Source organism: Providencia sp. 2024EL-00732 (assembly GCF_044006275.1).
GTDB lineage: Bacteria > Pseudomonadota > Gammaproteobacteria > Enterobacterales > Enterobacteriaceae > Providencia > Providencia huashanensis.
This window is the reverse complement of the sequence record NZ_JBIPDG010000001.1, coordinates 576,716-634,386: the sequence shown is the minus strand read 5'-3', so window position 1 is coordinate 634,386 and position 57,671 is coordinate 576,716. Positions and strand designations below refer to the sequence as shown.

The following is a 57,671-nucleotide window of genomic DNA, read 5'->3' as shown; positions in this document are numbered from 1 at the left end:
AATTATTATCGAAGTGATAGCAATCACCTTTTTTACTGTTTAGAGGTCAAAATTTAATCTACATCAAATTTAATCTTTAATAATCTTCTTTAATTTAGCATTAACGTCTAAATACGCTAACAATTAGCTCCTCTCTAATTGGCTTTTTTATCTATTAAGTCGATTCTGTCATACATTACTACTTACCAGTCTCATTATCTTATGTTAAAATTGACGCATATCAATAATTTTAACTTGATTGAGCCTTAAATATGATCCCAGAAAAAAGAGTTGTTCGTCGCATCCAGTCTGGTGGTTGTGCTATTCATTGTCAGGACTGCAGTATTAGCCAACTTTGCATTCCTTTTACACTGAATGAACATGAACTGGATCAACTTGATAATATCATCGAGCGCAAAAAGCCTATCCAAAAAGGCCAAGCTTTATTTAAAGCTGGTGATGAGTTGCGCTCATTATATGCCATTCGCTCCGGTACAATAAAAAGCTACACAATAACTGAGGAAGGCGATGAGCAAATTACCGGTTTCCACTTAGCTGGTGACCTTGTTGGTTTTGATGCCATTATTCATACACAGCACCCAAGTTTTGCACAAGCACTTGAAACCTCAATGGTTTGTGAAATCCCATTTGAAACATTAGATGACTTATCAGGCAAAATGCCTAATTTACGTCAACAAATTATGCGATTAATGAGCGGTGAAATTAAAGGTGATCAGGAAATGATCCTTTTACTGTCCAAGAAAAATGCTGAAGAACGATTAGCTGCATTTATTCTTAATTTATCTCATCGTTTTGCAGAGCGTGGTTTTTCACCAAGAGAATTTAGGCTAACCATGACTCGTGGTGATATTGGTAATTATCTCGGTCTAACCGTTGAAACTATTAGCCGTCTTTTAGGTCGTTTTCAAAAAAGTGGTATGCTTAGCGTCAAAGGCAAGTACATTACTATTGAAGATATGACGAAGCTAACTGATATTGCAGGTAAAGTTACAGCTATTACATGCTAACCATCCTAAACGGATCACATTCTTAGTGGTCCGTTTTCGTTTTTTTTCCCAGATTTCTTGCCTATTTAATGCCAATATCATAGTTTATCTATGTGGAAGTATCCGTATATCGAGAGGATTTCAATATGGCAAACTATAAAAACCTGCTAGTTGCAATTGACCCAAATCAGGATGATCAACCTGCATTAAGACGTGCTGTCTACATCGTGCAGCGTAATGGTGGACGGATAAAAGCGTTTCTTCCTATCTATGATCTTTCCTATGATATGACAACATTACTCTCCCCTGAAGAGCGTAATGCAATGCGTAAAGGGGTTATTAGCCAAAAAGCGGCCTGGATTAAACAACAAGCCCATTTTTACCTTGAAGCTGGGATTGATATTGAAATTAAAGTTATTTGGCATAACAAGCCATATGAGGCCATTATCCAAGAGGTTATTAGTGGAGAACACGACCTGCTACTGAAAATGGCACATCAAACCGACAATTTTGAATCAATAATTTTTACCCCACTCGACTGGCATCTACTTCGTAAATGCCCTGCGCCAGTTTGGATGGTAAAAGATAAAGTTTGGCCTGATCATGGCTCAGTTGTAGTGGCCGTAAACTTATCAAATGAAGAATCCTACCACGACGATCTCAATATTAAACTGGTTGAAAAAACTCGGGATTTAGCAACCCGTATCATTAAAGAACAAGAGATTCATTTAGTGAGCGCGTACCCTGTTGCACCGATGAATATCGCCATCGAGCTGCCGGATTTCGACCCTAGCCTATACAATAACGCTCTTCGAGGCCAACACCTAATCGCGATGAAGGAATTACGCCAAAAGTTTGCTATCGATGAAAAATACACTCATGTCCGTGAAGGGCTACCTGAAAAAATAATTCCCGATATGTGTGAAGAACTACACGCCGGTGTAGTTGTATTGGGGATTTTAGGCCGTACAGGAATTTCTGCTGCCTTTTTAGGTAATACAGCTGAGCATGTGATTGATAAACTCAAATGTGACTTATTAGCCATAAAACCGGATGGCTTTGTATGTCCTATCAGTGCAGCTGATGATGATTGATTTCACTTCCCCCCATTTTTAATGGGGGGTTCCTATTAACACTTATTTCTACATTAAATAGCGGCCAAGGTTTCATCGGGTTGTAAATGACTTGATTAAACCTATCAAGCTCTACCTCATCTCAGGCTTATATTGTAAAACCATCTTTCAATATTTTGTCGTCATCAGTAGTAAATTATCCCCCTGTAAAACAGGGGGAATAATAAAGATGTAAAAGCAATTTAAATAAGCTAAAACCATCATAAAAAATACAATTTGCTCAAAGTTGAGCAGATTTGGAAATATTTTACATAGAAATTTTCACAAATAAAGGAGCGGATTTTATAGTATTATTGATTTCCTCTGTTTTAGCATAAGCCGCATCAGCATCAGTTGTATTAAAAATCACAACACAATCAATTAATTTATTCTCTAAAAAACCAATGAAATCATTTTTATTCACTACGCCAAACGTGATGTTATTATCCAAACCTGAAATAACTTTATTGCTATTTTCATAATTATCTATATCCTTAACAACCTTATTAGCCAAATTAATATATGATGTTTTCAGATTAAATACTTTTTTTCTGGTATCTAAAGTTCGATTATGCTCTATTCGCTCAAACTCAGTCATTTCTTTACTATTTAATTCTTCATTTAATCTACTAATATTAGCATTTAATTCCACCATATCTCTTTCAAAATTACTTACATGTCTAAGATGATTTGGCCCAGTATATTCCCCATTTTTTTCATAGTTATTTATCGCGGAATAATTTTTGTTAGCCTTATACAATAATTCCCCATGCTTACGGTAAAGAAGTGTAGCTTCAAGCTCCACATTGATTAAATACCTTTCAACATCATAAGGTAGGTCAGACAATATTTTTCGTAGTTCACTCCCTATTGCAGGGATATTATCGAACTTATCGAACATCCCTTTTAGTTTTGTAGATCGTTCCAAAATTGAAGTAGCAGCCTTTTTTCGAGAGCCTGGATTATCAATATAACCTCTTATTTCAGATATTAATTTATTATGAGTATCTATGCTACCCTTTAATTCATTATAATGATTATCAATCTGTTCAAGATACTCCTTAACTAATCTATATTCTTCAGGCTTAAGTATTTCACTCTTTCCTTGGAGGTCTACCTTCAAGATACGTTGGCGTTCTGGCTCATTTTTTGCCATATGTTTTTCATATAGCTCAGTTATTTTTCGCACATATGAAATATTATTATTTGTAGAAATTATGGAACATTCTAAATCAATAATATAATTAGCCTGAGTAGCTTTATCAAACATAGCATTTTTCATTTTAAAACTCCGTTTTAAGAAAATAAAAAAGTAAGAGCAGGAAAAACAATAATACATTAAATACCCAAAAACAAATTTAATATTCGTATATTACGCACATTAAAATAACAATAAAAAAATACCATTATCACAATGAATGATTATTTCAAATAGATAATAAGACATTTGATGATGTATGATTTTATTTTCCATCTAAACTTTAAAGTTAAATAATGTATCTAATACCTTATTTAATAAAGCCATATCCAGTTTTATGCTTAATATATTAACAAGGCTTAACACCATAAAAGTGGGGCTACTGGTATCGACCAATAGCCCCATTATATTAATTAAACGTTTTAATTATTTAGTAGTTATAGTGCACGTAAGATGGCATCAACGCTATCTTTCGCATCACCAAATAACATTTGGGTATTTTCTTTAAAGAATAATGGGTTTTGTACACCGGCATAACCTGTATTCATCGAACGCTTGAATACAATGACATTACTCGCTTTCCAAACCTCAAGCACTGGCATCCCAGCTATTGGGCTATTTGGGTCCTCTTGTGCCGCAGGGTTAACTGTATCGTTAGCACCAATAACTAGCACAGTATCGGTATCAGAAAAATCGTCATTAATTTCATCCATTTCTAATACGACATCGTAAGGAACTTTCGCTTCCGCCAATAATACGTTCATATGCCCTGGTAAGCGCCCAGCAACTGGGTGGATACCAAAACGAACTTTGACCCCACGTTCCCGCAACTTAGTGGTAATATCAGCAACAGGATATTGAGCTTGCGCCACAGCCATACCATAACCCGGAGTAATGATCACTGATGTTGAGTTTTTTAGCATTTCAGCGACTTCTTCCGCTGACGTTTCACGATACTCGCCCATCTCTTCTTCAGAGCCAGTCGATGACCCATCGGTACCAAACCCCCCCGCAATAACACTAATAAATGAGCGGTTCATTGCCTTACACATAATATAAGACAGAATTGCACCTGAGGAACCAACCAATGCACCAGTTACGATCAGTAAGTCATTACTTAACATAAAGCCTGCCGCCGCTGCTGCCCAACCTGAGTATGAGTTAAGCATCGAAACAACGACTGGCATATCAGCACCACCAATAGAGGCGACCAAGTGCCAACCAAAAGCTAATGCGATCACAGTCATGATTAACATTAAGAACACTTGTAAACCAACGCTTTGGGTCTTAACGAAAATCACTAACAAAATAAATGAAACAACCAGTGCCGCTAAGTTAAGTTTATGTCTATTTGGCAACATCATCGGTTTAGATGACATTTTGCCTGACAACTTGCCGTAAGCCACAACCGAGCCCGTAAAGGTCACCGCACCAATAAAGATACCTAAGAAAACCTCAGTTAAATGAATATTTTCCATTACGACATCAGCATGTGCTTCACTTGCGATAAAGCTATTGAAACCGACTAGTACCGCAGCTAAACCAACAAAGCTATGTAAAATAGCCACCAGTTCAGGCATTTCCGTCATTTCAACTTTTTTTGCTAAACGGACTCCAATCACGGCACCAATCACCATGGCAACGATCATCCAGCCCACATTTGCGCTATGGGGACCTAATATGGTAGCAACGAGTGCGATAGCCATCCCCACGATGCCATAAGTGTTCCCTCTTTGAGAACTTTCATGGCGCGATAGCCCCGCAAGGCTAAAAATAAATAGGATAGCAGCAACAATGTAAGCCGCTGTCACAATTCCACTTGACAACATAAGTTACCCCTTATCCTTTACGAAACATTTTTAACATGCGTTGAGTTACTGTGAACCCACCGAAAATATTGATACTTGCTATCAATATGGCAATAAAGGATAAGAAGCTTACCCAGCCACCACTCCCTATTTGGAGTAAGGCACCGACAACAATAATCCCTGAGATTGCATTCGTGACTGACATTAATGGTGTATGTAATGCATGAGTCACATTCCAAACCACGTAATAACCAACAACACAAGCAAGTGCAAATACCGTGAAGTGTGATAAAAACTCTTTTGGCGCTGAATTGGCAAACCAACCAAATAATACAATTGCTAATGCCATCAAGCCATATTTCACCACTGGCGACATCTTTTTCTCAGGCGCTTTAACCTTTTCAACTGGTTGCGGCTTCGCCTGCGGTTGAGCAGATACCTGAATTGGAGGTGCTGGCCAAGTGATTTCCCCTTGTTTGATCACCGTTACACCACGAATAACTAGGTCGTCGAAATCGATATCAATTTCACCATTTTTATCTTTACACAATAATTTCATCAAGTTAACAAGGTTAGTACCATATAACTGTGATGATTGTGTTGGTAGGCGGCTTGGTAAATCTGTGTAACCAATAATTTTTACACCATTATCAGTAACAACTAGCTTATCAGCTTGAGTTAACTCACAGTTCCCCCCCGTTTGTGCGGCTAAATCCACAACCACACTTCCCGGCTTCATTGATTCGACCATTTCTTTAGTAATCAATTTAGGAGCAGGTTTTCCAGGGATCAGAGCAGTAGTGACAATAATATCCACGTCTTTAGCTTGAGCCGCGAATAATTCCATCTCAGCCTTGATAAAGGCTTCTGACATCACTTTCGCATAACCATCGCCGCTTCCAGCTTCTTCTTTAAAGTCCAATTCAAGGAACTCAGCGCCCATACTTTGGACTTGCTCTTTCACCTCTGGGCGAGTGTCGAATGCACGAACAATCGCACCAAGGCTGCCAGCCGCGCCAATAGCCGCAAGCCCAGCAACCCCAGCCCCGATGACCATGACTTTTGCTGGCGGAACCTTACCTGCTGCGGTAATTTGACCAGTAAAAAAGCGACCAAATTCATGGGCAGCTTCAACAATCGCACGATAACCGGCAATATTTGCCATTGAGCTTAGCGCATCAAGTGATTGTGCTCTTGAAATACGAGGGACTGCATCCATAGCCATCACATTAATATTACGCGCTTGTAGAGCATCCATTAGCGCAGCATTTTGAGCTGGCCAAATAAAGCTCACCAGTGTCGCTCCCTCTTTTAATAACGGTATTTCATCTTCCAGTGGAGCGTTGACTTTAAAAACAATATCAGCTGCAAATGCAGTGTCACGATCAACTATTTCTGCACCTACCTGCTCGTATGCTACATCATCAAAACTCGCTAAGTGCCCTGCGTCTTGTTCTACACAGACAGAAAAACCCAACTTTACTAGTTGAGTCACTGTTGAAGGTGTAGCAGCAACACGCGCTTCATTGGCAAGTCGTTCTCTTGGTATACCAATACGCATAATGTTCCCTTTTTAAAGCCTAAAGTAATGTTGTTGATTGAATGTTTGCTAAAATAATGACCATCATCACAGAGAAAAGTCTTATTTTGTGTATAAACAGATTTTTAATGTTCTAATAACCTACTGAAAATATGCTTCTTGATCCATAATTGATCACGATTCTTAGACAGTAAATGGAATTCGCAGTGAAAATCTTAGTTTTAGGTCAATAAAATACTGGATACTTTAAAAAATCTGGTAAATTTAACTAGTCAATAATTATTTATTTCTTATAAAAAGAAAATCATGAGACAACAGGTTCAGTTACGTGTAATAATCACGTACATGTGATACAACTAAGATTCAGCACTTTTATAATAAATTGCGCAAGGCGGAAGGATTTTGTATGAAGCTGAAAACTACGGTCATCGCAGCCGCGGTGTTATCATTAACTAGTATAACTGCTACTCAGGCGGCTGTTGAATTGACGCCAAAACAGGCTACTGAATTAAAACCTTATGAGCGTATAACAGTTACCGGGCGCTTTAATGCTATCTATGAAGCATCCGATGCAGTCTCCCGTAGGGCTGATAAAATGGGGGCGTATGCCTTTTACATTCAAAGCCTTGATGATGTAGGTGATAGCGGCAACATGCGTGTTGTTGCGGATGTCTACGCGAAAGATGCACCTAAAGTCGACGAACCAAAACGTCGTGTCTTTGGCGGTGTTGAAGAAATGACTAAAACTGACGCTGCACAGTACGAACCTTTCGATACTGTTACAGTTAGCGGTTTTTACCCTTCTCAACCAGACCTTTACGAAGCTATTGCAAAAAAAGCGCTCGAAAAGAATGCAGCATCATTCTATGTCGTACGTAATATTGCAATGAACGATGGTGGTAATACCTTAGCAACCGCGTACATCTATAAAAAAGATGCACCAAAACGGCAAGTTCTCAATGAAGATGCTGTTGTTCCCGCTGATTCAGATGCAGGTCGAGCGCTGCTCGCTGAAGGTGGTGAAGCGGCTAAAAAGGTAAGAATACCTGGTGTTGCTTCATCCGAAGAACCCACAACAGCGGTAGGTCGTTTCTTTGAAACTTCTAGCAGCCAACCTGGTCGAACAAGTGTAACACTACCAAGTGGCTATGTAATTGAAGAAGTCAATAAAACAGCTGCTGCACAAATGGTTCCATTTGATTCAATCACCTTCTCTGGTTACTACACAAATACACCAGAAGTACGTTATCAAATTGCAAAACGTGCTGAAGCGAAAGGTGCCAAATATTTCCATATTACAAGAGAATGGCAATCTAACGGTGGAAGTGTCACCATTAGTGCCGATTTATTTAAGTAATAAATAACGTCTCTAAAAAACCAGTCTAATTATCTAGGCTGGTTTTTTTATTTTAATAACTCAAAATGCTTGAAACCCCATCTTTACCTCTTTCTTCTGATACTTTTTCATCATTAACATAAAAGTGAATAAATCATCCAATAAAATGCATACTTTCCCATTGCATATCGGCCATTTCATTCGTAGAATCCCACAACTTAAATTACGGCAGTCAAAGTCACTAGATTATTTAAACCTGCCAGTTAAACTCATTACTGCAATGACGTTTTAACGTCATTTTAACTTTTGATTGCTAAACACTCAGGATTTACTTTGAAAAATACATTGAGCCTTACTGCACTAACCGCCCTTGTTCTTAGTTCAATGGTTGGTGCTGGTGTATTTAGCCTTCCGCAAAATATGGCCGAAGTGGCTAGTCCACTCGCTTTAATCATTGGTTGGTCTATTACAGGTGTTGGGATCTTATTTCTCGCATTTGCTCTATTACTATTGTCTCGAATACGCCCTGATCTAGATGGCGGCATTTTTACCTATGCAAAAGTTGGCTTTGGTGAACTCATCGGGTTTTGTTCTGCGTGGGGTTATTGGCTCTGTGCCGTTGTAGCAAACGTGTCCTATCTCGTTATTGTTTTTGCGGCGATCAGCTTCTTTACTGATACCCCTGATAACATTATTTTTGGTGATGGAAATACCTGGCAGGCATTGATAGGTGAATCAATACTATTGTGGTTTGTTCATTATTTAGTTCTACGAGGCGTACAAACCGCCGCCGGCATCAATAAATTAGCAACAATGGCTAAATTAGTTCCCCTTGGCTTGTTTATTGTCTTGGCGTTTTTTGCATTTAAATTAGATATCTTTAATGCAGATTTCAGCGGAATAGACCTAAAAATGCCGGTTTGGGAACAAGTCAAAGATACTATGCTAATTACCCTTTGGGTATTTATTGGTATTGAAGGTGCTGTAGTTGTTTCTGCACGCGCAAAAAACCGCAGAGATGTTGGTTTAGCAACAGTCTTTGCGGTTAGCTCAGCACTAATCATCTATATCCTTGTTACCCTACTATCACTCGGTATTATGCCTCGCGCTGAACTTGCAGAAATCAAAAACCCATCAATGGCGGCTTTGATGGTTAATTTAATGGGCTCAAGTGGTGATATCATCATTGCTGCTGGGTTAATTATTTCGGTATGCGGTGCTTATTTAAGCTGGACAATCATGGCTGCAGAAGTACCTTATATTGCGGCTCAATACCAGTCATTCCCTAAAATTTTCAATAAATTAAATAAAAATGATGCCCCATCTTCATCATTATGGCTAACCAACGGTGCGGTACAGCTCTCACTGGTTTTAATTTGGCTCAGTGGTAGCAATTATAATACATTGCTAACAATTGCCTCTGAAATGATTTTAGTGCCTTATTTCTTGGTTGGCGCATTTTTGATGAAGGTTGCATTTGAGCGCCATAACAAAGCATTACTTGCCGTCGGATTTATTGCCAGCATCTATGGTTTATGGTTACTTTATGCATCAGGTTTAATTAACTTGCTATTATCTGTGGTGCTATATGCCCCTGGCATTCTAGTCTTTTTCTATGCTCGCCAACAACAGACCAATAAGGCCCCATTAAAAACGATAGAAATAATCATGGCTTATGCTATTGCTGTCGCAGCAATACCCGCACTCTATTATTTACTCGCATAGCGTCCATCATTTAGGTAGGCTTAGTCTAATATTATTAAGCCTACCTTCTTTGACCATATAGGCTCATCATTCTCACTGTATAAATCATCTTTTTTCGTTATCTCCCCCCTCTCTTTGTTTTCAATTTCAACCTAGTTAAATGTTTATTTTGTACGAGCACAGTGGCTAATTGGATGTAATTCTTACAGTATGTTGTAACTAAATCAGGGTGAAAATAGTTTTATTAAATACGAAGCTAAATAAAAAAGCTTCGTGCCGTTAAGTACGAAGCTTTGGTAAATCAAAAGGCGATTATTACGACAATTTTTGCGATAAGCTATCCATCGTCTGAATAATTCTTTTATCTGAAATTGGATAAGGCGTCCCTAATTGCTGAGCAAAGAGACTGATACGCAATTCCTCTATCATCCAGCGAACCTCTTGTACTTCAGGCATATCTTTTTGAATTGGTGTCAGTTTTGCTAACCATTGCTGCCACATATTTTGAATGTGTTCGACTTTACTCATTTGAGCCCGGTCACGATTTGGGTCAATAGCCAACTTTTCAAGGCGACGCTCAATACCATTTAAATACCGCAACACGTCGGGCAAACGTTTCCAACCATGAGCAGTGACAAAGCCTTTAAATACCAGCCCCCCCATTTGTGCTTTTATATCAGAAAGTGCTAGAGCCATCGAAAAGTCTACTCGCCCTTTCAAACGTTTACTAATTGCAAATACTGCACTAAGAATTTGCTCAACTTGCTTTGCAATAGTGACAACGACATCGTTTAATTCAGCACGAGCAAACTCTTTAAGCTTCTCAAATTGCGCTTCATCCCACACAGCTCCACCAAAATTAGCAATTAATTGGTCTACCCCACAAGAGATACAGTCATCGATTAGGTCTAAAACTTTACCATAGGGATTAAAATACAACCCTAATTTCGATTTATTCGGTAGTTTTTCATGCAAATATTTAATGGGTGATGGAATATTTAGCAATAATAACCGGCGAATACCACACCACATCGCTTGCTGTTGCTCAAATTCTGTTTCAAATACACGAATTCCTACACTGTTTTTTTCATCAACTAAGGCCGGATAGGCTTTAACTGAATACCCCCCTCGCTTTTGCTCAAAACGTTGAGGTAATTCGCCAAAACTCCAAATATGTAAACCAGATTGTTCAATCCCATCGTCAACGACCTCAGAGAGTGTTTCTTGCACTTTTTCCTTCAGGCTATTTTTCAAAATATCGAGATCTTGGCCTTCCGCAATAGTTTTATTTTTGTCGCCAATAACACGGTAAGTCATTTTTAAATGTACAGGAAGTTGGTCAAGCTGCCACGCTTCACGTTCAACAGTCACTCCAGTCATCCGACGCAATTCTTTTTCTAGCTTGTCTAACACACTACCTTCAGGTTCTGGCACACGCTCAAGAAAGGCTGAAGCATAGTTTGGCGCAGGAACGAAGTTTCTTCTAATTGGTTTGGGTAATGACTTAATTAATGCAACAATCAATTCATGCCGTAAACCTGGCACTTGCCAGTCAAAACCCATATTCTGCACCTGATTTAAAATAGCGAGAGGAATATGTACTGTCACGCCATCTGCATCAGTGCCTGGTTCAAATTGATAGCTTAAGCGAAATTTAAGCTCCCCTTGATACCAATAATTGGGGTAATCAAGCGCCGAAACTTTACTGGCATCTTCTTTGATTAACATGCTTTTTTCAAAACTTAGCAAGTCTGCCTGCTGTTTTGACGCAGTTTTCCACCAGTTATCGAAGTGGCGTGAAGAAATCACATCATTCGGGATCCGCTGGTCATAAAAAGCAAATAAGGTTTCATCGTCAACTAATATGTCACGTCGACGTGATTTATGTTCTAAATCCTCAACTTCAGATAACAGTTTAAGGTTTTCTTTAAAAAATGCGTGACGCGTTACCCAGTCCCCTTCTACTAAGGCGTGCCGAATAAATAACTCACGACATAATAAAGGGTCAATGTTGCCATAATTCACTTTCCGCGCTGAAACAATCGGTAAACCATATAAGGTCACTTTCTCTGATGCCATTACCGCACCTTCAGATTTTGACCAATGGGGTTCACTATAGCTATACTTCGTCAAATGCTCTGCTAATGGTTCAATCCACTCAACATCAATAGAAGCCGCAATTCTCCCCCATAATTTTGATGTTTCAACTAACTCTGCAACCATTGCCCATTTAGGGGGCTTTTTGAATAAACCTGAGCCAGGAAAAATGGTGAACCGCGCATTCCTTGCTCCAGTATATTCTGGTTTATCAACATCCTTTTGCCCGATATGTGAAAGTAACCCAGCCAATAAAGAAATATGGATACTACGAAAATCAGCTGCTGAGCTATTAATCGCAAAACCTTGTTCTTTTACAACTTGCCTTAGTTGCGTATATAAGTCTTGCCATTCACGAATACGTAAATAATTTAAAAACTCTTGTTTGCACATTTTCCTAAATTGAGCGTTAGACAGCTGTGTTTGTTGCTCTTTCAGGTAATCCCAAAGGTTTAAAAAAGCCAAAAAGTCTGATTGTTTGTCATGGAAGCGACGATGTTTTTCATCAGAAGCTTGTTGCTTATCCAAAGGCCTTTCTCTTGGATCTTGGATTGAAAGCGCAGAAACTATGACCATCGTTTCCCTAATGGCACCATGTTTTCTCGCCTCAATAACCATACGAGCTAACCTCGGGTCAACAGGCAGTTGGGCTAATTGACGACCTGTATCTGTTAATTGGTAGCCCTTATCTGCCTGCCTATGAGGTTTAATTGCCCCGAGCTCCTCCAACAGTTTTACGCCATCTTGTATATTACGTTTATCAGGAGCCTCTACAAATGGGAATGCAGAAATATCACCAAGGCCTATAGAAGTCATTTGCAAAATAACTGAGGCTAAATTGGTCCGTAATATTTCCGGGTCAGTAAACTCCGCTCGTGAAAGAAAATCCTCTTCCGAATATAGGCGAATACAGATACCATCAGAAACACGCCCACAACGCCCTTTTCGTTGATTCGCAGAAGCTTGTGAAATGGCCTCGACAGGCAAACGTTGCACTTTTGTTCGATAACTATAACGACTGATCCGTGCATAACCTGTATCAATTACATATTTGATACCAGGTACTGTTAATGATGTTTCTGCTACGTTGGTCGCTAAAATAATTCGCCTTCCTCCATGAGGATGGAAAATACGATTTTGTTCTGTATTAGAGAGCCTTGCAAACAAAGGAAGAATTTCAGTGTGACGTAATGACAACTTTGATAAAGCATCAGCAGTATCACGTATTTCACGTTCACCACTCATGAATATCAGAATATCACCATTACCTTCTAGTGATAATTCGTTAACAGCATCAACAATCCCATCAATTTGGTCACGGTCACTGTCATTATCTCCGCCAACAATTGGGCGATAACGCACTTCTACAGGGTAAGTACGCCCAGATACCTCAACAATTGGCGCATGATTGAAGTGCTTCGAGAACCTTTCAGGATCAATAGTTGCTGAAGTAATAATAACTTTTAAATCAGGGCGTTTGGGTAATAATTGACGCAAATACCCTAAAATGAAGTCAATATTTAAGCTTCTCTCATGTGCTTCATCGATAATAATCGTATCGTATTGTAGGAGTAATTTGTCATTCTGCAGCTCTGCAAGGAGGATACCGTCCGTCATCAATTTAATTTGGGTGGTTTCACTCACTTGGTCATTAAAACGGACTTTATAACCCACATTAGTGCCCAATTCACACTCTAATTCTTGTGCTAAACGAGAAGCAACTGACCTAGCAGCAAGGCGACGCGGTTGGGTATGGCCAATATAGCCGAGTACACCTCGTCCAAGTTCAAGACAGATTTTTGGAATTTGGGTTGTTTTACCTGAGCCAGTTTCACCTGCAATAATAACCACTTGATGTTTTTTAATCGCATCAAAAATAACATCTTTTTTCTGGCTGACCGGTAAATTATCAGGGTAAACAATTTTAGGTGGATTTAACCTTTTGGCTAACACCTTCTGCTTAGCCGTTTCAATATCCGACTTAATGATATCAAGTACAGCTGAACGCGATTTTTCATCTTGAATTTTCGCGACTCCATGCACTCTTTTTTTCAGTAACCATTGGTCACGTAATGAAGTTTGTCCAATATCAGCGTTTAATGCTGTCAGTATGGATTTCACTTTTTAATCCTTATATTTTTAATTACAATTACGATAGTCATTAAACTTCGCCGTTTAGAAGTAGCATTTAGATTAGGTTTTGATTGTTGTTATTACATAAAAATACCATCATTTTTTTTGAAGTAAGCTATCTAATTTTCTTTCTATCAATCAGTTATGTATCACGTATGATTAGAGTAAAGTAATACAATAAATTTGAGGAACATATGAGTAAAATATTACTATTGAAATCAAGTATTCTTGCTGACTACTCACAAAGCAATAAAATGGCAGATTACTTTATTCAGCAATGGCAGGAAAAATACCCAGCAGACGCAGTTACTGTACGTGATTTAGTCAATCAGCCGGTCCCAGCAATTGACAGTGAAATTTTAGCAGCTTTTGGCCCTAGTGACACGAAAACAGAACAACAACAAGCACATTTAGACCTATCAAATGCATTAATTGAAGAAATCAAAGCTCATGATACGATTGTTATTGCAGCACCTATGTACAATTTTACGATTTCGTCTCATTTAAAACACTACTTTGACTTTATTGCACGTTCAGGCCATACCTTTAAATATACAGAACAAGGTTCCGTTGGTTTATTAAAAGATAAACGCGCTTATGTATTAACAAGCCGAGGCGGCATCTATAAAGATACACCTGCTGATACTATGGTGCCTTATTTAACATTATTTTTGAATTTTATTGGTATCAGCGATATTGAGTTTATTTTTGCTGAAGGGACTGCGTTAGGGCCCGATTCAGTTTTACAAGCTCATCAACAAGCTCAAGAACATATAAATAACATCATAAATTAATAAGCACCTCATATACCTAAAGCTACCATTGTTATAATTTGCGCGCTTTCTTAGTGCGCTTTTTTAATTCTTTTGTAGCCATTGCCCATTAATTCCACGTACATACTCCCCTTCACTTGCTCGCTCAACTAATTTCTGCCCAGCAATTCTCGCTACTTCGCTAGTTTTTAGATTGTTTTTTTTAGCAATCTCACTATACTTTTTTTCGCGTTCTTGATTAATTTGGTTTGCCAACTTTACAGCATCTGGATTATTTGTATTAACAGGGGCTAAGTATCCTGATAATGTTTCTCCTAACACCCCTCGATCTTTCGCTTCATCAATTGTTAATGCCATAGATTGAAAAACACTAAACAATGAGCATAAGGCTAACACTTTAATTATCTTACTCATTTTTCACTTACCTCGCCAAATAGATCACTGTTTTCCTTAAGTAACTCCTCAACCTGCCTATCCGCTTTTATTTGGATTTCATGCTCAATTTTCACATTCATATTAATGTTAATTGGCTTATCCGGGGTGGCAACCTCAACTCGCAAACAAGCTGATAATAAAAAGGTTATTACTACTACTGTACTCAGTTTCAATATATTCACATTCATCCCTACGCCTATTATAAATTTTTTTCTAACCACTCTTCTAAAGAGCTACCAAATCGCAAACTACGCCATAGTTGAAAGATATTTTCTTCATGATGATAATTTAAATGAACTTCACGCCTTTTCTTTTCTTGCGTGTTATAACCTTCAAGGATCGTTTTCATCGTTAACATCCCTAAATTAGTTATATTTACATCTGTTCTGCTACGCTGTATTTCTAAATACTGCAACCAACTCATTGCAGAACCTGCAGATATATTATCTTCACGAATAGAATCGACAAATTGGGTATCTAACCGTAAAGTCAGCGGCCCACTGTTTTCCATCCAACCATTTTTAACTATCCATTCCGGATTATTTAAATAAAATGGCAGCTCTCCATTAACTTTACCTGAGACTGCAAACTGTGACACTTTCAGTATGGTAAATAACTGGCTAAGTTCAATTTGTCGCAATTTAATCGTTGAAGCTTGTGTCTGTGGCCAGCGTAATAAATCCATTGAAATATTCCCTCCTAATGTCTTAAAACCGACATTAGTTAGCTTCAATGGCGCACTATCTGTTGGAGGATAACTTCCAGATAAATCAGCTTTAATATCCGTAAGTTCAAATAAATTATTTAGTTGTTTAATCCGTAATTCAACAGGTGTTTTTCCACCCAAAGTCCATGTGCTTTGCTTTAACCGCCATGGTAATACAAAATTTAACCCCGATAGGTCTCCATCTTTCAGCCAAAGGCTAGTATTTTCAACTCTCCAGTGCCCACCAGCAATAAAGCCATCTTCAGGTGTAATAGAAAATGCAGCTTGAGAAAATAATTTACCCTGTTTTAATTCAATACCAAGATCTGCGGGTATTAATGTTTGAAATGCAGTCACTGATTGCTCAGGCCAACGGGCTTCACCTCTTAGCCTTTCCCCATCCCAACGACTAAAAATCACAATTGGCCCAACATCCTTAGTACTCAGGTCGCCTTTTAACTGAAAATCAGCAGGTGATTTACCATTAATATCTGCATTTACCGTGATTTTTGGTAAATAACTTTCTTTACCAAATTGCATTCGTTCACTCGTAAGTTGCAATGACCCCTTAAAGTTAGCTTTGTTGAGATCTCGTTGCCAAGATAAAGGTTTTGTTAATTGCAAACGCGGTGCACTCATCGACAGTAAACCATAGTGTATTTGGTTAAAACCTGTCGTTAAATTATTTAGTGTAATCAGTGTATCTTGCCAACTACCATTTCCTTTAATATCCCAATTAGCAGAGATTGAAGGCAATACAGCATTCCCCCAATAATTCCAAAACCATGTGCCGTTATCGAGGGTAAATTTATTGGCTTTACCATCTAAATGGATATCAAAATCCCCCCAATATTGCTCTTTAACCTTTAATATCGCTTGTAGAGGCCCGGAAATACCCTCTTCACTAAGGGAAGTGCCTGCAAGAGGTAAACGGATTTCTTTAATTAATACTGTTGGTGATGCTCTTCCATATGCTCTAAGTAATGACCCCGATAAAAATGAGATTTTTGCCGCGGTTAGTTCGCCTGATACTTGAGCTGGCAAGTTGATATCTAAAATCATATCTTCATATTTCACTCTGCCATTAAGCTGAAAATTGACCGCAGTATTTATTAAATCAATATGTGTTGGGGGCAGAGTTAATACTAAGTTTGCTTTTCCTTTTTTCCCTTGAGTCAATAGATTGATTCGCCCTGAAAAAACCATTTCACTCAATATATTATTCCAGTTATTAACCTGTAAGTTTATTCCCCCTTTTAAAGGAATATCAGCCTCATCCCACTGCCATTTACCGTCGGATATTTGAATAACTTCAGGGGTTAAAACCCAAGGAAGGTGGAGTATTTCTTGCTGTTTGTCTATATCAACGACACTTATTTTACCTTTATTATTTCCCCAACTAAATTTAGCAGTCAGGAATTTTTCAGGGTTTAATAATTTAAAATTAGCGTTTAACTCACCTTTCTCAGGTAATCGATTTGCCGTCAAAGGTAATTGGATTTCACCTGAAAGCTCTAACGTTTGTTTTTGTTCTGGGAGGTATGTAGAAAATTCTTGAATAACCAATTGATTATCCGCGGTAATTAAAGAGGTTAACTGTAAATTATCTCCTCTAAAATCCAATTTTAAAGGATCAGTATGGCTACTTCTGAGCCATAAGCTACCTTGGTAGTCCTCCCAAGGATGAACGTCTACATTTTTTATGACAAGCGAAAACTCGGGAATACTGCCTATCAGCTGCTCAACATTTATAGCATCATCTGTGCCATGACTACTTGATTTAATAGCACTAAAACATTCAGGAGCCACAGTGAGGTTATCAACAATAAAATGCAATGGGAATATTGAAACCCGAGTATTTTTTATCTCAACTAACTTGCATTTATCGACGTTTAGATTGATCTCGCTAAGTTGTAATTGTCCTTCTATAATACGCGGCGTTGAAAATGAAAGCTTCAACGGTTCAGGAAGATAGTGAGAAGCAACCACTGGAGCCCAACGAGAAATAGTAATCCATAATAATGCTAAGAGAGCAATACTTACCCCTGAAAAACAAAGTAATATCATAAATGCTCTTTTTAATAGCTGCATTAGCTTCGTCCTTGTCTGATTTGCTCTACACTGCAAGTAATGAAGTTCATTCGACTGTCACATTAACTCATTGTCTAGCAAGCATAAACTATATCTGATTGTAAACAGATACCTATTTTCTTAATTTATAGGTGATTTACAAACTTAATTGCCTTATTCTGAGTTTATATTTTGTAGGTACACATTTTTACCTACTGTTATTTTATTGGTTCCTAAAAACTGGAGTCTCTCTGATGAAAATTGTTTCTTATAGTACCAAACTGTATGACCGTAAGCACATGGAACAAGTTAATCAAAGTTCTGGGTTTAATTTTAATATTGAGTATTTTGATTTTCCATTAACGGTTCAGACTGCAAAAAATGCGGTAGGTGCTGATGCCATTTGTATTTTTGTTAATGATGAAGCCAACCGTGCTGTTTTAGAAGAATTAGCTGCATTAAACATTCGAATTTTAGCTTTACGCTGCGCGGGTTTTAATAATGTCGATTTACAAGCGGCTAAAGAATTAGGGATTCAGGTGGTACGTGTGCCTGCTTATTCCCCAGAAGCCGTTGCTGAACATACTGTTGGCATGATGCTATGCCTAAATCGCAGGATCCACCGAGCATACCAACGGACTAGAGATGCTAACTTCTCTCTTGAAGGTTTAACCGGTTTTAACATGCACAACCGCACTGCTGGCATTATTGGAACAGGTAAAATTGGCCAAGCCACTCTACGTATTTTAAAAGGTTTTGGGATGCGACTCCTAGCCCATGACCCATATCCAAACCAAGCAGTTTTAGATCTTGGGGCTGAATATGTGGATTTAGATACCTTATATAAGCAATCAGACGTTATTTCTCTACATTGCCCATTAACCGCAGAGAATCATCACCTACTTGATGAAAGTGCGTTTAATAAAATGAAAAAAGGGGTCATGATCATTAACACCAGCCGCGGTGCACTCATAGACTCTGTTGCAGCAATCAATGCGTTAAAATCACAAAAAATTGGTTCGTTAGGTATGGATGTATATGAAAACGAACGTGATTTATTTTTTGAAGATAAGTCTAACGATGTTATACAAGATGATGTTTTCCGTCGTCTTTCATCTTGCCATAATGTGTTATTCACGGGGCATCAGGCATTTTTAACTGAAGAAGCGTTGATAAGCATTAGCCAAACAACGCTTAATAATATTCGCCAAATTAATAGCGGTGAAACTTGCCCTAATATTGTTAATGCTTAGTTGGATAATGGAACAATGAAACACCTAATTCCACTTACAATTTTAAGTGTACTATTAGCCGCTTGCCAAACACATCAAGTGAATGCCAGAAATGACGACCAAGAGCTTAGAAATAAATTAATGCACCATCGTTTTATTCTGACCGAAGTTGACGGCAAAACGATTCAAAATAAACAAACAACGCCATCTATTTCTTTTGGTGAAAAAATGTTTATTTCAGCATCAATGTGCAATGATTTCAACGGGTTCGGTAATATTAACAATGCTAAAATTACCGTTAAAGATCTAAATAAAACAGAACTTGAATGTGTCGATGAAGATTTATCAAAATGGGACCCATTAATAAAACGAATGTTAACTGATGGTGCAACTGTTACGTTGAAAAATAATCAACTTGTCTTGATTCAAGGGCATTACAAACTCGTGTATACCTTACGTGATTATATGAATTAACAGGCAAGATTATCTACTCACGGTTTGCATTCTATTGACTAAAATGCCTCCTGTTGGGAGGCATTTTTCATTTAACACAAAAATTATTTGGCTTGGTCAAACAGTAAATTAATCTTCGCCGCTTCTGCAATACGGGCCATATAATGACTAATATTTGTACTGAATGACAATTCGTCGACAATACTCAAACTACGTAGAATTGGGAAAATAATAAAATCATTAATATCAATAACTTCCCCACGTGTTTCTAACCACGCATCTAATAATGACATTTGAGGTTCTAACTCTACCAATAAAGTGTGAGTTTCTTTCTTCAGTTCTCCTAAATCACCATGCGATTTGGTAGAGCGTTCAATATAAGCCTCCCTAGCTTTAGTTGTACTGATTTCAGGAAAATCAGTTTCAATGAAGCGAGGTGTCACAAGTTTATAAACGACTGAAGATACAGCCTTAGACCAAGTTTCTATTTCAGGAAAAATCTCCCCATTAGCATATTTAGGTTCATTAAGGCTATCAATATAATGGACAATATCTAAGCTTTCCGGTAAATAGCTGCCATCCTCTTTTTGTAAGATAGGTAACATTTTTTTACCTATCATACTGATAGGTGTTTCTTTATCATCATCCAGTAAAACAACCTGCTCTACCGCTAACTTCTTCAAACCAAAAATCATTCTGGCTCTGACACAAAATGGGCAATGGTCATAAACATATAGTTTCATTTTTAACCTCATTGTTCAGGGAGTAAAAAAACCCAATACATATTTACAGTATACTTTAGTGATTTTGTTTATGTGTGAATGATTTGTAAAATTTCACTTACTTTTAGTGTTAATAAAGTGCACAAAATCCCAATAATGAAGTAATAATCATGACAAAATAACCACATTACAGAAATGCCAGAGAGACTTATGACGTTAGACTCTATTGCTATCATTCTTTTTAATGAATTTGAAACCCTTGATGTCATGGGGCCTGTAGAGGTATTTGGCCGCTTAGATAATTGCAAAATTAACTTTATTTCCCCATCTGGCTTACCTATGACTAGCTCACAAGGTGTCACACTTGAAACTATACGAGTAGATAAGCCTCGCTATAAACATATTTTAATCCCAGGGGGACAAGGCACTCGGCCTTTATCGCAAGACGATAGGTACATCCAATGGTTAATGAAACAATTTGAGTTTGCTGATACTGTGATTTCAGTTTGTACAGGATCTGCACTCATTGCAAAAACCCCTCTTTTAAATGGGCTTCGCGCAACCACCAATAAACTAGCCTATGACTGGGTTACATCGCTAAATAAAAAAATTTTATGGCAACCTAGTGCAAGATGGGTGCATGACGGAAAATTTTATACCTCTTCAGGTATTAGTGCCGGTATTGATATGTCGTTGCAAATTGTTAATGATTTCTATGGGTTAAATATAGCAACTGATATCGCTATTAAAATGGAGTATATATGGAACCAAAACCCAAAACATGACCCATTTGAAAAAGTCATCATATAAGATTATTTAAGCATTTATTTAAATTAATAAATACTCACATTTTATTAATATTATTAACCTATTAAAGCGTGTGTTTTATAGTTAATTTATATTTAGAGTTAATATATTAAGCATAAAATTAACAATATAACACCACATTCTTAACTTTTTCATTTGAATTTTATAGTTTGCTATTAAAGATATCGTAATTGGTTGTATTTATAGAGTTACCTATAGTACTTTCAATATAAAACATGCCCAGATTGAAAGTATTAAGCTAAATTTTCTATCTTTCACTTGCGCTAACAACCTTACTTTCAAGCAATAAAATAAAATTAATTATTTTTACTTATTAAGTGATACAATCCCCCTACTAAAAATAATGTTATTTTTTATTAATCATTAGTTGTAAATGGAGATTTTTATCATAATTATCATCATTAGAACTTTTAAAGTACTTTAGTTTTTAATATACTATATAATGTAAATCTTATTAAAAATATTAAATATAACCCTTCATATAAATTGAGGATGTCATATGGACATTCATACTCTAATAGGTATCAAGATAAAAAACCGGAGAAAAGAACTAGGTCTATCTGGAGCCAATTTAGCTAATAAACTAAATTTAAGCCAACAACAAATATCACGTTATGAAAATGGTATTAATAAAATACCAATTAATCATTTGGTTGATATCGCAGAAGCGCTAAATTGCCCTATTGAATGGTTTTTTCAAGGTTATGTAAGTAGTTCAAAATCAAACGAAAACGGACTATCTAATGAACTTAATCAAGAGTTAAGATACACCGCTGAAAGTGTTATCGCCCCTTCTAAAGATCAATATTAATACAATCAAAACATTAAGTTCATACAAATAAAGTACAAATAACATAAGCATTTTTATGCCATGTTATTTGTACTTTTATTTTCCTAAGATTATTAAAATAAAATGGCTAATCTTCTACATAAAGATTAGCCATTTATTTAAAGTTGATTTTATCAACTTACAGAACATCACCAAAAATTTAGTTTAATTATAATCACACTAAATCAAAATTTATGTATAAAACTTTAATCATAGGTAATATTAAAAACCATTTTAGAATTTACTTCTCCAGCAGAAATTGTACGGCCATATTGGTAATAACGAGCTTTATAATTTAAATCAAGATATTTTGTTTGCCGGTCAACTAAACGTCCAACGTTGTATTTTTCATTAAACATAAGTGGTTTATTAGCTTTACGTTCTAAAACTTGTATACCAACCCCTGTAGCTCCGCTACTGGATTTATTCTGATTAACCAAAACACCTTGTCGGTTATTCATATTTGTTGGAATATCGCCGCTGAAAGTCATATTAACATTTGCAAAACCAGAAATACTAACACCACCACTGCATATTAATCGAATATCAAAATCTTTTTCGCCTGCCGTCGCCCCTGTACCATTCAGCTGTGAGCGCTTAATAGGATCAAGATACACATTTTTTTCAGTTCCCCCTTCAACTTGGCAAGAAGGTGAAACTATTGTGATAGCTTCAGCATCTAACTTAGTAATTAAAAACGGGTCGTTGTTTGGAGTATATCCATAAGACGTATAAAGACCACTTGCTATAGTTCCAGAACCGGTAACCGGAGCAGTTTTCACCAGAGTTAAAATAAATTTTGAACCCGCAAGATAATAGTTACTTGATCTAGGCGCATAAAATGTATCCGGGTACGTCATTCTCACCGCACCTTCACGGTGAAATTTCATACCAATTCCTGGCACATTTGTCTGGTAAATTTTGTTCCCTACTGGAACTAAACTTGGCATAGTCACGGAGGCTGTTATCGGTGTATTCCTCGTACAATACGCATAAATAGCACTTGAGTTTTCCCGCATATCCCATGTTTGCTCCGCAATGGTATCGCCAACATTTAAGTTAGGGTCTACCACGACTCTCCCCATCTGCATATTTAATTCATATGTCCGGGTTGAAGTTCTATTACAATACGCAGAAGCATAACTCGCGGTAAGAAACACACCAACTCCGATATACAAGCAAATTTGTTTCGTTATTGACATAAACTTTCCTTACTATTGCCAGCTTCTAAAGAAAATGAACACTGCCCGTTTTCCCATTTTATAATTGCCACTTTTGCAGTTTCGCTACTAATAAATACTGTACCACCTTGACCAACGATACCTATGGACTCACCATCTATATCAGTAACATTCGCCCCAAATGGCAATGGCTTATTTCCAGGTCTTACAACATTAAATGCGATATTCTTTTCGACTTTAGTACCAAATTTAACCTTAACGATACTCCCTTCATAAGGAACAACTTGCGTTGCTGTATTTTCAAAAACAATATCTTCAGGACTTCCTTTTGGATCAATTTCTACATTATTAATGCGATAAGCTCTGACATAAGGAGCAATAGCATAACCATTTCCGTCAATCCGTGTTCCCGGTGCTCCCATGATTGATGCACCTTCCGCACCTTTCGCTTCAATTAAAGCCAACGTTGTTGAAGTATTTGGTGTGAATGTGATGCCTTCAGAGTGCACAATCATTGAACCATTTGCACCAAGCCCAAACTGACGATACCCCTGACCTTGGCTATAGTTCGCATTCGTATTAACAAACGGTGCACGATAACCCGTATTCAAACCAATATTTTTCTGTCCACCATTTGCAACTGAAGTATTTACGCCATAAGTCCAATTATTATCTCTATCAAATGCACCACTCGCACCGATTTGGCTGGAACCAAATTTTTCATTATTGAATGTCGTATTTGAAGTTAATGTTGCGCTCTGACTCTCACCGAAATACAGTGGGTAGCTAAAGTTTAAGTTGATGCGGTCATCTTTTTTATTATTGGTATTTTCCGCATAAACTCTCATAAATGCGACGCCATAAGAAAGACGATTAAAATTATTGTTATAACTCAGTTGGTATTGCTTTTCTGTCCCTGACTTATCCCAGTAATTAGAAATACGGCCCGTAAAATAAACCCCACCATAACCATCAGGAAGGTTTTGATTTACTGTATAACTAAAGCCATTTTTCTCGCGTCCTAATGTATTCTCTACGCCACGCTTATCGTTATCTATCGCATATAATGCATTACTGACGTTATAGTAATCTTTCGTTGAATACCGATAAGCAGCTAATACCAAGTTAGTATCCGTTTGAGTAAACAAACGACTAAATGTTAGACGGTAACTTTGTCCATTTTCTGTTCTATATTTGAATGCGGTTCTAGACTGAGTTAAATCCACAGCAACTGCACCAAACCCAGTGTTAACACCAGTACCAACTAAGTAAGCTTGATAGTCATCAAATGCAGTGACACCACCATAAAGCGTAAATGTATTATTTAAACCATGTTGAATAGTACCCTGCATAATAAATGGACGATTTCTCAATCCATCAGCATCAGCCTTACCACCAGCAACTTGATAACGTGTAAAACCAGGACGTAATAACTGCGCTAATGATGAGTATGGCACGCTAAAACTACTTTCACTTCCATCAGCTTCTTTTACTGTTACAACTAAGTCATTCCCGTAGCCTGATGGATAAACATCCGTTAAGCTAAAAGGCCCAGGTGAAACCGTTGTTTGATAAATAATAGAATTATTTTGCGTTACTGTTACTAAGGCATTACTTTGTGCTATTCCTCTGATTTCAGGCGCGTATGTTGCCATTCCATCAGGATACATATTGTCATCTGTTGCTAGTTTTGCACCACGCAAACTAATACTGTCAAAGAGGTCACCATCGGTATAAAACTGCCCTGCTGTCGCTTTTGCTTTTAGTTCAGTGATTGGTTTTTGCAGATATGTTTGATTGCTATTCCAATTCGTTCCACCATGACGCTGCCAATTAAGGTTTCCAATATGTTTGAGTAGCCACCCATCAAAACTTAAACCAGCATTCAGCCCTAAATAAGCGCTAGCGTTATTCGTTCCCTTTGAGCCACTGGTATGGTTATCATAATAGTTAGCCATATAACCGATATTTAGTGCAGGAATGCCCGTTTCCCAAAATTGAGGAGAAACATAACCACGGGAAGTTCTCTGTTCATATATTTGCGGAACAGAAATATCCAAACGCAATGTAGAAGAATGAAATGTATCTACAACGTCTTTTTGATCATTCCAATCCATTAAAGGTAAACAAGTATTCCTATCTTTACTAACCGTAGGATTTAGCTTTTCAATATTAATACCAAAGTCAGAAAGCATTTCTGGTGTATAACACACCCCTAGTTGACCGTTTTTTTGTTCTTCAAAATTAAGATCGTAGCGCCCCTTCCAATTGTTATTCGTATATACGTCAACTGAATATTTACCGGGGCTGATCCCTGAAGAATTGAAACGCGTTAAATCAACATCTTCCTTACTACCTATAATAAAACCACTATTAAATTCATAGGTTGTATCTTCTTCACCCCAAGCATAAAATGTAGGCACCATGCATGCAGTGACAAAGCAAGTCACAGAGAGCGTATTGCTATATTTATTTATTAACTCTCGCTGTTTCATTATATATTCCTATTTAACGGTGGTTTTCACCGCAATATCTGACCCATAATCATTAATATTATTAATTACGATATGACTTCCTGACCTTACGGCTTGTTTTAATTCAACTGTCGTTTGACTTTTTGGTTCTAATAAAATTGTTTTTTCATTTAACCCAGATTTACCATCTGTTGAAATTTTTGTAATGGTAATATAGTAAGGTGTCGGGTTATCTATGATAATGCTCTTGCCATTTGCTTTTATAACAAGTTGCTCTGGCGCTAATTCACGGCTACTCAGCCCTGCTGGCCGATAAAAGAATTTAAATCTAGAACGGATCGCTAGTTGCAATACATTCTGGCTATCCCCTTCTTTAGCTTTAGCCATAGGGGGAATATCCAAAATATTCAACCACCATAAGCTTTCGCGATCTTGAGGAATACTTCCTTTATCCATTAATTTGATTCGTAACGTTTGCCCACCTTTAGCTTCTACACGCGAAATTGGTGGTGTAATCTGAAATGGGGTTTTTATCGTATCTGGTGTTTCTGACGCATCTCCTGTATCAAGCCACGCTTGTGCAATTGCAGGACGATCGGCAGTATTATTTAATTGCACGGTAATTTCTTTTTCATTTCCAGGATAAATAAACCGTGTACCATTAACGATAATATTATTAGCAAATGAATGCATACTGAAAATGAAGCAGAAGATAAATACTATTGCTTTCATTTGAACCTCAAAATAAAAGCGGCAGTATACCTACCGCTTATCAAAGTAATGCTGATTAAATTAATATTTAAACAATGCTTATGTAATTAAAACTAATAAGGAATTAACTTATTACATTCTTATTGGTAAGTGATTTCATAAGTTGCATAACTTTTAACTTCACCTGTTGTGACATCTTTAGGTGTAGAAGTTGCGTAACCAACGTAGTATTGGAAACGAGCTCCATTCTCAACTTTAGTTAAGTCACCTTTAACTTTTTTCTGAGATGGGTTACCAGGAATGATTTTACCTGATAAGTCAGAGCTATCATCAGTTGAAAGTGCTAATTGAATATTTTTAGCACCTGTAGTTTCAGTATTTGCTAAGTAACCTTCTGAGTTGCCTGATGCACCTTGCAGTAAGTTACCACCAGTCCAGTTAACGTTTAATAACGTTTTATCGATCGCGGAATCATTAGCTGCATCTTTAACATCTGCTGCAACACAGTTAGTTACGTCAATAACAAAAGATTTTGGTTTTAACAATGCATCTGCACCACCATCACGAACTTCTGTTAATGAAACTGGCGCTAAGTAAACGCTAGCATCACTACCTTGTCCATCCACAGAAACAGTACAAGAAACATCGGTCACTTTACCGTGAAAGTTAACTTGGCCGCCACCAACGTTGGTGCTTGCAGCGTTAGCTGTTGATAAGCCAATAATAGTTGTTGCAACTGCAGTCAGTAGTACTTTCTTCATTTTCATTTCCTAATATGAGGGTATTTATTTTTTACATTAAAAAGAACTGATTAAGTTTTTTGTTTTATTGTTAGGCAAAAAATAAATGCAAGAGTCTAGTCATACATAGAGTATGACTGGTAGTTTATGCTTCACTTTGAACCATTCGTATTAATGCAAATAAATGTATTTCTTAATTAGTCCTATTTAGAATTTATAATCATATGCTCTATATGATTTCGAAGAGAGGATACATAATAACTTAAGTTTTATTAAATCGTTTTTACCATCGCTTATTTATTTTTTAATAGGTTATGCCTATTAAAACTGATCTATTGATTGAGTTACTTGATGTGATCATTTCACTAAATTACTCGTACAGCGCTTACATTTTAGAAAAAAATCTTAATTTTATTGAATTACAGATTTAATTAACTATTAATTCCTAATAAATTAGATTTATATGAACAACAAAAAATACATTTACTATATTAAAATGATACTAAATTACACATTTTGATACTTTTAGTCGCAAAATAACACCAATATATATCTATTAATGACCATCATTTAAAGATTGTATCATTAATTTTATTAATGTATTTTTACTGATATTCGTAATAAATTTCGATTTCAAAAAAAAATTTAATACCGAATTTTTATGCTTAAAACCTAAAAAACACACTATGAGTGTATAAGTGAGTTTTTATATCAACAGTCAACTTTGGTCGTTATTAAAATTCTGAAATGTGTGTTTTGGAGGGAGAAACATCGATTTTAATTAAAATAATAATATATATGATGAGGACAAATTTAGAATGTTAACGAAAATGACGATAAAATCGCAATATAATCCTCTTTTCATTCAACTCTAAATTATTACTAAAAACTCAATATCAACTTGTACAAGTAAGCCAATGTTAGAAAAAATTATCATTGTTTTTGATATAAAATAAAAAAACAGAATCGCTGCACAAACTATAAACTAACTTATGTCAATTTTTCTATTTTATAACCATATGAAAATACGCGTATTTTCTCAAACCGAACAACAGCCAAAAATGTGATCTATACACCGTTTTTTATCATTAAGAATATTCCTAATTTACTCTCATAGTGTGTTAAAGTGTGATCCTAAGCTTAAAGCCATCAATAAAAGATGTTTTTCTTACCCTCATTTATGCATAAAAAAGAAAGTTTACCGTTTTTCAAACAATTCAATCCCGTGAATAACGCTCATTTTTTGTCGAATACATAACATAAAGTAGCTATCTCCATTTTAGTATCATAATTTAACAATTTTGAGACATTAACAAATAAAAATATTTTATATCAATAATTTGCCATATACCGACTAGCTTACCTTTACTAAATCAATATGCCTTTCTTAAAATATCGCCTAAAGTACATACGGAATAGTTGACGGATACTACCTGCAACATTTCATTCCGTTATTTGCTTTATGACGAGCAAAAAGCGATTGATACTCATTTAATATCGGCTAATAAATTGAAATGATTAATCACTAAAAAGGAGAGTGGCTGATGGTGGTGGTATAGCCAAAAAACCATAAGGAATAGAACTTTTACTAATAGATATGGAATAAAAGGCAAACTAGAATGACCATTTGGTGGCAAATTATAGTGTGAAACCGACCCTATTAAGGGATTAATTTACGCTGATTGACCATCAAATTAGTACAATATTTTGATATAGGATTCGATATCCACACTACTTGAAATACAGTTTCAATACTAAAGGATACATAGCGGGTTATTGCTATAAGAATATTGATGGCAATCGTTCTTTAACTTTGCTTAACTTATATTGGTATAAATGATGAGAAATGGATAAAACAATCTAAAAAAGAAACCTTATCATCCCTGATAATTGTACTATTTACGTTTTCTACTATCGAAAATAACAATTAATACTCCAAAAACTGCAACCAGCAAACTACCAATAATATAATTTTGCCTATCAAATGCTAAGCCTGTGTCTTTAATCGACTCTCCATAAACAATAGGGATACTAACATCCATATTATAAGAAATAATCGCTGTAATTAACCCAATGATTGTGAGCACAACACCAAACGTTTTCATTCCAGACCCTCAAATCACTTCTGTTAAAATAGGGTAGCGGACTATCTTTATAAAAGCAAAGCAAGGAGCCACTAGTTGTGCGGCTGCTATTATAAATGGGCTTTTTTTTGCGTAACTACAATAATAAATGTGTTCTAAGGCACAGTTTAATTGGAAATTTCCGCTTAATAAATTAAGTGTTTTTAATAAGCTAAAACAATCGAATGATATTAATAAATAATTTTTTATCGTTAAAGTCAACATATGAAATAATATCTATGCTTAAAACTGGCATTATTCCAAAATAGTTCTTTCGATATTATTGATTCTATTTAACTCAATAATGTCTAAAATGTATAAAGCATCGTCTCTGCATACTGACAGAATTTTTCGATAAAAACCCCAAGAGCAGGCAATAAAGATGCATTGATGAGAATAGATAAAGCTGCGGTTAGTAAAGAGATACCCATTAAAATTACCTTACCAATGAGGGGGAATATTACCCCCTACCCATAGGCCGGTTCATAATGTGTTCTTCCCAATCCACCACATCAATTTCTTTTACAGCAATATGGCGAACCGAAATACCCTCACTATGCATCGCAGCTTTTGAACCTGTTTTCAATGGATGCCAAGCAGGGAGCGACTTACCTTCAAGTAACAAACGATAAGCACACGTATTGGGTAACCACTCAAACGTTTCTAAATTATAACGATTAAGTTTAATACAGTCCGCTTCATAACTAAACCTGTCTTCATAATGCTTACATTGACATGTTTTTAAATTTAGCTGATTGCAAGCTACATTAGTAAAATAGATTTCATCAGTGTCTTCATCCATTAATTTGTGTAAGCAACATTGCCCACACCCGTCACAGAGAGACTCCCATTCCTCATCCGTCATTTCATCCAATGTTTTAACTTGCCAAAACTGCGACATAATACTAATTAATCCTATAATTAAATAATTCGAGTAGTCAGCGAATGATCATTTATCGATAACTTCAGCATATCACCAGAAGCCAATGGGCCTACACCTTCAGGCGTCCCAGTCAAAATGACATCCCCTGCACGTAGAGTAAAGAAACGGGACATGTAGCTAATCAGTGGTAAAATTGGGGTGATCATATCACGCGTCGAGCCGCTTTGGCGAACTTCACCATTAATTTCCAAAGAAAGCTCAATATTTTGTAGGTCATTCGGGTTACTAACAGGAATAAAACCAGAAATTGGGCAAGAACCGTCAAAAGCTTTGCTTTTTTCCCATGGCTGCCCTGCTTGCTTAAATTTAGCTTGTAGATCCCGTAATGTTAAATCCAGAGCAACTGCATAACCGACAATAGAACGCGAAACTCGGTCTTCATCAGCATTTTTTAACGGCATACCAATTAAAATTGCCATTTCAATTTCATGGTGAACCTCACCAAAATCTTTTGGAATAACAATTGATTGTGTAATATCGCATAAAGCTGTTTCTGGCTTAATAAAAACCACAGGCTCTTCAGGAACCGCTGACCCCATCTCTTTAATATGCTTTGCATAGTTACTACCCACACAAACTACTTTGTTTGCTGGGAAATCAAGTAACGCACCTTGCCAATCACGATGTTGATACATAAGGGGACTCCTATCTACTATCATTATTTTATTTTGTTAGCGATGCCATCTGCCATCATACAAACACTCAGTGCAAAATAATATGAGCGGTTCCAATGCATAATGGTGCGAAAGTTTTCAGTCACTAAAAATGTTCTCCCTTCTGGATCATCAGGGATAACTACCCATGTTTTCACGTCTGGAGATAATTGCGCACCTGTAGGCAATTTAACACCTAATTGTTGCCATTCGCTCACTGTTTTCCCTTGTTCAGTTTTTACGCCTTCCAAAGTTCGATTGAAATCAGCAGGTAAAGTGACTTGATAACCCCAAGGTAATTGTGATTGCCAGCCCTCAGTTGATAGGTAATTGGCAATAGAGGCAAAAACATCGGCCTTATTAGCCCATATATCCATTTTCCCATCGCCATCGCCATCTGCGGCATAGGATAAGTATGAGGTTGGCATAAATTGGCTCTGCCCCATCGCCCCGGCCCATGAACCTTTCAATTGCTGGTCTTCTGGAATGAAGCCTTTATCCATTATTTCAAGTGCGGCTAATAATTGTTTACTAAAAAGCGCCTCTCTACGCCCTTCGAACGACAGTGTCGCAAGAGCAGAAATGACATCCTCTTTCCCTTGAGAGCGCCCAAATCCACTTTCTAATCCCCATAACGATACAATAAATTGGGGTGGCACCCCATATTTTTGGCTAGTGGAATCCAACAATTTTTTATTTTCTAAGTATTTATTATACCCTGCGTTAATCCGTGATTGTGGCAAGACATTTTTTAAATAGCTGGCTAATGTAACGGTGGCTCTTTTTTCTGGCTGACCTTTATCTGCTTTTACCACTCGCTCTATAAAATGTATATTAGCAAAGGCTCGCTCAATCGTTGCGGGTTTAATCCCTTGTGCAACAGCATGTTCTTTTAGTAATTCCACATAGGCGGGAAATTGCTCTGGTTCACGTTGTTCAATTGGAAATGCTTTATCTAGCGCGGCAACTTCTTGAATTATTGCCTCGTTTTGTTTTGCAGTAATCGGTTGAGTTACCACGGATTCAGGTTGTGTCGCAGAACAACTTGCTAAAAGCAAACCAGCGACTAATGTATATAATAATGTTGGTTTCATTCGTATCCTCCAGACAGAATTACTTTTCAGGATTTTCTTAATTTGCTTCAGTTATTCAGTTCTTTGTGTTCTGAAAGCAAATTTTCCACCGGAGGTGGGAATTGTAGGTAATAACCAACATCGATAAGATCGGCCTTAACACGTGCTAAGTCAGCATTGGCAAGCCTGTCGCGTTTATCCAACGCAATAAGCATAGCAAATTGTGGTGTTCCAAATTGGGCTAATAAGTCCTCAGGAACCCGTGAAAAATCATCTTTCTTTTCAATATAAAGATAAGTTTGCTCACGCTTAGGGCTTCTATAAATTGCACAAATCATTATATTTAACTCTTTTTCTTAGTTCATTAGCTTGCTTGAAGAATACAGTAACTATAACATGCTATTGTTTTACAGAATATCTTCACCCGAGGATTGTTTCGGAAATTTTAATTTGCTGAGTCTAGATAGATGCCACAATCGCCAATAGAACTTAAAGGCAGCAGTTTTACTCTTTCAGTAATTCACTTATACAGTGAAGAGCCTAAACTCATCAAAAAAGCGCTGCAAGATAAAGTAAGTCAAGCTCCTGACTTCTTTAAAAATGCCCCTGTCGTAATTAATATTGCTGAACTATCACCAAATGTAGACTTATCGAGTATTCACAAGTCCGTTATTTCAGCTGGTTTACGAATTGTCGGTGTCAGCGGATGTACTGACCCACAGTTACGACAAAAAGCAAATGATGTTGGTTTACCGGTATTGAATGAAGGTAAAAGCCAAAAACCTGTTGAAGTGCAAGCTGAAACTCAGGTTACGACGGTTCAAACTGAGCCGCTGTATCGTAAAACTCGAATTATAAATACCCCTGTTCGTTCTGGGCAACGCATTTACGCACCAAATAGTGATCTAATCGTCACAAGTAATGTGAGCGCAGGTGCAGAACTGTTAGCAGATGGTAATATTCATATATATGGCATGATGAGAGGTCGCGCATTAGCAGGTGCCTCTGGTGATGTTGAAAGCCAGATTTACTGTACTCACTTGCAAGCTGAATTAGTTTCAATTGCAGGTGAATATTGGTTGAGCGATCAAATCCCTGCTGATTATCTTGCCAAAGCAACTAAACTTCGTTTAGTTGATAATAAACTTAACATCGAATATTTAATTTAGACCTTATTTACAAGGAATTATTCATGGCACGCATAATTGTAGTGACTTCTGGTAAAGGTGGCGTTGGTAAAACCACTTCAAGCGCGGCCATAGCTACTGGCCTGGCACAAAAAGGAAACAAAACGGTAGTGATCGATTTTGATATCGGCCTACGTAACCTTGACCTTATTATGGGGTGTGAACGTCGAGTAGTGTATGACTTCGTGAACGTCATCCAAGGTGACGCTACCCTAAATCAGGCACTGATTAAAGATAAACGCACCGAAAACCTATTTATTTTACCCGCTTCACAAACCCGCGACAAAGATGCATTAACTCGTGAGGGGGTCGCTAAAGTCCTTGATGAATTAAGTGATAACTTGGGCTTTGACTTTATCGTTTGTGACTCACCAGCTGGTATTGAAAGTGGCGCATTAATGGCGCTCTACTTTGCTGATGAAGCTATTATTACTACAAACCCAGAAGTTTCTTCCGTCCGTGACTCTGACCGTATTTTAGGTATTTTAGCCTCTAAATCACGTCGTGCTGAAAGAGGTGAAGAGCCAATTAAAGAACATTTACTACTGACTCGTTATAACCCAGGCCGTGTTACCCGCGGTGATATGCTAAGTATGGAAGATGTACTTGAAATCCTTTGCATTCCTTTAATTGGTGTTATTCCTGAAGATCAATCGGTACTGCGCTCATCTAACCAAGGTGAACCCGTTATTTTAGATACTGAGTCCGAAGCGGGCCAAGCGTATGATGATTGTGTTGCACGTATTTTAGGCGAAGAACGCCCTATCCGTTTCATTGAAGAAGAGAAAAAAGGTTTCTTAAAACGCCTATTTGGGGGATAAATAATGGCTTTATTGGATTTCTTTCTGTCGAGAAAAAAACCGACAGCGAATATCGCAAAAGAGCGATTGCAAATCATCGTTGCAGAACGTCGCCGTGGTGATAGTGAACCCCCATATCTGGCCGATATGAAACGCGATATTCTGCAAGTTATTTGTAAATATGTTCAGGTTGACCCTGATATGTTATCAGTGCAGTTTGAACAAAAAGGCGATGATATCTCTGTTCTAGAGCTCAATGTTACGTTACCTGAAGGTGACGAAATAAAAAGTTCAACAGCTGAAAAATAATTTGCAAAGAAGCCGCTATTTACTATGGCGGCTTGCTTTTCAACCCAAGCATTACATCGCTGTGATGCCAGTCTTTCTATCTTATTATTTCTCTAATGAGAAATAAATTGTTAGGCTGTTCAATGCATTAACACCTTCAGGTTTTACACCAACAGATCTGTAACGTCTAGTTGCGTCAAGTACTGCTTTACCAAACATTTCACTATGTTCAGACCTCACAATATAAACATTAGTTAACTCCCCTTGCGGTGTAATTTCAAAGTGAACAACAACATGGCCCTCCTTATTCATCATTTTCGCTCGCCGTGGGTATTTTTTATGGCGTTCTAACTCATTACGTATTCTTGTAAGGTAATTTAACCGAATATCATTGCTATTATCGCCCACCATTCTCGTTTTCTGCTCCCCTTGTTCCCCACTCGCTAGCGATTCTATTTGGTTATCCCCCTCCTTAAACTGCTGCTCAGTTTCATCATGGTTTATTTTTTCTACTATCTCTTTCGAGATGACCCGTTTTTTATTCTCACTCTCTGAACTTTTCTTGGGCTTATTCAAATTAATTTTTGTTTTTGATGAACTGTCTTCGCTATGCGTTTCACTGTTTGTTTTTGCGACCTCAATTAGTGCGCTTTCCAATTCAACTGACGAACTCATTAATCCACCAGAGCCAACAAGGGGCTCTTCAGTTTTAGCGATTTGTTTTTCAACCAGTAATTGAGATAGAGCAACCGTTATGACATCTGAATTAATCGGTACCAATATTTTTGCAGATACTGAACTGCTCCGTAGACTGTAATAAGTTAGCCCACCATGTAGCAGTAATGAGACAATAACTGCATACACAAAACGTGAATAAGTCATCTCTTTTCCTACATAAAAAACCCTTTATGCGACCACACTTCACCACATAAAGGGTTAATTGTTAGAATCTGCTGGTTAAATTAAAACGTATTGCCCTACCTGGCGCAGGCATCATGCTACGTGTTAATGGGTCAATATAATATTCATCAAATAAGTTAGTCGCTAAGAGCTCTAATGATAGGTCTTTATTCACTTGGTAATTGACGTAAGCATCTGTAGTAAAAACAGCATTCCAATGCATTGGGCTATTATTTAAAGGTGCAAAATGATATGGGTATTTATTTATCATCGCTTCTTCATCTTCATTTTTCGCCCTACTGTGATAACGCATACGACTACCCACTTCCAACGTTTCATCTAAGAAACGTAACCCTAAGTTAGTATGAATACTGTATTTAGGTTGTAATTGAGTCCGTAAATACCCCCCTGGAAACCCTGCAGTTGTGCATTCTGAGCCTCCATATTTATTGTAGGGGTCCATTGATACTAATGACGCTTCATCACACACTTCGTTTTTTAAGCGGTAATCTAACCCCACATCACCAAAAAACCAGCCATTATCATAACGAGCTAATAGCTCTATCCCTGCTGTTTTATGTTTATCTACTTGAGTGAAAATTAAATTCATATCTCGCTCAAACGCATTGGTCACCACTGTATTGTAATAATTTATTCTTAAATCAGCGTGGTTTTCAGCATTTAATAATTCTTGGAAGTTGCGCACATAACCAAATTCTATAGTATGGCTACGCTCAGGTAAAAATGTAGGGGGGACATAACTAACACCTCTACTGCTCGAAAAACCAACAGTATCTTCAAAAAGACTTGGCATCCTAACGGTTTCTAAATAACGGGCAAATAGACGATCATTATCCGTGACATATGCAGTTATACCAAAGGCTGGCGCCCAAGCTGAATCTTCATTTCTTTTCGGGGCTTTAAATTTTTCAACCTCTGTAAATTTAATTTTATCTTTCCTTTTATTTAACTCAGTCAATCCATATTTTTTCGCTGTCAAACCAGTGACTGGGTCGATAACCTCTTCTTTTAAATCAACTTCACCATTATAAAAAGGATTATTTTTTCGCATAAATCGGTTGTTGGTATCGGCCTTCCATTTAACTATGTAGTCTTTTCCCGCAATTCTAAATTCGCGTTTTCCTTTCATATTACTTGCCCATATTAAAGAATGTTTCGGCATGCCTAAAGCTTCTTCAATCAAGACCTTTGTATCATATGGTAGTTTATCTTTTATGCTTGCAAAACTTTGCCCCTTACTATTAACATAATTCTGTATTAGTTTAAATTCATCGGCTGTTAACACACGGGTTAACCGAAAATTTCTAGCTGTTACCTGACTGACTCGAGCAAAATTTATGTCTTTTGCCGCTACCCTTCTTTCTTTTAAAGTGTCCCTAGACCAATAGCTAATATATTGAGCCCCTGCATTAAGGCTTAACCAATCTGTTGGTTGCCAATCAAGCCTTATTGCACCATTGTATTCCCTGCGTTTACCTTCCCTTGGAACCGCACGGAATAAACCACTTATCGGAACTGTATTTGAATTATACACATCGTCTCTACTCCCTATCTTTTCATCAATTAAATTTCCTATTAATGTGATTTTAAACTCAGGGGCTAATTGAAATTTATTGGATAACGAAATACCATAACGATCATTAAGCTGGCTTAATTTAATGCCATTGACTAATGTACCATTGAGCTCAGCTAAGCGAGGTCGAGTTTTAAATTCATAAGACCAATCTCTTTGCATAGGCTCCCTAGGCTGACCTCCCGCCGTATTCGAATTTAAATCCATTTTCGTCAGCCAATACCCTAAACGAAAATCAACCCAATCCATAGATTCCGGTTTGAAAGAATAATTCGCATAAAAGGTATTTAAGGTTAAATTAGCTAAAGACCATTGTGGGATACTGCCAGTTAAATCATGATAGCGGATCTGTGATGGCATGATTTCACCATAGTGGCTGGTTGTTCTCATGTAACCAAGAGACAAATCTTGTGCATTAGGCAGCATAAGATTTAATTTTGCTAATAATGTAGACATTTCATTAGACGTGTTACCAACCTCTTTATTGGGAGCATAAATTTTGGCAACAAATGGCATATAGGGGTCAATGGATTTCTGTGGCGAAGCTGGGTCATAAGTAATAATCTCGCCTGTATATTTGCCTGACCCACGACTTCCTGCAAAATAATTACCTTGGTTGCGATAACTATAGGCTAACATAAGGTCAAATTTTTCTTGCCGTGTACCAATGGCAAAACGTGCCGCTTTATCTTGTAAATTAAAGAAATTGGCATTCCCTCTAGAACGAGGTTTAACAAGGACTTGGGAGTCTTGGAAATAGATCCCGCGAAATTTTTTATAATCCAGTGTTTCTAATAGGCGTTTGTCATCCCGATAATCCACACCATAATTTACCTGACGAATTCTCGGCTTTGTTGAATTACTACTGGTTTCTAACTTGATATCAAACCCAAATTGTTCATCTGCATCAACAACATCATCAATACCAATAGTTGTTATTGCTATTCCCCCACCTGTCGAAGTACGCACATCACGACTGAGTCCCCCGCTTTTCATCACCCTAATACGACTAATCATGTTCGGGTCAATATAATTACGGTTGTTAGCACCATTGTAACCACGCCAAACCGTGATAGCCTGTTCAGTACCATCAACCGTAACAGGAACACGCCCTTGCCCTTGAATACCCCGTACGTTAGGATCTAACGCCCCACTATTGCGGGCATCACCACTATACACCCCAACAGCATGGTTGATAGTGTCGGCTGGGTTTGTCCCCTTATAACGCTCGATTTCTTCCTTACTGATATAGATATTCGATTCATCTTTATCATACTGATCATCAGCCCCTTTTTTATCGCGCTGTTTAATTGTGGTTGTTTTATCATTAACTATGATAGAACCGATATTTTCACGCTCTTGTGCATATAATAAATTAGGAATACTACAAACAGACAACCCTGTCGCAATATTAATCGCTATTACTGTTTTTACTTTCATTATTCCTTCCGCTAAACATTAGAATTTTTTGCTAAAATTGACACCAACTTCACTTTGCTTAAAAGAATAAATAATATGAGCCGTACTTTTATTTATTTGGCTATTAAAATACACCGCCGGTGTAAAGCTTAATACTTTGTATTTTTCTAATGTCAGTTGTGTATTCAAATACCAATTATGATCACTTCTTTTTGTATTCAAATAATCATCAAACTGTTTAAACTCTGTATATTTATAACCAGTAACAACCAATAACTTATAGGGGTCGACAACTGTTAATAACCCAATTTTTGGTCCATATTGCAGATAACTGTCGCTTTTGAATTTTTTCTCCCTCTTGATAACATCTATCCCTGAAAAAAATAATAGATTTGGATTAAGAAAATAACCACTAATCAGTGAATAAGAGAGTTTATTACCATCATTAAAGTTATATTTATCAATATAATTTTTATTTTTTAACTCTACCCCCCCGAATAATATTACTTGAGGCGTAAATTCGTATTCTACGGCTATCCGTGCCCCTAATTTCAAACTATGGTATTGATTATCATGCCATTTAGTTTCAACAATCGGTAACAACTGTATTTTTTTATTTGCACCTTCAAACTGGTAGCCTCCATTGAGTAAAACACTTATTTTTTTAGTGGACACTGTTTTCATCGGTTCTAACCCAACAATGTTAAACGAAAACTGCCCAGCATGATTACCTAATAATGGATAGCGTTTCGATAGTTCAATAGAATAATGCCATTCCCCACCAGCTATCGCCTTTTTACTACTCCCCATACACTTGCTTCGAAAACAATAAATATTATTACTATTGGATGCTTCATTTAAATTAAAATCATAGCTTGCACCAAGTTTAATCGTACCCTGCCAATGATTTTTAGTTTCCAGTAAAATTATTTGACTACTAATGAAATTACTCAGGCTTACTGATAGTTTATTTTTATACTTGGTTAGCAATGTTTGATACACCAATAAAGCATCTTCATAGCGCTTAATACCAATAAGTGCAAGTGCAAGCTTTATTTCAATTAAGGGTAAATCCGGCTGTACAGCCAAAATTTCATTATAAAAACCAATCGCTATCTCATACTCTCGCCTTACCAGTGCCTTTTCAGCGTAAATATATTTAACTAGGTTTTCATCATGCTGATGATCGCTTTTATAAAGAAAAATTATAGTTTCTATTTTATCAAACTCTTTTTTACGAACAAGATCATAAAGAATAAACCCAAGTTCGTCGATGTTTTTTTCATTATTTTTTGTTTTTTTTATTTTCAGTTCATGTTTATCATTATTATCTATACTTAAAATACTAATAAATTGTTCGTCTAATTGTTGCACCGCAAATATTGGGGTTACAAAATCACATGAGCTTACAATAATAAAACCAATTATATACTTAATATATACGACCATAAATAACCTATTCTTTAGTGATAAAGAAAGCAGACAAAATAATATTTTGCCTACTTGTCTTTATTTAAGTTTAATTATTAGTCTTTTTTGCCACCAAATGCGGTATCTAAGTGCTCATGACCCTTAAATGAAGTAATACCTGCAACTTGCTCTGCATTATCGCCAAATAACTGCCCCATACTACTACCTGTTATTGTATCATTCGCTATAGCATTACCACTGAATTTCCCTTGCTCTGCAATATTCCCCCCCATCGAAATACTTAATGTTTTCCCTTTTAATGAGCCTTTATACGACTTATGATTAAAATCAGCCGTGAATGAGCCTATTAGTTTTGTTTCACCATCAAATTGGTTGATTCCTTCTAGGGTATAATTGGCTTGCCCACTAGATGGAACCTCACTCATCGCGTTCTCACCCGAGAAATAAGCTGTGTGTGTTGTATCACCGTTTACCCCTGTCTGTGACCAATCACCGAAATATACTTCGGCATCCGCAACCTGACTAAATTGAAACTTGCCCATGTTACCATGTGGTATAGTAGTACCATCAAGAAGATAAACATTATCAGGCTTCTTAATATCACTACTTTTTAAGCCTGAAAATGATATAGTTTTTCCTCCTGCTATGCTTCGATAACCAATACCGGGGGTACCTAACGCACCACCGTGTGGTCCCATTGTTGATTCAGTTTCATCTATTCTTATATTTACCATATTATTATCATAACTTTGGCTTTGCCCTGAGATGGTTTCAGCCATAGTGCTACTAAAAAATACAGAGAATGTAACTGCTAATGTTAATACCGATATTTTTTTCATTTGTTGGGTCCTTTTCAATAGAAATTAACTTACCTTGTTAAATAAAAATGCACATTAAGAAAATATTATATTTTCCTTTAATGCGTAGATGTCAGTATATGAAATCACCTTTCATTTACAAATAAGCTTAATATAATTAGCTTTTTTATTATTTGGTGAAAAACAAAAATAATGGTTTATTTTCAGTTTATTAAAAAATAACCTTATAGTAATTAATTATATTATCCCCCTTTACTCTTTTTTGTTTGTTTATTTTTAAGAGTAAATTTAATTAAAAACCAATTTTTATTTAAATATAGCAGGCGATTAACTAGAATTTATTTGTTAGAGTGATTAAATGAAATGATAATATAACTGAAAAGGATGTTTTTAGTAGGTACAAGGGAAAACCCCCTGTACCTTAAACGATTATACGTTTGTTAGTAACTTTGAAATAGGTTTTGCAAGCAACTTTCCACGCCAACCATCGAGAAGCTCAGGGGGCGTTGCCGAAGTTTTTAGCCCCCAATGTAAAGAAAGTAACTGGTTAATCTGCCTTCTTGAGGCTAATAATTCTGCATTAAATTTTTCATTTTCAGCGATATCTTTGACGATAGCTTTAATTTCTTTAAAGAGATTTTTATATTCACTTTGTTCAGTAATATTTGCCACAGGTGCAGGATATTGGCTTGCATCAAGTTTTTTAGCTTGATCCACAATAGCTAACAAACGCTTACCGTGACAACGGATTTCTTGCCCCGTCAAACCTAAGCTATCAAGTTCGCCGAGAGAACCCGGTAAAAAACGAGCCACTTTCCACAAGTGCTCTTCTTTTACAACAAAGTTAATTGCCATATCACGAGCTTTTGCCTGATTTAATCGCCATGCCGCGAGTAACTGTAAACACGCGAGTTGTTCATCACGTAATTGCCAAGCATTATGAATATTTAGGTATGCTTTTTCCGGTTTGAGTGTTTTTTGACGACGAGCGACAACACGTTGGCACTCATCTTTAACATCTTCTAAATACCCAGCCTCCATCACTTTAGCCATCAGGATTTCAGCTAATGGTAGTAAATACAGCACATCCGCTGTTGCGTAATCACACTGTTTTTCACTCAATGGGCGCGCTAACCAATCAGTACGAGACTCACTTTTATCCAACTCAATTCCCAGATGTTCTGATACCAACGACGCAAAACCACACGAAATAGGATACCCTAAAAAAGCCGCTATAATTTGCGTGTCAATCATGGGTTCAGGAACGCAGCCGAAATCATGCATAAAGACTTCGAGATCTTCACTGCCCGCATGTAAGAACTTAATTTGATTTGGGTTAGTCAAAAGTGCTTTGAACGGGCTAAAATCCGTTATTGATAACGGGTCAATCAACGAAACTTGCTTTCCATCATACAGCTGTAGCAAACCTAATTGAGGATAATACGTTCTGGTACGAACAAACTCGGTATCCAACGCAAGCCATGGCGCATGGCTCGCTTCTTGACATATTTGGGCTAGTTCACTATCTGTAGTTACTAAACGATAATTCAAAACAAGTTTCTCTTTTTATATTTTCATCACAGTAACGCCGGTATAAACCGGCGTTACTTATTATCTTTATGAGACTAAACCATCATCATACTGGTGTTTTATCTCTTTGCAATTTTTCTTCATCACGCAGATCTTTACGTAAAATTTTACCTACGTTAGATTTTGGTAATTCATCACGAAATTCAAATAACTTAGGCACTTTATACGCGGTTAACGAACGACGGCAAAAGGTTTTAAGTTCATCAGCAGTTAAATTCGTATTTTTCGTCACAACAAACACTTTAACGGCTTCCCCTGTACTTTCGCTAGGAACACCAATTGCAGCGCATTCAATCACATCAGGGTGTGCCGAAATGACATCTTCAATTTCATTTGGATAAACATTAAAACCAGAAACAATAATCATGTCCTTTTTGCGATCAACAATGCGAATATAGCCTTCAGTATCTATTTCAGCGATATCCCCTGTCGCTAACCAGCCATCAACGATGGCCTCCGCGGTTGAGTCAGGGCGATTCCAATACCCTTTCATAACCTGAGGGCCTTTTACCCACATTTCACCGGGTTCACCAATGGCAACTTCATGACCATCATCATCAAGGAATTTAACATCAGTTGATGGAACAGGTAAACCAATACTTCCACTATAAGACGTTAAGGTATAGGGGTTCCCCGTCACTAATGGTGAACATTCTGTCAAACCATACCCTTCAAGCAAATGTTTCCCGGTGAGCTGCTGCCATTTTTCAGCCACTGCTTTTTGTACTGGCATCCCCCCACCAACCGAAAGACGTAAACGTGAAAAATCCAATTTCTTAAATTCATCATTATGAAGCCATGCATTAAATAATGTATTCACCCCAGTAATGGATGTAACAGGATAACGCCCTAATTGCTTCACCGTGTCTGGTACATCACGCGGGTTAGTTATAAGTAAATTGACTCCCCCAACATTGATGAATAACAAACAGTTCACCATCAGCGCAAATACATGGTAAAGAGGTAATGCAGTCACAACAAACTCTTCCCCAAACTTCAACACAGGGCCGTAAGCTGCTCTCGCTTGTTCTAAATTCGCTAACATATTGCGATGGGTTAACATCGCGCCTTTGGCAACCCCTGTTGTTCCCCCCGTGTATTGCAAGAAAGCCAAATCACTACCTGCAATGTTTGGTTTAATATATTGCATACGATAGCCATAATGCATTGCACGACGAAATGATATGGCATCGGGTAAATTGTATTTAGGAACTAAGCGTTTCACATACTTAACAACAAAATCCACAATGGTCGCTTTTGGTCGTGAGAGTTGATCGCCCATTCGCGTCAAAATGACATGCTTAACTTTGGTGTTATAAACAATTTTTTCTAGCGTATGAGCAAAATTCGACACAATCACAATCGCTGCGGCACCGCTATCGTTTAGTTGATGTTCTAGTTCTCGCGGTGTATACAGTGGATTAACATTCACCACTACCATACCTGCCCGCAATATCCCAAACAAAGCAATAGGGTACTGCAAGAGGTTCGGCATCATTAATGCAACACGATCCCCTTTTTTTAGACCAAGCCCATTTTGCAAATAAGCAGCGAAAGCACGGCTTCTTTCCTCCAGCTTCCGATAAGTCATGACTGCGCCCATATTGATAAATGCAGGCTGATCAGCATATTGAGAAACCGCGTTTTCAAGTAACTCAGCCAAAGAGGCAAAGCGATCAGGATTGATTTCTTCCGGCACATCAGTAGGGTAATTTTTTAGCCAGATTTTTTCCAAAATGTTACTCCTGAATTTAGTGAATTTATTATACTCAACACATGTTTTAACAAATTATTAACTCAGCGTACCAGTTTGAAAAACAGACAATGTCAAGGTTGAGACCTCTATCACTAAATAAATTTTATTCTTCTAAGAAAAAACAAGGCGGTCTATGCCGCCTTGTTTGTCTTAAGATTAATTAAATAGATGTAAATCTATACAAGATAACGTAATTATACACCGAACTACACTAAGTTTGGAGAGCTTATCGATGCTTAATAACTTGCCATATCAAAAAAAGATAGTTTTAGTGGTATAAAAGACTGCCGAAGAACGCCATTATTTATCTTCAAGCACAAAAAAAAGGCCATTACTTTAAAGGTAACAGCCTTTTCCTTTTTACTTAGTGAGTCTTAAGTTCAAAAACAGAGATAAAATATTACTCAGTTAAGTAAGTGTGAACCTGAGCCGGGCCGCCTGGATAGCCATATCCCCACCCCCAAGGATGGTTATAATAGTAAGGGTCCCCGTAGTAGCCATAATTCCACGGCCCACTCGGTGGTATCATAACACTTTGTGCAATATTCCAACGTTGAAAACCTGTCACATCTAAAGTGACATATTTGTAAGGAACTTGCCCGACTTTACCTGGTTGTTCACCAGTGATTTTACCGACTACCGTGACGTAACGATTAGTGAAATCACTCGGCTCACGGAAACCATTCAAATAAGCATATATACGACCAATAGATGGAGCATTGAGTTCAGGTGCAGCATCGTATTTACTCAATGCCATCACCGCAATTTCTAAGCGAGTCCTTGTCGGCTCATTTGCCACAGCAAGGACTTTTCCACCAAAGCGTGCCTCTTGACCAATATACATTTCAGGTGCATTTTGTACGGATGTTAAGTTATCCGTAGGGTTTTGTACCGACCCTTGAATTGATGCGGGTATCGAGACGCACCCTGTTAGTGCTAATACGCTTGCGACAAAAAGACCTTTAAGTGCAGTGCGGCAGTTTAATTCAATATTCATAGACCACCTCCGATTAGCAATAGTATAATTTTATATTGTGTTGTTTAAAATAGTCTTAATTTGAGACAACACAATATGTTAAACAGGCATACATTACCTTTTAATAATAACCTATCTTTTTAAACAATTCGATTTGTATTTTAATTTATCAAGATATTATGTATTACCTAAATTAGATAATAAATTGGCTATATATTTAGTGATAAGATACAGCCAATTCAATTTTTGATGACTTCTGCTGAACTTATTCTCTACCGGGCAATTTTTTCCAAGTCACTTCATTACGCAAATAAGTTGGTTCTACATTTTCAACTGCAATCGCTTTACCTTGTTGCCACAGCTGCGCAGCAATTGGCAGCATGTCTTGCGCATCAGGTAACGTCACCTGACTATCACTCAATGCCTTATCGCCTGCTAATAATGTTGGATAAGCTGCCCAACCTGTACCGGCATAGCACCATTGCCCAGTCAATGAGGTGAATTGGGCTTTAAAGTCATCAGGTTGTATAACAGCTTCTGTGCCTTCACCTAACCATTGCCTATCTACAACATATTGATATTGAGCACAATAGATTTCAGACATACGTGCATCAATGGCAACTAGGACTTGCGTTTGCCCCGTGAGACGTAATGCACCTTGAGCGAGAGTCATTAATGAAGAAACACCAATCATTGGCAAATCAGCACCTAATGCTAACCCTTGTGCTATCCCTACACCAATGCGCACCCCCGTGAAACTACCCGGGCCACGACCAAATGCTAATGCATCTAACTGGTTTAGCCCCATACCTGCTTCGGCCAAAACCTCTTCAACCATGGGTAAAACTTTTTGTGTATGTTCACGAGGGGAAATAGCAAAGCGTGAAATGATTTCACCATCACACCAAAGTGCAACTGAACATGCTTCGGTTGCTGTATCAACAGCAAGAATACGGGTCGACATGCCTAAACTCCGGCAAATTAATAATTTTTGATTAAAAGATGTTATGCATATTAACACAAACAACTTCCGTAACAGCAGAAAAACGCCAAGGAATTGACTCTTTTTAGGGAGACTGTCGCCTTTTTTCTTCAAGAAATTCGATAGCCTTGGTTACGCTTCTCGTCCGTGGAGATGGAGGAAGGCTGCGTAAAAATACCTCACCATAAGGACGAGTCACTAGGCGATTATCACAAATCACTATCACACCATAATCACTTGTATCACGAATTAACCGACCAACACCTTGTTTTAAGGTAATAACAGCATCAGGTAGCTGTACATCGGCAAAAGGGTCGCCACCGCGTAATTCACAGTCTTCAATTCGCGCCCTCAATAAGGGGTCATCTGGTGCCGTAAATGGCAGTTTATCAATAATCACACAAGTAAGTTCATCGCCACGTACATCTACCCCTTCCCAGAAACTACTTGTTGCGACTAACACAGCGTTTCCTGCCGCAATAAACTGAGATAACAGTTTGTTCTTACTGCTCTCCCCTTGCATTAATACGGGTAACGTTAATGAGGTTTTAAATTCTTCGGCTAATTCACGCATCATCACATGAGATGTACACAAAAAGAAGCACCGCCCTTGGTTTTTCTCGATTAAAGGCCGTAACATCGTTGCCAGTTTTTGCGCAACTCCGCGTTGATTCGGTTCCGGTAAAAAACGCGGCACACACAACAACGTTTGACGTTGATAATCAAATGGGCTCGCCAGTAATAATGTTTTGGCTTTAACCAAACCTAAGCGGTCTGTAAAATGACTTAGCTTTTCATTGACAGATAACGTTGCTGATGTGAAAACCCAACTCGCAGGTGTGCTATTAATCATCTCACTAAATTTTTCTGCGACCGTTAATGGGGTCAAAGCGAGTAAAAAATGACGTCCATAGCTTTCAAACCAATAACTGTAGCCAGCAATAGAAACATCTTTAAGCCGGTTTAGCCGGTTGCGATACATAGTTACTCGCTCGAAAATAGAATCTAAGCTTTGAGAGCGCCCTAAAGAGGTTTTAATTACCTCATAGCATAATTCTAATGAATCATCGAGTAATGTCAGCGCCCTTTGCACAGCAGGTAGCTTAAGTAAGTCACGTAAGTTCCCACGGAAGCTGTTTTCCCCCAAATTCAACCTAAAATCTAACGTGCTTTGCGTTAGCCTATCCGCACTTTTTTGCAGTTGTACTTGGTCTTTCAACTCCGTTCGATACGTCATGACCATGTCCCGGGCAAAGTCAAGTAATTGACGACTACTTAACTGTTGGCCAAAATATTGGCTGGCAATATCTGGAATTTGGTGTGCTTCATCAAAAATCATTACCTCTGCTTGGGGGATTAGTTCCCCAAACCCTGTATCTTTGACGACTCTATCCGCCATGAATAAATGATGATTGACGACGACAATATCCGCTTCTAAAGCTTTACGGCGAGCTTTGAGAACAAAACACTCTTTATAACGAGGGCAATCACTTCCCAGACAATTATCATTGGTACTAGTGACTAGTGGCCAAACCGGGCTATCCTCAGCAATATCATGGCAAGTACTGGTGTCGCCTAACTCAGACTCTATTGACCAACTACGTAACCTAACAACGGCAGATAAAATTTCTGGTTCGAGGCTTCCGCCACCTAATGATTGCTGATCTAACCTTTCTAAACACAAGTAATTGGAGCGCCCTTTCAATAAAGCTGTGCGCCCAGTATAGTTCATCGCTTCGATTATTGAGGGTAAATCCCGATGATATAATTGATCCTGTAGTGCTTTTGACCCAGTTGAAACAATAACTTTTTTCCCACTACGCAATGCTGGCACTAAATAAGCATAGGTTTTTCCTGTTCCCGTTCCCGCTTCAGCCACCAGCACCTGTTGCTGTTCAATCGACTCAGCTACGGCTTTGGACATAGTGACCTGAGCTTCACGAGGTTGAAAACCAGGAATTGTTCTGGCTAAAAAGCCATCCGCAGAAAAATCATCGTGCACAACAAAAACCTATTTATCAAAAAAATGAGTAGCACACTTTACCATGAGTTGGCTTACCCTGCTGAGCTAATTAATACTTGGTTGAACAACTGATTTTCATCCGGCTATCAAGCTGCTATTCTTGAGTTACATGTATAATAAGGAATGATTATGTCCATTAAACGTATTGACCCAGATAATCGTTGGTCTGAAGCTGTTATTCATAATAATGTTGTTTACTACACCAGCGTGCCAGAAAACCTCGATGCCGATATCGTGGCGCAAACCGCCAATACACTTGCTGCAATTGATGTCATGTTAGAGCGTATAGGTTCGGATAAAAGCAAAATCCTCGATGCAACAATTTTCTTGGCTGATAAAGCTGATTTTGCTGGGATGAACCAAGCATGGGATGCATGGGTCGTTGCGGGAAGCGCACCTGTACGTTGTACTGTACAGGCATTATTGATGAAGCCTGAATATAAAGTTGAAATAAAGATAATTGCTGCAATTGATTGATTTTATATTTAAAAATAAGTGATTGTAGGGTTAGCTTAGGAGTCCTAGTAACGAAACTGGGGCTCTAAACTAAAAATATACCCTTTAAATTTAAAACTGCCTTCTGTCTGCAATCGCCCGCGAATAAAATAGCTAAAGCAGCATCCCAATTTTCTCAATCCAGCTTCCCTTATTAACAATTTATTGCCACTAAAATCTGCGTTTTGTTACATAAAACACATTTAGAAACCTTTTTTAGGCAAATATCCCTCATTAAAATAAACGACTATAAATTTTAGATAGTTCTATCTTATATCGCGCACTAAAAGAAACTTATGTGTTTATTTAAATTAATAGATCATAACTGGGATAGTAATATGAGCAAAAAAGAAAACGTACCTCCTAGGCGAATTTTTTTACAAAAAACATTAGCTATCATTCCGCTTACCGCGCTAGGCAGCAATCTAATAACCATGGACAGTTTAGCTGCTACATCTCATTCACCCAATAATTTATCAACGCTATATTCCCCGCTTTTTTTTAATGAAATTGAGTGGCAATTCGTTCTTGCAGCCACCAATAGGCTTATTCCTGCCGACCAATATGGCCCAGGTGCCGTCGATGAAGGCATCCCTATTTTTATTGATAAACAAATGGAACAACCTTATGGATATGGGCATCTTTGGTATATGCATGGCCCCTTTGCAACTAGTGTTCCAGAATTAGGTTATCAATCTCCGTTAACCCCTCGTGATTTATGGCGCAATGGGATTCAGGATGTCAATGTATGGTGTCAACAACACCACAATAAAATGTTCGCTGAACTAGAAACGGCAGAGCAAGATGAAATACTCACTCAGCTTGAAAATGGCGCGCTTGAACTTTCCTCCGTTCCAAGCGAACTGTTCTTCACACAAATGCTTGAAAATACAAAAGAGGGCTATTTTTCTGACCCGATTCATGGCGGAAATCAAACGATGGCTTCGTGGAAATTAATTGGGTTCCCTGGTGCTAGAGCTGATTATCAACAAGTTATGGATAATCCTGGTCAACCGTACCCATTAGGGCCCGTGAGTATTTCAGGTAAAAAAAGAGGAATATAGCCATGGAAATTAAAAAAGATCCTGTTGATATTGTCATTGTGGGTTTTGGTTGGACTGGGTCATTAATGGCCATGGAGCTCGCCAATACAGGTCTAAAAATAGTCGCTCTTGAACGAGGTGAAAAACGGGATACTTATCCTGATTTTGCTTATCCTCGAATTGCAGATGAATTGACTTATGGTATTCGACTGAAATTATTCCAAAATATATCTGGAGAAACCATTACGGTAAGGCATAAACAATCAGACACTGCGCTGCCTTATCGGCGTTTAGGCTCTTTCTTGCCCGGAAATGGGGTTGGTGGTGCGGGTGTTCACTGGAATGGCATGCTTTGGCGACCGTTACATGCAGATATCAAAATGCGCAGTACTGTTATTGAAAAGTATGGGGCTGACTTTATTCCATCGGATATGACTGTACAGGATTATCCTTTTAGTTATGAAGAAATGGAGCCCTATTTTGACAAATTTGAAAAAATTTGTGGAACTTCAGGCCAAGCCGGTAATATTAATGGCAAAATTTTGGATGGAGGAAACCCTTTCGAGTCTGAACGGAAAAACCCTTATCCAACTAAACCATTAAAAATGCAATATTCATCCATATTATTTAATGAAGCAGCAAAATCCCTTGGTTACCACCCTTTCCCAACACCAAGTGCTAACTGTACAGAGCCTTACGTCAACCCTTATGGCGTTCAACTTGGGGTTTGTAATTATTGTGGTTATTGTGAACGTTTTGGCTGTTTTAACTATTCTAAAGCATCCCCTCAAGCCTGTGTGCTCCCAGCATTAAGGCAACATAAGAACATTGAATTACGAACAAACTCACATGTTGTTCAAGTCAATATGGATTCGACGGGGAAAAAAGCAACGGGAGTCACTTATATAGATAGCCATGGGCAGCGTGTTGTACAGCCAGCAGACCTTGTTATCTTAAGTGCATTCCAATTACATAATGTCCGACTACTTTTGTTATCGAATATAGGAAAACCTTATAACCCTACTACAGGAGAAGGGGTTGTCGGTCGTAACTTTGCTTATCAAATGAACGGTGGAGTCACTTTATTTTACGATCAAAACCAATTCATGAATCCATTCGCCGCCGCGGGCTGCACAGGTAGTTTTATTGATAACTATAACGCTGAAAATTTTGACCATAGCCAACTAGGCTTTATCGGCGGTTCAACAATATCGACGACAACTTCAGGTGGACGCCCTATTCAGCAAATGACGATACCAAAAGATTCGCCAACATGGGGAACAGGTTGGAAAAAAGCTATTAAAGAAAATTATTTACACTCAATGCATATTGGGGCCTCAGGGTCTGTCATGCCTTATAAACAATGTTACCTAGACCTTGATCCAACTTACCAAGATAAGCATGGCCTACCACTGTTAAGAATGACATTCGATTGGCAACCCAACGAATTGAAAATGACTAACTTTGTCGGTTCTAAGGCTGAAGAAATAACAAAAAGAATGAACCCTAAACATTATGAAATGGGGTTTATGTCAATGGATGCACATTATGATGTACGCCCATACCAATCAACCCATACCACCGGTGGTGCAGTGATGGGTGACTCCCCACAAAATAGTGTCGTAAATAAGTACATGCAAACTTGGGATGTTCCCAATGTATTTGTATTAGGGGCTTGTTGTTTTCCACAAAACCTTGCTTATAACCCAACCGGGATAGTGGGTGCGACAGCACTGTTTGCTGCAAACGCTATACGTGAACTTTATTTACCAAACCCAGGTCCTTTGGTTCAAGCCTAAATAAAGGGGAATATGATGGGTAAGCTAAAAATAAACTCTCTATTATTGATTATTGGCCTTTGTAGCATTGCAGCCAAAGCAGACAATAATTTCACTAATGGTCAACAGTTGGTCGCAGCTGGAGATTGTATTTCTTGTCATACCGCTAAAGACGGAGCTCCTTTCGCGGGAGGATTAAAGATGATCACCCCAATTGGGGCCGTTTATTCTTCAAATATCACACCAGATAAAACGTTTGGTATCGGTAATTATAGTTATGATGACTTCGTTAAGGCAGTACGTGAGGGGGTTGCCAAAGACGGCCGTAACCTCTACCCCGCGATGCCTTATACTTCATATGCAAAAGTGACTGACCAAGATATGCGCATGATTTATGATTATTTCATGACGCAAGTTAAACCCGTAAAGCAAGCCAACTTAGAAAGTGATATCCCTTGGCTAATCAGTATGCGCTGGCCGCTGGCTGTCTGGAATGAAATCTACTTAGACAATAGTATTTATCAAGCAGACAATTCAAAAAGCGAACAATGGAATCGAGGTGCTTATTTAGTTCAAGGGTTAGCGCATTGTGGGGCCTGCCATACCTCTAGGGGGATTGGATTCGCAGAAAAAGCACTAGACCAATCTGATCAGACTTATTTAACAGGGGCACTAATCGATAACTGGTATGCACCTGACTTAACTGAAAATGCGATAAGTGGATTAGGTAATTGGTCTAAGCAAGATATCATTCAATTTTTAAAAACTGGCCATAATGATAAAAATGCCGCATTTGGCTCAATGTCTGATGTGATTAAAAATAGTACACAATATTTGTCAGATGAAGACCTAACGTCAATAGCCGTGTATTTAAAATCATTAACATCAACGAGTAAACACTCAGCGTCTTCAACAACTAGCAACACAACCACTTCGTTAGTTGCCGGAGATATGAGCCAACCTGGTGCTCAAGAGTATATGGACAACTGTTCTGCATGCCATCGTATTGATGGTCAGGGTTATACTAAAACCTTCCCATCCCTTGCAGGCAGCCCAGTAGTCTTAAGTGAAAAACCCGACTCTTTGATAAGGATAGTATTAAATGGCAGCCAAGTCCCTGTGACTCAAGATGCACCAACCGGGTTAACTATGCCTGATTTTGCGTGGCGTTTAGATGACCTACAAATGGCTAATTTATTGACGTTCATCCGTAGTAGTTGGGGGAATAATGCAGAGAAAGTGACGGTTAGTGATGTCAAATCAGTGCGAGATGCAACTACGACAAAAGGCAAAAATTAAAAGAATATACTTTTAACGTATTGATAGATAACAATAAGCCCAAGCCGAACTCCTCAGCCCGACTTGGGCTTATATTACTTTTCAATATACCAAATAGGTTAAGACATTTTAATCAGCACCATTCCTAGCAATAGCAGCACTATCCCACCCCAACCTTTATAATTTAGCCGCTGGTTGAAGAGTATCCAGCCTGCAGCTACTGTGGCAATAATACCAAACGCACCCCATAGAGCATAAGCAATTGATAATTCAATGCCTTTTACTGCTTGGGCTAAGGAACTAAAAGCCCCTAATACCGCCACCAACGATAAAATACCTAACCAATATCGTTTAAAACCATTCGACATCTTTAGTAAAATATTGGCGATAATTTCGAGTACTACCGCTAGGATCAAAAAGGCTGCATGCCACCATTCAAAATGACTGGCCATCTTATGCCTCCGACTTAGCTTCGCGTCCAACTAGAGCATTAGTTTTGGCTGCATTGACCGCATTTTGCGTTACTTGTTTTACCTTTTGTGCAGATTGGCGAACAGTGGCTTTTTTGGTCCCTGATTTAATCAAGCCAATACCGGTGATCAGTAATACTAACCCACCGATTTTCATGGGTGATAACGTTTCTCCAAACCACATTACGCTAAATGTCGTAATAAATAAGATCCCGATACCTTCCCACAGTGCGTATGCCACACCTAAAGCCACTTTTTTTACTGCAACGGCCAATAAAATATATGATGTTGCTATCATGACATACATCACCACCATACCGGTGAAATCGCCACTGACACTGGCATGTTTCATTGATAAGGTACCGATAACCTCGGTTATGATAGCTAATACTAAAAATATCCAATAAATCATTATAATATCTCTCTATATGCAGCCGCGTAATAGACTGTTTTTTATACAGACCAAGGGGTCAAAATACCCATACGCAGTTGTTGAAAATTCAAATAAATAACAACGTGTTGCTGAGTTTATTCAGCAGAATGAATAATCGAGAGAGACGCTATAATGCACCACACCAGTAGTGTTCACTGGAAAGGATAGCTGAAAGGAAAAGCCGATGTGTCGTTCTTTTTTGGGACTTACTGATCTTGCCGCTAGTTGAGCTAAGCATGATATCTCATTCTTTTCATCAGGTAGACATCTACCCAATTTACTCCGAACCCTCATGTTGATAGTTAATTACTGCTTATTTTTAGCATGTCATTTTTATTAAGTCAATGAATATAAACACCTTTTGGTTTGAATAAAAAATCGCATAATTATGCATCGATAAACACGATAAACGTAACTTTGGCATTCTAAAAACGAATAAAAAGTCGAAGATAATACGTTTTACACAAATATTTTTTAATAAAAAAATAGATTTTTACCCTTTTTTTCACTTTACAGGCAGCACTAATATGCTATTTGATCTTTAACATTGACAAGCTAGTTGAACAAGCTTCTTATAGTAGCTATATGATTGAAATATACCTAAGAGAGAGTCATGAACACCTTCAGCCTTACCTCCAATAGTTTTCAAAATGCCGCCGATGCGACTCCACTACCCTATGATGTTGTATCAATCCAATCTCAAGTTATTTATGGTAGCGTCGGTAATAGTATTGCGGTACCTGCACTCACCAAGCAAGGCCTGCGTGTTGCTGCCGTTCCCACTGTGGTACTCAGCAATACCCCACATTATTCTACTTGCTATGGTGGTGAATTGCCTGGTGAATGGTTTCGTGGCTACTTAAACGGCTTTATAGAGCGAGGTAGTTTAGACTCAGTAAGAGCTATCCTTACAGGTTACTTAGGTTCCCCTGAGAAAGCACAAGACTTAGCTAACTGGCTAATACGCATTCGGGAGCAACGCCCAACATTGCCAGTTATTGTTGACCCAGTTATGGGGGATGAAGATAGCGGCTTTTATATTCCGCCAGAAATCGCCGAAGTTTACCGTGACAAGGTCATCCCTTTAGCAACGGGTATCATTCCAAATAAATTCGAATTAATGACATTGAGTGGTAAACAGGTCAATAATTTAGATGACGCTGTTAACGCGGCACGCACGCTATTAAAAGGTAATACTCAATGGGTGATTATCACCAGCGCATTTCAGCCTGATGAAGACAATATCGAGGTAGTTTGCGTGACACAACATGAGGTTGCGGTGATCCGTCACAAACGTTACCCCGTGACCCCCAAAGGGACTGGTGACTTATTTGGTGCAGAGTTAACCGCCCAACTTCTTGCGGGGCTTTCAGTGCCTGACGCAGCCAAAATGGCCTGTTTACGTATCGAACAAGGCATTATTCATATGGTTGCCACGGGCCGCAGTGAGTTAATTCTCTAAGTGTTTATCTCCCCCTCACGACAAAAAAAGCCAAACAATTGTTTGGCTTTTGCGGGATGAGTTAACTAAATAACATCAGCTGTTACTCAAATTCATTCCAAGAACGCCCATCGCGAGCAATCATGGCAACAGAAGCAATCGGCCCCCATGTACCTGCTTGGTATGGTTTTGGTGCGTCATTATCCATTGCCCATGCATCAATAATGGAATCAACAAACTTCCACGCTTCTTCTACTTCATCACGTCGTACAAACAATGCTTGGATCCCTCTCATCGCTTCGAGTAGTAAGCGTTCGTAGGCATCGGCTAAGTGTGTTTGATTGAAAGTTTCTGAAAAGCTTAAATCCAGTTTTGTAGTTTGTAACCGATGTTTATGATCAAGACCCGGTGCCTTGTTCATAATTTCAATATCAATCCCTTCATCTGGCTGTAGACGAATGGTTAATTTATTTTGCGGCAGGTCTTGGTAGCTTTCAGAGAAAATATTCAATGCCGGTTTTTTAAAGTAAACAACCACCTCAGAACATTTTGCAGGTAAACGTTTACCGGTACGTAAGTAGAAAGGAACGCCAGCCCAACGCCAATCATCAATATCTACGCGCAGGGCAACAAATGACTCAGTCATGCTTTGTTTATTCGCCCCATCTTCTTCTAAATAACCAGGGACTTTTTTGCCTTGCACAAAACCTGCAGTGTATTGCCCACGAACTGCTTTTTCACGCACATTGCTGTGGTCGATTCGGCGCAGTGAACGTAATACTTTCACTTTTTCATCACGAATACGGTCGGTCGTTAAATCTGCTGGGGGTGACATTGCTATCATCGTTAAAATTTGCAGCAAGTGGTTCTGTACCATATCACGCATTTGCCCTGCTTGGTCAAAGTAACCCCAGCGACCTTCAATACCAACCTCTTCTGCTACGGTAATTTGCACATGGTCAATAGTGCGATTATCCCAGTTATTAATAAATAACGAGTTAGCAAAACGCAGAGCTAATAAGTTTAAAACCGTTTCTTTACCAAGGTAGTGGTCAATACGATAAACTTGGCTTTCATCGAAATACTTCGCTACTTCATTATTAATTTCTTGTGAGGATGCTAAATTCGTTCCTAATGGTTTCTCCATTACGACACGATTAGGTTTTTTATTTAATTTTGCATGACCCAGTCCTTGGCACATAGCCCCAAATGTGCTTGGCGGCATAGCGAAATAATGGATAGCTGGCTGGGAATCTTGTTTTAACATTTCAGCGAGACGAACAAAACTTTCTGTTTCATTAACGTCCAAGTTACAGAAATCTAAGCGTGCGCTGAGCTTTTCCCACAATGCTGAATCGAGTTCCTCTTTTAAGAACTTATGTAACGCTTCTTCGACGAAGTTAACATAATCATCTTGGCTCCACTCTGCACGGCCAACACCTATGATACGCGTGTCTGGGTGGATGTAGCCTGCCTTTTCTAATTGATAAAGCGACGGCAGCAGTTTGCGACGTGCAAGGTCACCCTTGGTGCCAAAGATAATTAAGTCACAAGCTTGAGCAGCATTATGTACCGCCATATTGGTTCTCCTCAATTTGCGGAATCTAAGACCTAACTAGGATAGGCCTTATTGTAATTTTGTTAAAATTAGCCCTAATTCCGCTAATGTACCCTGTTGCAAGTGTCCAGTAAATGTTCATGATGCCGATCACAGTTTTTATGCTGAAAAAAACAACATAATTTTGTCCTAATCTCATGTTATAACGGGAATATTCTTTATTGTACGAAAAGTGCGCATCAAAACTGAATGGAGCCAGCCCGTGAAACAAAATAACCAAATCTGTAGGATGTTTACTAATCTGAAAATTAGATACGGGTCAAAGTTTCACAAAAAAGCTACCATTTAGCCTCTGCATTCAGATAGTTTACACATCATACATAGTATATTTTCACACACCATAACAGCCTCATGAATAAGAAACTTAAAATCAACACTAGGATAACGTGATGGCTCAAAAATTTCTCCTTTCGATGAAATAGGCGCTTTTGCTATATGAATATTTTAGAACAAATGAAAATGAGTCTCGATTTTTTAAGTAAATCAGAAAAAAAAGTGGCTGAAGTCATTCTAGGCATGCCGCAAAACGCTATTCATCTTAGTATCGCAGCCTTAGCACAATTAGCAGACGTTAGCGAACCAACAGTGAATCGTTTTTGCCGAAAAATGGACACTAAAGGGTTCCCTGATTTTAAATTACGGCTCGCACAAAATTTAGCGAATGGCACCCCCTATATAAACCGCCATGTGGAAGAAACGGATACCGTAAACACTTATACACACAAAATTTTTGAATCAGCTATGGCAGGCCTTGATAACGTAAAACATACCTTAGATATCAGTGCCATCAATCGAGCAGTCGATTTATTAACGCAAGCACGAAAAATAAGCTTTTTTGGTTTTGGTGCTTCTGCGGCTGTCGCTCATGATGCGATGAATAAATTTTTCCGCTTTAATATTCCTGTCATGTACTTTGATGATATTGTTATGCAACGCATGAGCTGCATCAATAGTATTGAAGGAGATGTCATCGTGTTAATTTCCCATACAGGAAGAACCAAAGCACTCGTTGATATGGCTTATTTAGCCCGTGAAAATGATGCCACCGTAATTGCTATCACCTCAGAAAATACCCCTTTAGCACAAGCCGCCTCCCTTGCCATTATTATCGATGTCCCAGAAGATACGGATATGTACATGCCAATGGTTTCCAGAATGGCACAGCTCGCTGTTATTGATGTGTTAACCACTGGCTTTACGTTAAGAAGAGGTGAAAAATTTAGAGATAACTTGAAGCGCGTCAAAGAAGCATTACGTGATTCGCGGTTTGATAATGCCTGAATACAATAAATTGGCAGTGTGAATGATTTTCTTTGCTTATCAGACTTTAATAGTTTTGCAGACCTGATAGCATAAAAATATTCGCAGTATATAATAGCTGTGCTCGTGTCAGCATCCCTATTTGCAGTAAACAGGTTTCGAAATGGAGTGAAATGGTTTCACTCTTTTATCAACACCATACAGGTCAACGGAGTAATACATGTCTAGACG

At 38.0% G+C, this 57,671-nt stretch carries 49 protein-coding genes (1 of these 49 cut by a window edge); 19 read left to right on the top strand and 30 right to left on the bottom strand.

Annotated features, from left to right (window positions below; translation table 11 throughout):
* The first annotated feature begins 251 nt into the window (after positions 1–251).
* Both ACHB7C_RS02925 and uspE read left to right on the top strand, forming a co-directional pair.
* Entirely contained in the window at positions 252–1,007 is a 756-nt protein-coding gene (locus ACHB7C_RS02925; protein ID WP_042843842.1) for an FNR family transcription factor, read from the top strand.
* A 125-nt stretch (positions 1,008–1,132) separates the two neighbouring features.
* Positions 1,133–2,080, top strand: coding sequence for a universal stress protein UspE (gene uspE / locus ACHB7C_RS02920; RefSeq protein WP_048607154.1), 948 nt, complete (start codon positions 1,133–1,135; stop codon positions 2,078–2,080).
* Between the two features lie 286 nt (positions 2,081–2,366).
* Here the strand turns inward: uspE and ACHB7C_RS02915 are convergent, their stop codons facing one another.
* From ACHB7C_RS02915 to pntA, 3 genes are all read right to left on the bottom strand, one after another.
* Complete coding sequence (locus ACHB7C_RS02915; RefSeq protein WP_272686002.1) at positions 2,367–3,380, bottom strand: hypothetical protein; 1,014 nt, start codon at positions 3,378–3,380, stop codon at positions 2,367–2,369.
* Between the two features lie 353 nt (positions 3,381–3,733).
* Positions 3,734–5,122, bottom strand: a complete 1,389-nt coding sequence (gene pntB / locus ACHB7C_RS02910) for a Re/Si-specific NAD(P)(+) transhydrogenase subunit beta (protein ID WP_042844348.1) — start codon at positions 5,120–5,122, stop codon at positions 3,734–3,736.
* Positions 5,123–5,135: 13 nt separating this feature from the next.
* On the bottom strand, positions 5,136–6,665 hold the full coding sequence (pntA, locus tag ACHB7C_RS02905) for a Re/Si-specific NAD(P)(+) transhydrogenase subunit alpha (RefSeq protein WP_048607149.1): 1,530 nt from the start codon (positions 6,663–6,665) through the stop codon (positions 5,136–5,138).
* A 385-nt stretch (positions 6,666–7,050) separates the two neighbouring features.
* Between pntA and ydgH the strand changes: the two genes are divergently transcribed.
* Positions 7,051–8,001: a DUF1471 family protein YdgH gene (gene ydgH, locus ACHB7C_RS02900; RefSeq protein ID WP_071548056.1), complete on the top strand. Its 951-nt coding sequence runs from the start codon at positions 7,051–7,053 to the stop codon at positions 7,999–8,001.
* Between the two features lie 363 nt (positions 8,002–8,364).
* Entirely contained in the window at positions 8,365–9,705 is a 1,341-nt protein-coding gene (locus ACHB7C_RS02895) for an amino acid permease (RefSeq protein WP_395346592.1), read from the top strand.
* A 294-nt stretch (positions 9,706–9,999) separates the two neighbouring features.
* Here the strand turns inward: ACHB7C_RS02895 and hrpA are convergent, their stop codons facing one another.
* On the bottom strand, positions 10,000–13,902 hold the full coding sequence (hrpA, locus tag ACHB7C_RS02890; protein ID WP_210855698.1) for an ATP-dependent RNA helicase HrpA: 3,903 nt from the start codon (positions 13,900–13,902) through the stop codon (positions 10,000–10,002).
* Positions 13,903–14,108: 206 nt separating this feature from the next.
* Between hrpA and ACHB7C_RS02885 the strand changes: the two genes are divergently transcribed.
* On the top strand, positions 14,109–14,708 hold the full coding sequence (locus tag ACHB7C_RS02885) for an FMN-dependent NADH-azoreductase (protein WP_042843850.1): 600 nt from the start codon (positions 14,109–14,111) through the stop codon (positions 14,706–14,708).
* 63 nt (positions 14,709–14,771) lie between these two features.
* On the opposite strand, the gene ACHB7C_RS02880 is transcribed toward ACHB7C_RS02885, so the two are convergent.
* From ACHB7C_RS02880 to ACHB7C_RS02870, 3 genes are read right to left on the bottom strand one after another with little or no spacing between them, the layout of a single operon-like run.
* A complete protein-coding gene (locus ACHB7C_RS02880; RefSeq protein WP_042843851.1) occupies positions 14,772–15,101 on the bottom strand; it encodes a YdbL family protein in 330 nt (109 codons plus the stop codon).
* On the bottom strand, positions 15,098–15,310 hold the full coding sequence (locus tag ACHB7C_RS02875; protein ID WP_042843852.1) for a YnbE family lipoprotein: 213 nt from the start codon (positions 15,308–15,310) through the stop codon (positions 15,098–15,100). Before ACHB7C_RS02875 ends, ACHB7C_RS02880 begins: the two co-directional genes overlap by 4 nt.
* Before the next feature lie 11 nt (positions 15,311–15,321).
* On the bottom strand, positions 15,322–17,919 hold the full coding sequence (locus tag ACHB7C_RS02870) for a YdbH family protein (protein ID WP_048607145.1): 2,598 nt from the start codon (positions 17,917–17,919) through the stop codon (positions 15,322–15,324).
* A gap of 233 nt (positions 17,920–18,152) precedes the next feature.
* On the opposite strand from ACHB7C_RS02870, the gene ACHB7C_RS02865 reads away from it, so the two are divergent.
* Together ACHB7C_RS02865 and ACHB7C_RS02860 are read left to right on the top strand one after the other, a co-directional pair.
* Positions 18,153–19,151: a 2-hydroxyacid dehydrogenase gene (locus ACHB7C_RS02865; RefSeq protein ID WP_042843854.1), complete on the top strand. Its 999-nt coding sequence runs from the start codon at positions 18,153–18,155 to the stop codon at positions 19,149–19,151.
* 15 nt (positions 19,152–19,166) lie between these two features.
* Positions 19,167–19,604, top strand: coding sequence for an META domain-containing protein (locus ACHB7C_RS02860; RefSeq protein ID WP_042843855.1), 438 nt, complete (start codon positions 19,167–19,169; stop codon positions 19,602–19,604).
* Between the two features lie 83 nt (positions 19,605–19,687).
* On the opposite strand, the gene grxB is transcribed toward ACHB7C_RS02860, so the two are convergent.
* Positions 19,688–20,326, bottom strand: coding sequence for a glutaredoxin 2 (grxB, locus tag ACHB7C_RS02855; RefSeq protein ID WP_395346335.1), 639 nt, complete (start codon positions 20,324–20,326; stop codon positions 19,688–19,690).
* A gap of 189 nt (positions 20,327–20,515) precedes the next feature.
* Between grxB and ACHB7C_RS02850 the strand changes: the two genes are divergently transcribed.
* Entirely contained in the window at positions 20,516–21,115 is a 600-nt protein-coding gene (locus ACHB7C_RS02850; RefSeq protein WP_129465883.1) for a DJ-1/PfpI family protein, read from the top strand.
* 517 nt (positions 21,116–21,632) lie between these two features.
* Positions 21,633–21,944 (top strand): helix-turn-helix domain-containing protein, encoded by a 312-nt coding sequence (locus ACHB7C_RS02845; RefSeq protein ID WP_042843858.1) that lies wholly within the window; start codon positions 21,633–21,635, stop codon positions 21,942–21,944.
* 224 nt (positions 21,945–22,168) lie between these two features.
* Here ACHB7C_RS02845 and ACHB7C_RS02840 read toward each other — a convergent pair whose 3' ends face one another.
* The 10 genes from ACHB7C_RS02840 to ACHB7C_RS02795 all read right to left on the bottom strand — a co-directional run bounded on the left by ACHB7C_RS02840 (position 22,169) and on the right by ACHB7C_RS02795 (position 32,198).
* A complete protein-coding gene (locus ACHB7C_RS02840) occupies positions 22,169–23,164 on the bottom strand; it encodes a fimbrial protein (RefSeq protein ID WP_129465882.1) in 996 nt (331 codons plus the stop codon).
* Positions 23,155–25,638 carry a fimbria/pilus outer membrane usher protein gene (locus ACHB7C_RS02835; RefSeq protein WP_272671337.1) on the bottom strand — a complete coding sequence of 828 codons (2,484 nt, stop codon included), beginning with the start codon at positions 25,636–25,638 and terminating at the stop codon, positions 23,155–23,157. Before ACHB7C_RS02835 ends, ACHB7C_RS02840 begins: the two co-directional genes overlap by 10 nt.
* 9 nt (positions 25,639–25,647) lie before the next feature.
* Positions 25,648–26,349 carry a molecular chaperone gene (locus ACHB7C_RS02830; protein ID WP_129465880.1) on the bottom strand — a complete coding sequence of 234 codons (702 nt, stop codon included), beginning with the start codon at positions 26,347–26,349 and terminating at the stop codon, positions 25,648–25,650.
* A 119-nt stretch (positions 26,350–26,468) separates the two neighbouring features.
* A complete protein-coding gene (locus tag ACHB7C_RS02825; protein ID WP_129465879.1) occupies positions 26,469–27,089 on the bottom strand; it encodes a fimbrial protein in 621 nt (206 codons plus the stop codon).
* 1,874 nt (positions 27,090–28,963) lie between these two features.
* A complete protein-coding gene (locus ACHB7C_RS02820) occupies positions 28,964–29,173 on the bottom strand; it encodes a hypothetical protein (protein WP_166684904.1) in 210 nt (69 codons plus the stop codon).
* A gap of 326 nt (positions 29,174–29,499) precedes the next feature.
* Positions 29,500–29,622 carry a hypothetical protein gene (locus ACHB7C_RS02815; protein ID WP_259671930.1) on the bottom strand — a complete coding sequence of 41 codons (123 nt, stop codon included), beginning with the start codon at positions 29,620–29,622 and terminating at the stop codon, positions 29,500–29,502.
* Positions 29,623–29,651: 29 nt separating this feature from the next.
* On the bottom strand, positions 29,652–30,092 hold the full coding sequence (locus ACHB7C_RS02810) for a YcgN family cysteine cluster protein (protein WP_042843865.1): 441 nt from the start codon (positions 30,090–30,092) through the stop codon (positions 29,652–29,654).
* A gap of 20 nt (positions 30,093–30,112) precedes the next feature.
* Positions 30,113–30,769, bottom strand: a complete 657-nt coding sequence (locus tag ACHB7C_RS02805) for a fumarylacetoacetate hydrolase family protein (protein WP_042843866.1) — start codon at positions 30,767–30,769, stop codon at positions 30,113–30,115.
* Positions 30,770–30,792: 23 nt separating this feature from the next.
* Positions 30,793–31,881: a lytic transglycosylase domain-containing protein gene (locus ACHB7C_RS02800; protein WP_210831837.1), complete on the bottom strand. Its 1,089-nt coding sequence runs from the start codon at positions 31,879–31,881 to the stop codon at positions 30,793–30,795.
* 47 nt (positions 31,882–31,928) lie between these two features.
* Positions 31,929–32,198, bottom strand: coding sequence for a YcgL domain-containing protein (locus ACHB7C_RS02795; protein ID WP_042843869.1), 270 nt, complete (start codon positions 32,196–32,198; stop codon positions 31,929–31,931).
* A gap of 129 nt (positions 32,199–32,327) precedes the next feature.
* Here ACHB7C_RS02795 and minC point away from each other — a divergent pair, with 129 nt between their 5' ends.
* The 3 genes from minC to minE are packed head-to-tail and all read left to right on the top strand — an operon-like array spanning position 32,328 to position 34,156.
* Positions 32,328–33,029: a septum site-determining protein MinC gene (gene minC / locus ACHB7C_RS02790; RefSeq protein WP_042843871.1), complete on the top strand. Its 702-nt coding sequence runs from the start codon at positions 32,328–32,330 to the stop codon at positions 33,027–33,029.
* Positions 33,030–33,052: 23 nt separating this feature from the next.
* On the top strand, positions 33,053–33,868 hold the full coding sequence (gene minD, locus ACHB7C_RS02785; RefSeq protein WP_042843872.1) for a septum site-determining protein MinD: 816 nt from the start codon (positions 33,053–33,055) through the stop codon (positions 33,866–33,868).
* Positions 33,869–33,871: 3 nt separating this feature from the next.
* Complete coding sequence (gene minE, locus ACHB7C_RS02780; protein ID WP_042843873.1) at positions 33,872–34,156, top strand: cell division topological specificity factor MinE; 285 nt, start codon at positions 33,872–33,874, stop codon at positions 34,154–34,156.
* An 84-nt stretch (positions 34,157–34,240) separates the two neighbouring features.
* Here the strand turns inward: minE and ACHB7C_RS02775 are convergent, their stop codons facing one another.
* The 9 genes from ACHB7C_RS02775 to ACHB7C_RS02735 all read right to left on the bottom strand — a co-directional run bounded on the left by ACHB7C_RS02775 (position 34,241) and on the right by ACHB7C_RS02735 (position 47,603).
* Entirely contained in the window at positions 34,241–35,017 is a 777-nt protein-coding gene (locus ACHB7C_RS02775; protein ID WP_395346327.1) for an energy transducer TonB, read from the bottom strand.
* A gap of 61 nt (positions 35,018–35,078) precedes the next feature.
* On the bottom strand, positions 35,079–38,069 hold the full coding sequence (locus ACHB7C_RS02770; RefSeq protein WP_166684901.1) for a TonB-dependent receptor domain-containing protein: 2,991 nt from the start codon (positions 38,067–38,069) through the stop codon (positions 35,079–35,081).
* 18 nt (positions 38,070–38,087) lie between these two features.
* Positions 38,088–39,497 (bottom strand): surface lipoprotein assembly modifier, encoded by a 1,410-nt coding sequence (locus tag ACHB7C_RS02765; RefSeq protein ID WP_198861363.1) that lies wholly within the window; start codon positions 39,495–39,497, stop codon positions 38,088–38,090.
* A 77-nt stretch (positions 39,498–39,574) separates the two neighbouring features.
* Positions 39,575–40,318: a Slam-dependent surface lipoprotein gene (locus ACHB7C_RS02760; RefSeq protein ID WP_166684899.1), complete on the bottom strand. Its 744-nt coding sequence runs from the start codon at positions 40,316–40,318 to the stop codon at positions 39,575–39,577.
* 408 nt (positions 40,319–40,726) lie between these two features.
* The gene (gene rnd / locus ACHB7C_RS02755) at positions 40,727–41,848 is read right to left on the bottom strand and encodes a ribonuclease D (RefSeq protein ID WP_042843875.1); all 1,122 of its coding nucleotides are present in this window, start codon (positions 41,846–41,848) and stop codon (positions 40,727–40,729) included.
* Between the two features lie 85 nt (positions 41,849–41,933).
* Positions 41,934–43,622: a long-chain-fatty-acid--CoA ligase FadD gene (gene fadD, locus ACHB7C_RS02750; RefSeq protein WP_042843876.1), complete on the bottom strand. Its 1,689-nt coding sequence runs from the start codon at positions 43,620–43,622 to the stop codon at positions 41,934–41,936.
* A gap of 421 nt (positions 43,623–44,043) precedes the next feature.
* Positions 44,044–44,640, bottom strand: a complete 597-nt coding sequence (locus ACHB7C_RS02745) for a Slp family lipoprotein (RefSeq protein ID WP_042843877.1) — start codon at positions 44,638–44,640, stop codon at positions 44,044–44,046.
* Between the two features lie 244 nt (positions 44,641–44,884).
* Positions 44,885–45,583: a tRNA (adenosine(37)-N6)-threonylcarbamoyltransferase complex dimerization subunit type 1 TsaB gene (tsaB, locus tag ACHB7C_RS02740; protein WP_210855908.1), complete on the bottom strand. Its 699-nt coding sequence runs from the start codon at positions 45,581–45,583 to the stop codon at positions 44,885–44,887.
* A 103-nt stretch (positions 45,584–45,686) separates the two neighbouring features.
* A complete protein-coding gene (locus ACHB7C_RS02735; protein ID WP_395346323.1) occupies positions 45,687–47,603 on the bottom strand; it encodes an ATP-dependent DNA helicase in 1,917 nt (638 codons plus the stop codon).
* Between the two features lie 150 nt (positions 47,604–47,753).
* Here ACHB7C_RS02735 and ACHB7C_RS02730 point away from each other — a divergent pair, with 150 nt between their 5' ends.
* From ACHB7C_RS02730 to ACHB7C_RS02715, 4 genes are all read left to right on the top strand, one after another.
* Positions 47,754–48,101, top strand: coding sequence for a RidA family protein (locus ACHB7C_RS02730; RefSeq protein ID WP_042843880.1), 348 nt, complete (start codon positions 47,754–47,756; stop codon positions 48,099–48,101).
* A 356-nt stretch (positions 48,102–48,457) separates the two neighbouring features.
* A complete protein-coding gene (locus ACHB7C_RS02725) occupies positions 48,458–49,183 on the top strand; it encodes a gluconate 2-dehydrogenase subunit 3 family protein (protein WP_048607134.1) in 726 nt (241 codons plus the stop codon).
* Positions 49,184–49,185: 2 nt separating this feature from the next.
* Positions 49,186–50,961, top strand: a complete 1,776-nt coding sequence (locus ACHB7C_RS02720; RefSeq protein WP_048607132.1) for a GMC family oxidoreductase — start codon at positions 49,186–49,188, stop codon at positions 50,959–50,961.
* A gap of 12 nt (positions 50,962–50,973) precedes the next feature.
* Positions 50,974–52,239, top strand: coding sequence for a cytochrome c (locus ACHB7C_RS02715; RefSeq protein WP_166684898.1), 1,266 nt, complete (start codon positions 50,974–50,976; stop codon positions 52,237–52,239).
* A 98-nt stretch (positions 52,240–52,337) separates the two neighbouring features.
* Here ACHB7C_RS02715 and mdtI read toward each other — a convergent pair whose 3' ends face one another.
* Positions 52,338–52,670, bottom strand: a complete 333-nt coding sequence (mdtI, locus tag ACHB7C_RS02710; protein ID WP_042843883.1) for a multidrug/spermidine efflux SMR transporter subunit MdtI — start codon at positions 52,668–52,670, stop codon at positions 52,338–52,340.
* A 1-nt stretch (position 52,671) separates the two neighbouring features.
* Positions 52,672–53,100, bottom strand: a complete 429-nt coding sequence (gene mdtJ, locus ACHB7C_RS02705) for a multidrug/spermidine efflux SMR transporter subunit MdtJ (RefSeq protein ID WP_042843885.1) — start codon at positions 53,098–53,100, stop codon at positions 52,672–52,674.
* 634 nt (positions 53,101–53,734) lie between these two features.
* On the opposite strand from mdtJ, the gene pdxK reads away from it, so the two are divergent.
* Positions 53,735–54,583, top strand: a complete 849-nt coding sequence (gene pdxK / locus ACHB7C_RS02700) for a pyridoxine/pyridoxal/pyridoxamine kinase (RefSeq protein ID WP_048607124.1) — start codon at positions 53,735–53,737, stop codon at positions 54,581–54,583.
* An 82-nt stretch (positions 54,584–54,665) separates the two neighbouring features.
* On the opposite strand, the gene zwf is transcribed toward pdxK, so the two are convergent.
* Positions 54,666–56,141, bottom strand: a complete 1,476-nt coding sequence (gene zwf, locus ACHB7C_RS02695) for a glucose-6-phosphate dehydrogenase (protein WP_042843887.1) — start codon at positions 56,139–56,141, stop codon at positions 54,666–54,668.
* Positions 56,142–56,615: 474 nt separating this feature from the next.
* On the opposite strand from zwf, the gene ACHB7C_RS02690 reads away from it, so the two are divergent.
* On the top strand, positions 56,616–57,461 hold the full coding sequence (locus ACHB7C_RS02690; protein WP_042843888.1) for a MurR/RpiR family transcriptional regulator: 846 nt from the start codon (positions 56,616–56,618) through the stop codon (positions 57,459–57,461).
* A gap of 199 nt (positions 57,462–57,660) precedes the next feature.
* On the top strand, positions 57,661–57,671 hold the start of the coding sequence (gene pyk, locus ACHB7C_RS02685) for a pyruvate kinase (protein ID WP_042843889.1). 1,432 nt of this gene lie beyond the right edge of the window; 11 of the gene's 1,443 nt are visible here — the first part of the coding sequence; the start codon lies at positions 57,661–57,663; its stop codon lies off the right edge, out of view.

Bases quoted from the DNA above. Each gene is read 5' to 3' on its own strand.
- tsaB (WP_210855908.1), bottom strand. From the start codon at position 45,583: ATGTCGACCCGTATTCTTGCTGTTGATACAGCAACCGAAGCATGTTCA.
- ACHB7C_RS02835 (WP_272671337.1), bottom strand. From the start codon at position 25,638: ATGAAACAGCGAGAGTTAATAAATAAATATAGCAATACGCTCTCTGTG.
- ACHB7C_RS02925 (WP_042843842.1), top strand. From the start codon at position 252: ATGATCCCAGAAAAAAGAGTTGTTCGTCGCATCCAGTCTGGTGGTTGT.
- ACHB7C_RS02810 (WP_042843865.1), bottom strand. From the start codon at position 30,092: ATGTCGCAGTTTTGGCAAGTTAAAACATTGGATGAAATGACGGATGAG.
- ACHB7C_RS02845 (WP_042843858.1), top strand. From the start codon at position 21,633: ATGGACATTCATACTCTAATAGGTATCAAGATAAAAAACCGGAGAAAA.
- minD (WP_042843872.1), top strand. From the start codon at position 33,053: ATGGCACGCATAATTGTAGTGACTTCTGGTAAAGGTGGCGTTGGTAAA.
- ACHB7C_RS02800 (WP_210831837.1), bottom strand. From the start codon at position 31,881: ATGAAACCAACATTATTATATACATTAGTCGCTGGTTTGCTTTTAGCA.
- pdxK (WP_048607124.1), top strand. From the start codon at position 53,735: ATGAACACCTTCAGCCTTACCTCCAATAGTTTTCAAAATGCCGCCGAT.
- ACHB7C_RS02820 (WP_166684904.1), bottom strand. From the start codon at position 29,173: ATGAAAACGTTTGGTGTTGTGCTCACAATCATTGGGTTAATTACAGCG.
- ACHB7C_RS02870 (WP_048607145.1), bottom strand. From the start codon at position 17,919: ATGCAGCTATTAAAAAGAGCATTTATGATATTACTTTGTTTTTCAGGG.
- ACHB7C_RS02765 (WP_198861363.1), bottom strand. From the start codon at position 39,497: ATGGTCGTATATATTAAGTATATAATTGGTTTTATTATTGTAAGCTCA.
- ACHB7C_RS02805 (WP_042843866.1), bottom strand. From the start codon at position 30,769: ATGTATCAACATCGTGATTGGCAAGGTGCGTTACTTGATTTCCCAGCA.
- ACHB7C_RS02795 (WP_042843869.1), bottom strand. From the start codon at position 32,198: ATGATTTGTGCAATTTATAGAAGCCCTAAGCGTGAGCAAACTTATCTT.
- ACHB7C_RS02815 (WP_259671930.1), bottom strand. From the start codon at position 29,622: ATGGGTATCTCTTTACTAACCGCAGCTTTATCTATTCTCATCAATGCA.
- ACHB7C_RS02720 (WP_048607132.1), top strand. From the start codon at position 49,186: ATGGAAATTAAAAAAGATCCTGTTGATATTGTCATTGTGGGTTTTGGT.
- ACHB7C_RS02725 (WP_048607134.1), top strand. From the start codon at position 48,458: ATGAGCAAAAAAGAAAACGTACCTCCTAGGCGAATTTTTTTACAAAAA.
- ACHB7C_RS02915 (WP_272686002.1), bottom strand. From the start codon at position 3,380: ATGAAAAATGCTATGTTTGATAAAGCTACTCAGGCTAATTATATTATT.
- ACHB7C_RS02860 (WP_042843855.1), top strand. From the start codon at position 19,167: ATGAAACACCTAATTCCACTTACAATTTTAAGTGTACTATTAGCCGCT.
- minE (WP_042843873.1), top strand. From the start codon at position 33,872: ATGGCTTTATTGGATTTCTTTCTGTCGAGAAAAAAACCGACAGCGAAT.
- ACHB7C_RS02690 (WP_042843888.1), top strand. From the start codon at position 56,616: ATGAATATTTTAGAACAAATGAAAATGAGTCTCGATTTTTTAAGTAAA.
- pntA (WP_048607149.1), bottom strand. From the start codon at position 6,665: ATGCGTATTGGTATACCAAGAGAACGACTTGCCAATGAAGCGCGTGTT.
- ACHB7C_RS02770 (WP_166684901.1), bottom strand. From the start codon at position 38,069: ATGAAAGTAAAAACAGTAATAGCGATTAATATTGCGACAGGGTTGTCT.
- ACHB7C_RS02840 (WP_129465882.1), bottom strand. From the start codon at position 23,164: ATGTCAATAACGAAACAAATTTGCTTGTATATCGGAGTTGGTGTGTTT.
- grxB (WP_395346335.1), bottom strand. From the start codon at position 20,326: ATGAAACTATATGTTTATGACCATTGCCCATTTTGTGTCAGAGCCAGA.
- uspE (WP_048607154.1), top strand. From the start codon at position 1,133: ATGGCAAACTATAAAAACCTGCTAGTTGCAATTGACCCAAATCAGGAT.
- ACHB7C_RS02775 (WP_395346327.1), bottom strand. From the start codon at position 35,017: ATGACTTATTCACGTTTTGTGTATGCAGTTATTGTCTCATTACTGCTA.
- ACHB7C_RS02880 (WP_042843851.1), bottom strand. From the start codon at position 15,101: ATGAGTAAGATAATTAAAGTGTTAGCCTTATGCTCATTGTTTAGTGTT.
- minC (WP_042843871.1), top strand. From the start codon at position 32,328: ATGCCACAATCGCCAATAGAACTTAAAGGCAGCAGTTTTACTCTTTCA.
- ACHB7C_RS02850 (WP_129465883.1), top strand. From the start codon at position 20,516: ATGACGTTAGACTCTATTGCTATCATTCTTTTTAATGAATTTGAAACC.
- ACHB7C_RS02875 (WP_042843852.1), bottom strand. From the start codon at position 15,310: ATGAATGTGAATATATTGAAACTGAGTACAGTAGTAGTAATAACCTTT.
- ACHB7C_RS02730 (WP_042843880.1), top strand. From the start codon at position 47,754: ATGTCCATTAAACGTATTGACCCAGATAATCGTTGGTCTGAAGCTGTT.
- mdtJ (WP_042843885.1), bottom strand. From the start codon at position 53,100: ATGATTTATTGGATATTTTTAGTATTAGCTATCATAACCGAGGTTATC.
- ydgH (WP_071548056.1), top strand. From the start codon at position 7,051: ATGAAGCTGAAAACTACGGTCATCGCAGCCGCGGTGTTATCATTAACT.
- ACHB7C_RS02865 (WP_042843854.1), top strand. From the start codon at position 18,153: ATGAAAATTGTTTCTTATAGTACCAAACTGTATGACCGTAAGCACATG.
- ACHB7C_RS02745 (WP_042843877.1), bottom strand. From the start codon at position 44,640: ATGAATATTGAATTAAACTGCCGCACTGCACTTAAAGGTCTTTTTGTC.
- zwf (WP_042843887.1), bottom strand. From the start codon at position 56,141: ATGGCGGTACATAATGCTGCTCAAGCTTGTGACTTAATTATCTTTGGC.
- ACHB7C_RS02715 (WP_166684898.1), top strand. From the start codon at position 50,974: ATGATGGGTAAGCTAAAAATAAACTCTCTATTATTGATTATTGGCCTT.
- ACHB7C_RS02885 (WP_042843850.1), top strand. From the start codon at position 14,109: ATGAGTAAAATATTACTATTGAAATCAAGTATTCTTGCTGACTACTCA.
- ACHB7C_RS02825 (WP_129465879.1), bottom strand. From the start codon at position 27,089: ATGAAGAAAGTACTACTGACTGCAGTTGCAACAACTATTATTGGCTTA.
- ACHB7C_RS02830 (WP_129465880.1), bottom strand. From the start codon at position 26,349: ATGAAAGCAATAGTATTTATCTTCTGCTTCATTTTCAGTATGCATTCA.
- mdtI (WP_042843883.1), bottom strand. From the start codon at position 52,670: ATGGCCAGTCATTTTGAATGGTGGCATGCAGCCTTTTTGATCCTAGCG.
- ACHB7C_RS02760 (WP_166684899.1), bottom strand. From the start codon at position 40,318: ATGAAAAAAATATCGGTATTAACATTAGCAGTTACATTCTCTGTATTT.
- ACHB7C_RS02895 (WP_395346592.1), top strand. From the start codon at position 8,365: ATGGTTGGTGCTGGTGTATTTAGCCTTCCGCAAAATATGGCCGAAGTG.